Source organism: Micromonospora sp. NPDC053740, assembly GCF_040677775.1.
Classification (GTDB): Bacteria; Actinomycetota; Actinomycetes; order Mycobacteriales; family Micromonosporaceae; genus Micromonospora; species Micromonospora alfalfae.
The window spans coordinates 57484-114109 of sequence record NZ_JBFASO010000016.1 but is presented as its reverse complement, the minus strand read 5'-3'; the positions used below and the strand labels follow the sequence as shown (position 1 = coordinate 114109).

At 70.9% G+C, this 56626-nt stretch carries 56 protein-coding genes (2 of these 56 running past the window's edge); 29 read left to right on the top strand and 27 right to left on the bottom strand.

What is annotated here, in order from left to right; all coding sequences use genetic code 11:
- Positions 1 to 169, top strand: partial view of a GPP34 family phosphoprotein gene (locus AB0K35_RS32615; protein WP_238671125.1) — the final stretch only. Its footprint begins 509 nt before the window's first position; 169 of the gene's 678 nt are visible here — the last part of the coding sequence; the start codon falls outside the window, past its left edge; it ends in the stop codon at positions 167 to 169.
- A 13-nt stretch (positions 170 to 182) separates the two neighbouring features.
- Here the strand turns inward: AB0K35_RS32615 and AB0K35_RS32610 are convergent, their stop codons facing one another.
- Complete coding sequence (locus tag AB0K35_RS32610; RefSeq protein WP_363890338.1) at positions 183 to 1904, bottom strand: phospho-sugar mutase; 1722 nt, start codon at positions 1902 to 1904, stop codon at positions 183 to 185.
- 48 nt (positions 1905 to 1952) lie between these two features.
- A complete protein-coding gene (locus AB0K35_RS32605) occupies positions 1953 to 4019 on the bottom strand; it encodes a protein kinase (RefSeq protein ID WP_363890336.1) in 2067 nt (688 codons plus the stop codon).
- Between the two features lie 206 nt (positions 4020 to 4225).
- Here AB0K35_RS32605 and AB0K35_RS32600 point away from each other — a divergent pair, with 206 nt between their 5' ends.
- Together AB0K35_RS32600 and AB0K35_RS32595 are read left to right on the top strand one after the other, a co-directional pair.
- Positions 4226 to 5809: a methylmalonyl-CoA mutase family protein gene (locus tag AB0K35_RS32600; RefSeq protein WP_238671122.1), complete on the top strand. Its 1584-nt coding sequence runs from the start codon at positions 4226 to 4228 to the stop codon at positions 5807 to 5809.
- Positions 5810 to 6265: 456 nt separating this feature from the next.
- Positions 6266 to 7525 carry an amidohydrolase gene (locus AB0K35_RS32595; RefSeq protein WP_238671121.1) on the top strand — a complete coding sequence of 420 codons (1260 nt, stop codon included), beginning with the start codon at positions 6266 to 6268 and terminating at the stop codon, positions 7523 to 7525.
- Here the strand turns inward: AB0K35_RS32595 and AB0K35_RS32590 are convergent.
- Positions 7482 to 8441 carry a DUF4349 domain-containing protein gene (locus tag AB0K35_RS32590; protein WP_238671120.1) on the bottom strand — a complete coding sequence of 320 codons (960 nt, stop codon included), beginning with the start codon at positions 8439 to 8441 and terminating at the stop codon, positions 7482 to 7484. The two genes, AB0K35_RS32595 and AB0K35_RS32590, sit on opposite strands and share 44 nt — an antisense overlap.
- Before the next feature lie 93 nt (positions 8442 to 8534).
- On the opposite strand from AB0K35_RS32590, the gene AB0K35_RS32585 reads away from it, so the two are divergent.
- The 4 genes from AB0K35_RS32585 to AB0K35_RS32570 all read left to right on the top strand — a co-directional run bounded on the left by AB0K35_RS32585 (position 8535) and on the right by AB0K35_RS32570 (position 12005).
- Positions 8535 to 9167 carry an MBL fold metallo-hydrolase gene (locus tag AB0K35_RS32585; protein WP_238671119.1) on the top strand — a complete coding sequence of 211 codons (633 nt, stop codon included), beginning with the start codon at positions 8535 to 8537 and terminating at the stop codon, positions 9165 to 9167.
- Positions 9168 to 9171: 4 nt separating this feature from the next.
- Entirely contained in the window at positions 9172 to 10146 is a 975-nt protein-coding gene (locus tag AB0K35_RS32580; protein ID WP_363890332.1) for a hypothetical protein, read from the top strand.
- 103 nt (positions 10147 to 10249) lie between these two features.
- Positions 10250 to 10984 (top strand): hypothetical protein, encoded by a 735-nt coding sequence (locus AB0K35_RS32575; RefSeq protein ID WP_238671117.1) that lies wholly within the window; start codon positions 10250 to 10252, stop codon positions 10982 to 10984.
- 61 nt (positions 10985 to 11045) lie between these two features.
- Positions 11046 to 12005 carry a GNAT family N-acetyltransferase gene (locus AB0K35_RS32570; protein WP_363890330.1) on the top strand — a complete coding sequence of 320 codons (960 nt, stop codon included), beginning with the start codon at positions 11046 to 11048 and terminating at the stop codon, positions 12003 to 12005.
- A gap of 75 nt (positions 12006 to 12080) precedes the next feature.
- Here AB0K35_RS32570 and AB0K35_RS32565 read toward each other — a convergent pair whose 3' ends face one another.
- Positions 12081 to 12536, bottom strand: coding sequence for a gamma-glutamylcyclotransferase (locus tag AB0K35_RS32565; protein WP_112588201.1), 456 nt, complete (start codon positions 12534 to 12536; stop codon positions 12081 to 12083).
- A gap of 106 nt (positions 12537 to 12642) precedes the next feature.
- Here AB0K35_RS32565 and AB0K35_RS32560 point away from each other — a divergent pair, with 106 nt between their 5' ends.
- The gene (locus tag AB0K35_RS32560) at positions 12643 to 14046 is read left to right on the top strand and encodes an NAD(P)H-quinone dehydrogenase (protein WP_112588199.1); all 1404 of its coding nucleotides are present in this window, start codon (positions 12643 to 12645) and stop codon (positions 14044 to 14046) included.
- Positions 14047 to 14086: 40 nt separating this feature from the next.
- On the opposite strand, the gene AB0K35_RS32555 is transcribed toward AB0K35_RS32560, so the two are convergent.
- Positions 14087 to 14737 (bottom strand): DUF998 domain-containing protein, encoded by a 651-nt coding sequence (locus AB0K35_RS32555; RefSeq protein WP_357366357.1) that lies wholly within the window; start codon positions 14735 to 14737, stop codon positions 14087 to 14089.
- Between the two features lie 186 nt (positions 14738 to 14923).
- The gene (locus tag AB0K35_RS32550) at positions 14924 to 15553 is read right to left on the bottom strand and encodes a DedA family protein (RefSeq protein ID WP_238671114.1); all 630 of its coding nucleotides are present in this window, start codon (positions 15551 to 15553) and stop codon (positions 14924 to 14926) included.
- A 508-nt stretch (positions 15554 to 16061) separates the two neighbouring features.
- Between AB0K35_RS32550 and thrS the strand changes: the two genes are divergently transcribed.
- Positions 16062 to 17279: a threonine--tRNA ligase gene (thrS, locus tag AB0K35_RS32545; protein ID WP_363890326.1), complete on the top strand. Its 1218-nt coding sequence runs from the start codon at positions 16062 to 16064 to the stop codon at positions 17277 to 17279.
- 33 nt (positions 17280 to 17312) lie between these two features.
- On the opposite strand, the gene AB0K35_RS32540 is transcribed toward thrS, so the two are convergent.
- The 4 genes from AB0K35_RS32540 to AB0K35_RS32525 all read right to left on the bottom strand — a co-directional run bounded on the left by AB0K35_RS32540 (position 17313) and on the right by AB0K35_RS32525 (position 22093).
- Positions 17313 to 19226, bottom strand: a complete 1914-nt coding sequence (locus AB0K35_RS32540; RefSeq protein ID WP_363890419.1) for an ABC transporter ATP-binding protein — start codon at positions 19224 to 19226, stop codon at positions 17313 to 17315.
- A 185-nt stretch (positions 19227 to 19411) separates the two neighbouring features.
- A complete protein-coding gene (locus AB0K35_RS32535; protein ID WP_357366351.1) occupies positions 19412 to 21145 on the bottom strand; it encodes an ABC transporter ATP-binding protein in 1734 nt (577 codons plus the stop codon).
- Positions 21139 to 21621, bottom strand: a complete 483-nt coding sequence (locus AB0K35_RS32530) for a MarR family transcriptional regulator (protein ID WP_124776542.1) — start codon at positions 21619 to 21621, stop codon at positions 21139 to 21141. The genes AB0K35_RS32535 and AB0K35_RS32530 overlap by 7 nt, the downstream gene beginning before the upstream one ends.
- 25 nt (positions 21622 to 21646) lie before the next feature.
- On the bottom strand, positions 21647 to 22093 hold the full coding sequence (locus tag AB0K35_RS32525; RefSeq protein WP_238666742.1) for a DoxX family membrane protein: 447 nt from the start codon (positions 22091 to 22093) through the stop codon (positions 21647 to 21649).
- Between the two features lie 85 nt (positions 22094 to 22178).
- Between AB0K35_RS32525 and AB0K35_RS32520 the strand changes: the two genes are divergently transcribed.
- The gene (locus AB0K35_RS32520; protein WP_238666741.1) at positions 22179 to 22739 is read left to right on the top strand and encodes a TetR/AcrR family transcriptional regulator; all 561 of its coding nucleotides are present in this window, start codon (positions 22179 to 22181) and stop codon (positions 22737 to 22739) included.
- Between the two features lie 118 nt (positions 22740 to 22857).
- Here the strand turns inward: AB0K35_RS32520 and AB0K35_RS32515 are convergent, their stop codons facing one another.
- Both AB0K35_RS32515 and AB0K35_RS32510 read right to left on the bottom strand, forming a co-directional pair.
- Positions 22858 to 24297, bottom strand: a complete 1440-nt coding sequence (locus AB0K35_RS32515; RefSeq protein ID WP_238666740.1) for a GuaB1 family IMP dehydrogenase-related protein — start codon at positions 24295 to 24297, stop codon at positions 22858 to 22860.
- Positions 24298 to 24457: 160 nt separating this feature from the next.
- Positions 24458 to 25054, bottom strand: a complete 597-nt coding sequence (locus tag AB0K35_RS32510) for a LysE/ArgO family amino acid transporter (protein ID WP_363890321.1) — start codon at positions 25052 to 25054, stop codon at positions 24458 to 24460.
- A gap of 70 nt (positions 25055 to 25124) precedes the next feature.
- Between AB0K35_RS32510 and AB0K35_RS32505 the strand changes: the two genes are divergently transcribed.
- Complete coding sequence (locus AB0K35_RS32505) at positions 25125 to 26018, top strand: LysR family transcriptional regulator ArgP (protein ID WP_238666736.1); 894 nt, start codon at positions 25125 to 25127, stop codon at positions 26016 to 26018.
- A 16-nt stretch (positions 26019 to 26034) separates the two neighbouring features.
- On the opposite strand, the gene AB0K35_RS32500 is transcribed toward AB0K35_RS32505, so the two are convergent.
- Positions 26035 to 27786, bottom strand: coding sequence for a biotin carboxylase N-terminal domain-containing protein (locus tag AB0K35_RS32500; RefSeq protein ID WP_363890318.1), 1752 nt, complete (start codon positions 27784 to 27786; stop codon positions 26035 to 26037).
- A gap of 150 nt (positions 27787 to 27936) precedes the next feature.
- Here AB0K35_RS32500 and AB0K35_RS32495 point away from each other — a divergent pair, with 150 nt between their 5' ends.
- From AB0K35_RS32495 to AB0K35_RS32485, 3 genes are all read left to right on the top strand, one after another.
- Complete coding sequence (locus tag AB0K35_RS32495) at positions 27937 to 28548, top strand: PadR family transcriptional regulator (RefSeq protein WP_238666765.1); 612 nt, start codon at positions 27937 to 27939, stop codon at positions 28546 to 28548.
- Between the two features lie 121 nt (positions 28549 to 28669).
- Positions 28670 to 29629, top strand: a complete 960-nt coding sequence (locus tag AB0K35_RS32490; RefSeq protein ID WP_112601935.1) for an ATP-binding cassette domain-containing protein — start codon at positions 28670 to 28672, stop codon at positions 29627 to 29629.
- Positions 29630 to 29647: 18 nt separating this feature from the next.
- Complete coding sequence (locus AB0K35_RS32485) at positions 29648 to 30403, top strand: ABC transporter permease (protein ID WP_124823257.1); 756 nt, start codon at positions 29648 to 29650, stop codon at positions 30401 to 30403.
- A 185-nt stretch (positions 30404 to 30588) separates the two neighbouring features.
- Here AB0K35_RS32485 and AB0K35_RS32480 read toward each other — a convergent pair whose 3' ends face one another.
- From AB0K35_RS32480 to AB0K35_RS32460, 5 genes are all read right to left on the bottom strand, one after another.
- The gene (locus tag AB0K35_RS32480; RefSeq protein ID WP_238666732.1) at positions 30589 to 31242 is read right to left on the bottom strand and encodes an O-methyltransferase; all 654 of its coding nucleotides are present in this window, start codon (positions 31240 to 31242) and stop codon (positions 30589 to 30591) included.
- Entirely contained in the window at positions 31239 to 31907 is a 669-nt protein-coding gene (locus tag AB0K35_RS32475) for a Maf family protein (protein WP_238666731.1), read from the bottom strand. Before AB0K35_RS32475 ends, AB0K35_RS32480 begins: the two co-directional genes overlap by 4 nt.
- Positions 31908 to 32147: 240 nt before the next feature.
- On the bottom strand, positions 32148 to 33281 hold the full coding sequence (locus AB0K35_RS32470) for a S8 family serine peptidase (RefSeq protein ID WP_363890314.1): 1134 nt from the start codon (positions 33279 to 33281) through the stop codon (positions 32148 to 32150).
- A 1414-nt stretch (positions 33282 to 34695) separates the two neighbouring features.
- Positions 34696 to 35154 (bottom strand): hypothetical protein, encoded by a 459-nt coding sequence (locus tag AB0K35_RS32465; RefSeq protein WP_238666729.1) that lies wholly within the window; start codon positions 35152 to 35154, stop codon positions 34696 to 34698.
- A 92-nt stretch (positions 35155 to 35246) separates the two neighbouring features.
- The gene (locus AB0K35_RS32460; protein ID WP_238666728.1) at positions 35247 to 35441 is read right to left on the bottom strand and encodes an acyl-CoA carboxylase subunit epsilon; all 195 of its coding nucleotides are present in this window, start codon (positions 35439 to 35441) and stop codon (positions 35247 to 35249) included.
- 90 nt (positions 35442 to 35531) lie between these two features.
- Between AB0K35_RS32460 and AB0K35_RS32455 the strand changes: the two genes are divergently transcribed.
- Positions 35532 to 37628 (top strand): protein kinase, encoded by a 2097-nt coding sequence (locus AB0K35_RS32455; RefSeq protein ID WP_363890311.1) that lies wholly within the window; start codon positions 35532 to 35534, stop codon positions 37626 to 37628.
- Positions 37629 to 37693: 65 nt separating this feature from the next.
- Positions 37694 to 37921, top strand: coding sequence for a hypothetical protein (locus AB0K35_RS32450; protein WP_238666724.1), 228 nt, complete (start codon positions 37694 to 37696; stop codon positions 37919 to 37921).
- A gap of 82 nt (positions 37922 to 38003) precedes the next feature.
- Here AB0K35_RS32450 and AB0K35_RS32445 read toward each other — a convergent pair whose 3' ends face one another.
- Both AB0K35_RS32445 and AB0K35_RS32440 read right to left on the bottom strand, forming a co-directional pair.
- The gene (locus AB0K35_RS32445; protein ID WP_363890297.1) at positions 38004 to 38756 is read right to left on the bottom strand and encodes a GH25 family lysozyme; all 753 of its coding nucleotides are present in this window, start codon (positions 38754 to 38756) and stop codon (positions 38004 to 38006) included.
- Positions 38757 to 38838: 82 nt separating this feature from the next.
- Positions 38839 to 39057 carry a hypothetical protein gene (locus AB0K35_RS32440; RefSeq protein WP_238666721.1) on the bottom strand — a complete coding sequence of 73 codons (219 nt, stop codon included), beginning with the start codon at positions 39055 to 39057 and terminating at the stop codon, positions 38839 to 38841.
- A 78-nt stretch (positions 39058 to 39135) separates the two neighbouring features.
- Here AB0K35_RS32440 and AB0K35_RS32435 point away from each other — a divergent pair, with 78 nt between their 5' ends.
- The 4 genes from AB0K35_RS32435 (at position 39136) to AB0K35_RS32420 (ending at position 42420) form a co-directional block, all read left to right on the top strand.
- Positions 39136 to 39867, top strand: coding sequence for a M50 family metallopeptidase (locus AB0K35_RS32435; protein ID WP_238666720.1), 732 nt, complete (start codon positions 39136 to 39138; stop codon positions 39865 to 39867).
- Between the two features lie 154 nt (positions 39868 to 40021).
- Entirely contained in the window at positions 40022 to 41005 is a 984-nt protein-coding gene (locus AB0K35_RS32430; RefSeq protein WP_363890291.1) for a 2-dehydropantoate 2-reductase N-terminal domain-containing protein, read from the top strand.
- Positions 41006 to 41066: 61 nt separating this feature from the next.
- Complete coding sequence (locus AB0K35_RS32425) at positions 41067 to 41567, top strand: SigE family RNA polymerase sigma factor (RefSeq protein ID WP_238666717.1); 501 nt, start codon at positions 41067 to 41069, stop codon at positions 41565 to 41567.
- Positions 41560 to 42420: a hypothetical protein gene (locus AB0K35_RS32420; RefSeq protein WP_238666716.1), complete on the top strand. Its 861-nt coding sequence runs from the start codon at positions 41560 to 41562 to the stop codon at positions 42418 to 42420. The genes AB0K35_RS32425 and AB0K35_RS32420 overlap by 8 nt, the downstream gene beginning before the upstream one ends.
- A gap of 82 nt (positions 42421 to 42502) precedes the next feature.
- Here the strand turns inward: AB0K35_RS32420 and AB0K35_RS32415 are convergent, their stop codons facing one another.
- Positions 42503 to 44086, bottom strand: a complete 1584-nt coding sequence (locus AB0K35_RS32415) for an acyl-CoA carboxylase subunit beta (RefSeq protein ID WP_238666715.1) — start codon at positions 44084 to 44086, stop codon at positions 42503 to 42505.
- Positions 44087 to 44170: 84 nt separating this feature from the next.
- Here AB0K35_RS32415 and AB0K35_RS32410 point away from each other — a divergent pair, with 84 nt between their 5' ends.
- The gene (locus AB0K35_RS32410; RefSeq protein WP_363890288.1) at positions 44171 to 45046 is read left to right on the top strand and encodes a biotin--[acetyl-CoA-carboxylase] ligase; all 876 of its coding nucleotides are present in this window, start codon (positions 44171 to 44173) and stop codon (positions 45044 to 45046) included.
- Between the two features lie 185 nt (positions 45047 to 45231).
- Complete coding sequence (locus tag AB0K35_RS32405) at positions 45232 to 45804, top strand: PH domain-containing protein (protein WP_210784420.1); 573 nt, start codon at positions 45232 to 45234, stop codon at positions 45802 to 45804.
- A gap of 43 nt (positions 45805 to 45847) precedes the next feature.
- Here the strand turns inward: AB0K35_RS32405 and AB0K35_RS32400 are convergent, their stop codons facing one another.
- The 3 genes from AB0K35_RS32400 to AB0K35_RS32390 form a co-directional block, all read right to left on the bottom strand.
- Entirely contained in the window at positions 45848 to 46540 is a 693-nt protein-coding gene (locus AB0K35_RS32400) for a MaoC/PaaZ C-terminal domain-containing protein (protein ID WP_308193387.1), read from the bottom strand.
- Complete coding sequence (locus tag AB0K35_RS32395; protein WP_238666762.1) at positions 46537 to 47244, bottom strand: GtrA family protein; 708 nt, start codon at positions 47242 to 47244, stop codon at positions 46537 to 46539. Before AB0K35_RS32395 ends, AB0K35_RS32400 begins: the two co-directional genes overlap by 4 nt.
- 63 nt (positions 47245 to 47307) lie before the next feature.
- Positions 47308 to 47856: a GtrA family protein gene (locus tag AB0K35_RS32390; protein WP_238666713.1), complete on the bottom strand. Its 549-nt coding sequence runs from the start codon at positions 47854 to 47856 to the stop codon at positions 47308 to 47310.
- A 427-nt stretch (positions 47857 to 48283) separates the two neighbouring features.
- On the opposite strand from AB0K35_RS32390, the gene AB0K35_RS32385 reads away from it, so the two are divergent.
- From AB0K35_RS32385 to AB0K35_RS32370, 4 genes are all read left to right on the top strand, one after another.
- Positions 48284 to 50128, top strand: coding sequence for a phosphoenolpyruvate carboxykinase (GTP) (locus AB0K35_RS32385; RefSeq protein ID WP_238666712.1), 1845 nt, complete (start codon positions 48284 to 48286; stop codon positions 50126 to 50128).
- A 37-nt stretch (positions 50129 to 50165) separates the two neighbouring features.
- The gene (locus tag AB0K35_RS32380) at positions 50166 to 51011 is read left to right on the top strand and encodes a hypothetical protein (RefSeq protein WP_363890285.1); all 846 of its coding nucleotides are present in this window, start codon (positions 50166 to 50168) and stop codon (positions 51009 to 51011) included.
- A 292-nt stretch (positions 51012 to 51303) separates the two neighbouring features.
- The gene (locus tag AB0K35_RS32375) at positions 51304 to 52446 is read left to right on the top strand and encodes a geranylgeranyl reductase family protein (protein WP_363890282.1); all 1143 of its coding nucleotides are present in this window, start codon (positions 51304 to 51306) and stop codon (positions 52444 to 52446) included.
- Between the two features lie 31 nt (positions 52447 to 52477).
- Positions 52478 to 53248, top strand: a complete 771-nt coding sequence (locus tag AB0K35_RS32370) for an isoprenyl transferase (protein WP_091394347.1) — start codon at positions 52478 to 52480, stop codon at positions 53246 to 53248.
- Between the two features lie 23 nt (positions 53249 to 53271).
- Here AB0K35_RS32370 and otsB read toward each other — a convergent pair whose 3' ends face one another.
- From otsB to AB0K35_RS32355, 3 genes are all read right to left on the bottom strand, one after another.
- On the bottom strand, positions 53272 to 54096 hold the full coding sequence (otsB, locus tag AB0K35_RS32365; protein WP_238666708.1) for a trehalose-phosphatase: 825 nt from the start codon (positions 54094 to 54096) through the stop codon (positions 53272 to 53274).
- A gap of 67 nt (positions 54097 to 54163) precedes the next feature.
- Positions 54164 to 54517 (bottom strand): hypothetical protein, encoded by a 354-nt coding sequence (locus AB0K35_RS32360; RefSeq protein WP_238666706.1) that lies wholly within the window; start codon positions 54515 to 54517, stop codon positions 54164 to 54166.
- 162 nt (positions 54518 to 54679) lie between these two features.
- Positions 54680 to 55123 (bottom strand): XRE family transcriptional regulator, encoded by a 444-nt coding sequence (locus AB0K35_RS32355; RefSeq protein ID WP_238666704.1) that lies wholly within the window; start codon positions 55121 to 55123, stop codon positions 54680 to 54682.
- Between the two features lie 264 nt (positions 55124 to 55387).
- Between AB0K35_RS32355 and AB0K35_RS32350 the strand changes: the two genes are divergently transcribed.
- From AB0K35_RS32350 to AB0K35_RS32340, 3 genes are all read left to right on the top strand, one after another.
- A complete protein-coding gene (locus AB0K35_RS32350; protein WP_030328857.1) occupies positions 55388 to 55732 on the top strand; it encodes a hypothetical protein in 345 nt (114 codons plus the stop codon).
- A 31-nt stretch (positions 55733 to 55763) separates the two neighbouring features.
- Entirely contained in the window at positions 55764 to 56099 is a 336-nt protein-coding gene (locus tag AB0K35_RS32345; protein ID WP_091394339.1) for a hypothetical protein, read from the top strand.
- Positions 56100 to 56512: 413 nt separating this feature from the next.
- Positions 56513 to 56626, top strand: the beginning of a protein-coding gene (locus AB0K35_RS32340) for a PhoH family protein (protein WP_238666702.1). It continues 1302 nt past the right edge of the window; the window shows 114 of its 1416 coding nt (coding positions 1-114); it begins with the start codon at positions 56513 to 56515; the stop codon falls past the right edge of the window.

Genomic DNA, 56626 nt, shown 5'->3' with positions numbered 1-56626 from the left:
GAGCGGCGAGGCCGCCGCCGACGCCCGCCGCCGGCTGACGGAGATCGCCACCGGCGCCGGGTTCTCCGGCGAGGTGAGCACCGACGACTCGGTGGTCCGTCCGTCGGTCGGCCTGGTCGTCGCCGCCCTGGCCAGGGCCGTCGACCAGGCTCTCGGCCCGCGCCGCTGACCCGGCCCGCCGGTCAGAGCCCCAGAGCTGCGGCGATCTCGCCGCGCAGGGCGGCGACCGCCTGCGCCGCCCGGCTGCGGGCCGTCCGCACGTCGCCGTCCACGACCGGTTCCACCACCTCGAGGTACGCCTTGAGCTTCGGCTCGGTCCCGGACGGGCGGATCACCACCCGGGCCACAGCGGTCCGCAGGATCACCACGTCCGACTCGGGCAGCAGGTCCCGGACGCTGTCCACCGGCTGCCCGAGCAGGGTGGCCGGGGTGGCCGCCCGGATCCGCGTCATCGCGTCGGCGATGACCCGCAGGTCGTCCACCCGGGCGGACAGCTGGTCGGTGTGGTGCACGCCGAACTCGGCGGCCAGCTCGTCCAACCGGTCGGTCAGCGTACGACCCTGCGTCTTCAGGCCGGCGGCCAACTCGGCCACCGTCAGCGCGGCGGTGATCCCGTCCTTGTCCCGGACGTGCTCCGGGGCGACGCAGTAGCCGAGTGCCTCCTCGTAGCCGAAGACCAGCGGCGCGCTTCCGCCGCCGGCCCGCACGATCCACTTGAAGCCGGTCAGCGTCTCGTCGTAGGGCAGGCCCCGGGCCGCGCACATCGCCCGCAGCAGTGACGAAGACACGATCGTGGTGGCGTAGAGCCCGGTCACCCCCCGGCGCATCAGGTGGTCGGCGAGCAGGACGCCTACCTCGTCGCCCCGCAGCATCCGCCAGCCGGGCCGTTCTTCGCTCCCGACTGCGGGGCTCGCAAGCTCACTCCTCGCGCTCGCTGGCGCGCCCTCCCGGACGACCACAGCGCACCGGTCGGCGTCCGGGTCGTTGGCGATGGCGATGTCCGCGCCGGTGGAGTCGGCCAGGGCGATCAGCCGGTCCACGGCACCCGGCTCCTCCGGGTTGGGGAACGACACGGTGGGGAACGCCGGGTCCGGCTCGGCCTGGTCGGGCACCACCCCCGGGGTCGGAAAGCCCGCGCTGGCGAAGGCGGCGGTGAGCACCGCCGCGCCCACCCCGTGCAGCGGGGTGTACGCCACCGTCAGGTCCCGTGGGCCGTCCGGGTCGATCACCGCGGTGGCCCGTTCGACGTACGAGGCGACCAGGTCGTCGCCGAGCACCTGACCGGGCTCGCCCAACGGCACCTGGGCCAGCGGCCCGACCGATCGGATGGCGGCCTCGATACCGGCGTCGGCGGGGGGCACGATCTGCGCGCCGGATCCCAGCTCGCCGCCCAGCTCCGCGCCGAGGTAGACCTTGTAGCCGTTGTCCTGCGGCGGGTTGTGGCTGGCCGTGACCATCACGCCGGCGACACCGCCGAGGTGCCGCACGGCGTACGCCAGCACCGGGGTGGGCAGCGGGCGGGGCAGCAGCAGCGCCGGACGGCCAGCGCCGGTGGCCACCTGGGCGGTGCGCTCGGCGAACTGCCGGGAGCCGTGCCGGGCGTCGTACCCGATCACCAGCGGGCCGGTGCCGCCTTGGGCCGCGAGCCAGGTGACCAGGCCGGCAGCGGCCTGGGTGACCACGGCGAGGTTCATGCCGTTCGGGCCGGCTCGCAGCGGGCCGCGTAGGCCCGCCGTGCCGAAGGTCAACGGGCCGGCGAACCGGTCGGCGAGCTCCGGGGCGCTCGCCGGAAGCCCGTCGAGCACCGCCGCCAGCTCGTCCCGGCTGGCCGGGTCGGGGTCGTCGGCCAGCCAACGCCGGGCTTGCTCACGAATGTCGTCGATGTCAGTGGTGTCCGCCGCCATGCCCCTTGATAGCACGGCGACGGATCACCCCTGTGCGTTCCCTCCGGCTCAGCCGTTCCCGGTGAGCTGGAACGTCCGTGCCATCTCGTCGAAGATCGGCTTGCTCTCCGCGAACTTGGCGTCGGTGGCGGTGAGGTAGAACGAGTACGCCTTGCCGTCCTGGGCGACGCCCCGCCAGACGCCGTGCCGCATCGCGTCACCCTCACCGCAGGTGTACTCGAATTCCGCTGCCGGCTTGCTGGCCAGTTCGGTCTCGGTGGAGGCGATCTGGTTGTACGGCTTGACGCAGGAGGTGCTCCGGGTCTTGAGGCCGTTCTCGGCCGTCTCGGCCCACCGGGTGGAGCTGCTGGTCCACTTCTCGGTGATGATGCGGACCTTGCGGCCGCTGTCCGCCGGGTCGATGTAGTCGGTGTACGAGCCGCCGGTGGCCTTCTTCCAGCCCTTCGGCACCATGACTTGGATCCCGCGGGCCGTGTGCTCCTGCATCTCGACGGTGGGGGCCGCCGGGGCGGACGTGGTGGGTTGCGCTGCCGGGGTGCTCGGCGGGGCGTCGTCGCCGCCGGAGAGCGCCACGGCGGTGACCAGCAGCACGACGACCAACCCGCCGGCCGCGGCGAGCTGCGCCTTGCGCGGCCAGCCCTTGACGGTGGTGACGAGCTGACCACCGGTGGCCCGGACCTTGTCCAGCGCGCTGCCGCCCGAAGCGGCGGGCGTGGTGGCCCAGGGCTGACCGGTGCCCGGCACCGACCACTGGTTGCCGCCGCCGTAGGTGCCGCCGACGCGCTGGGTGGCCTCCGGTGCTGCGCCGCCGTACCCGACCTGCTGGGTGGCATCGGCAGGGCTGCCGTAGCTGACCCGCTGGGTGGCGTCGGGGTGCCCGCCGGCGTCCACCCGCTGGGTGGCGTCCGCGTTGCCACCGTAGGTGCGCCCGGCCGCCGGTCGGCCGGGAGTCGGCATCGCGCCGGTCGGCGTGTGCAGCGGACCGGCCAGGGCGTCGGCGCTGGTCTCGTCGAGCCCACCGGTGGTGCCGGCCGCGCGAGCTGCCTGCGGGCGCTCGCCCCGGCGCAGCGAGGCCAGCCGGTCGGTCAGGGACTCACCCGGGGCCAGCATCGCCGGGCCGCCGATCTGGCTGTCCGGCTTCGGCTCCGGCTGGGCCGGCGGGAGGACGGGGATGGGGCGCTGCTGCACCGGCACCACGGCGTACGGGTCGGTGACCGAGTGCACAGCCGTCGCCGTGCTGCCCAGCGGGCCGGCGAGCAGCTCGCGCAGCATCGCCCGGGAGGTGTGCACGTCGAGGCGGCGCGCCGGGTCCTTCTCGAGCAGACCCATCAGCACCCGGGTCAGCGGGCCGCTGCGCTGCGGTGGGGCGGGCGGGTCCTCCACCACTGCGTGCATGGTCTCGATCGGGTCGCCCTTGTCGAACGGGGGCCGCCCCTCGACGGCGGTGTAGAGCGTCACACCCAGCGAGAAGAGGTCACTGGGCGGGCCGAACTCCTGGCCCATGGCCCGCTCGGGGGAGATGAAGTGCGGCGAGCCGAGCACCATGCCGGGGGTGGTGAGCTGCACGTCGGTGGGCATCCGGGCGACCCCGAAGTCGGTCAGCACGCAGCGCCCGTCGGTGCAGATCAGCACGTTCGCGGGTTTGACGTCGCGGTGCAGCACGCCGATCGCGTGCGCTACCTCCAACGCACCCAGCAGCGCGATGCCGATCTTGGCGACGGCGCGGGGCGCGACCGGCCCGTCCTCGATCACCATGTCGGCGAGGCTGCGGGCGTCCAGCAGCTCCATCACGATCCACGGTCGGCCGGCCTCGGTGACCACGTCGTACACCTGCACCACAGCGGGGTGCTGGATGGCGGCGGCGGCCCGGGCCTCGCGCAGGGTGCGTTCGTACATCGCGTCGCGGTCGCTGGGGGCCAGCCCCGGGGGCAGGACGACCTCCTTCACCGCCACGTCGCGGCGCAGCAGGGTGTCTGTGGCGCGCCACACCGTGCCCATGCCGCCGTTGCCCACCGAGGACCGCAGCGAGTACCGGCCACCGATGGTGGTGCCGGGCGCCGCTCGTCCGTTGGCGGGACTAACTGGTCCGCCGCTCCACGTCGGGATCTGAGTCACAGAAAAGCCACCGGGGGAAATCGAGGGGGGCTGGGACACAACCCCCCTATCTTGCTGGTTCCGACGCCCGATGCGAAAGCCGACGCGGCGGACGTTTATCGAAGTCGACAGAACGTGCCCTGTCGTTCACCTGGTGTCGACAGGTCGGGACGCACTGTGCGGTATCCCTCACCCGACGACGTGGCCAGGCGTCCTACCATCCGGGGATGAACCAACGGCGGTCAAGTGAGTCCGGTTTCCCGATCAACGGCGTCTACACGGAGGCCGACCTTCCGGAGGAACTGGACTCCCGGCTCGGCAGCCCGGGCGAGTTTCCGTACACCCGGGGTGTCTACCCCACCATGTACACCTCCCGCCCGTGGACCATGCGCCAGTACGCCGGCTTCGGCACCGCCACCGAGTCCAACGCGCGGTACCACCAGTTGTTGCGGGCCGGCACGATGGGCCTCTCGGTCGCGTTCGACCTGCCGACCCAGATGGGCTACGACTCCGACGAGCCGATCGCGCACGGCGAGGTCGGCAAGGTCGGTGTCGCGATCGACTCCATCGAGGACATGCGGCTGCTCTTCGCCGACATCCCACTGGACAAGGTGTCCACCTCGATGACCATCAACGCGCCCGGTTCGGTGCTGCTGCTGCTCTACCAACTCGTCGCCGAGGAGAACGGGGTGCCGGGCACGGCGCTCAACGGCACCATCCAGAACGACATCCTCAAGGAGTACATCGCCCGGGGGACGTACATCTTCCCGCCGAAGCCGTCGCTGCGCCTGGTGGCCGACACGTTCGCGTACTGCCGCAGCGAGGTGCCGAAGTGGAACACCATCTCCATCTCCGGCTACCACATGGCGGAGGCCGGCGCGACGCCAGCGCAGGAGATCGCGTTCACGCTGGCCAACGGGGTGGAGTACGTACGGGCGGCGCTGGCCGCCGGGCTCGCCGTCGACGACTTCGCGCCCCGGCTGTCGTTCTTCTTCGTGGCCCGCACCACGCTGCTGGAGGAGGTGGCGAAGTTCCGCGCCGCCCGGCGGATCTGGGCCCGGCTGATGCGGGACGACTTCGGCGCCAAGGATCCGAAGTCGATGATGCTGCGGTTCCACACCCAGACCGCTGGCGTGCAGCTCACCGCCCAGCAGCCGGAGGTGAACCTGGTTCGGGTGGCGGTGCAGGGTCTGGGTGCCGTGCTCGGTGGCACCCAGTCGCTGCACACCAACAGCTTCGACGAGGCGATCGCGCTGCCCACCGAGAAGGCGGCCCGCCTCGCGCTGCGTACGCAGCAGGTGCTGGCCTACGAGACGGACCTGACCGCCACCGTCGACCCGTTCGCCGGGTCGTACGTGGTGGAGGCGATGACCGCCGAGATCGAGGCCGCCGCCGTCGAGTTGATGGAGCGGGTGGCCGACCACGGCTCGGCGGTGGACGCGATCGAGGCCGGGTTCCAGAAGCGGGAGATCGAGCAGTCCGCGTACCGGATCGCCCAGGAGATCGACTCGGGGGAACGGGTGGTGGTCGGGCTCAACCGGTTCACCGTGGACGAGGAGGAGCCGTACGAGCCGCTGCGGGTCGACCCGACGATCGAGGCGGCCCAGGCCGACCGGTTGGCCCGGTTGCGCTCCGAGCGGGACGCCGACGCTGTCACTCGGGCGCTCGCCGATCTTCGAGCCGCCGCCGAGGGCACGGAGAACGTGTTGTACCCGATGAAGGAGGCGCTGCGGGCCCGGGCGACGGTGGGTGAGGTCTGCGGGACGTTGCGTGAGGTGTGGGGGTTGTACCGGCCCACCGACCGATTCTGAGCGTCCGGCCGCCACTGCGGCCTCGGGGCGCGGTGTGTCCGACGCTCTCAGCGGGTATCCGGTCGGTTGAGCCGGGACGCACACAGTGTGCGCCCACGGTGGATGGGTGCGTGTGAGCGTCCTTATCCGGCTCGTTGCGGTGTGTGGTCGGCTAATTGTCGGAGTGTCAGTTCATCACCCCGACTAATGCGACAATTTGGCAACGGGTCTCCGACTGGCGCCGGGATTCGTGACCGCCGCGATCGGTTACGCGTTGTAGGAGGTGAGGGGCTGATGACGGCGTTTGACCGTGATCTACCTGCTGTCCCTCACCTGGACGAGCGCCCCCAGCAGGGCATACGTGACTCTGCGCGGTCCGATCATTACCGTAACGAGGTTGCGCAGCGTCACCGTCGGAGGTCTAGGCTGTCTGCTGTCCCCGATGATCCATCCATTCCTAGTGATCGAGAATTCGACGTGACGAGTGCGTTGACGCTGCCCACAAGCGGCCAGCTGGCGTCGTCCTGGCCGGAGACGGCACCGGGATCCCAGCCCCTGCCCCGCGAGCTGGATCACCTTCTCGCGCTCCGGGTACCGGGGCTGATCGCTACGCGCCGTCACATCCACTCGCACCCGGAGCTTTCCGGCAACGAGTTCGAGACGGCCGCGCTGATCGCCCGGGAGCTGTCGCTGGCCGGGCTGACCCCGCGTCTGCTGCCCAAGGGCAACGGCGTGATCTGCGACGTCAACGGCAGACCGGACGGCCCGGTCGTTGCGCTGCGCGCCGACATCGACGCCCTGCCGTTGGACGATCCCAAGGACGTGCCGTACCGGTCGACGGTGGAGGGCGTCTGCCACGCCTGCGGGCACGACGTGCACACCTCGGTCCTGCTCGGCGTCGGCATGCTGCTGGCCCAGCTCGCCGACCTCGGTGAGCTGGACGGTCGGGTCCGGCTCATCTTCCAGCCGGCCGAGGAGATCCTGCCCTGCGGTTCGCTGGAGGTCATCGAGGCCGGCGGCCTGGACGACGTGGTGCAGATCTTCGCGCTGCACTGCGACCCGAACCTGCCGGTGGGTCAGGTCGGCCTGCGGGTCGGCCCGATCACCGCGGCCGCCGACAACGTGACCGTCCGACTCTCCGGCCCGGGCGGGCACACCGCCCGCCCGCACCTGACCGTCGACATGGTCGACGCCCTCGGTCGGCTGATCACCGAGGTGCCGGCCCTGGTCAGTCGCCGGGTGCCGGCCAACAGCGGCCTGCTGCTGGTCTTCGGCCACGCCTCGGCCGGCACCCGCTACAACGTCATCCCGTCCGAGGCGAGCGCCTCCGGCACCCTCCGGGTGATGGACCGCGACACCTGGGAGCAGGCGCCCAAGATCGTCGCTCAGGTGGTGCGGGACGTGATCGCGCCGACCGGCGCCACCGTCGACCTGGAATACCTGCGCGGCCGGCCGCCGGTGTGCAACGACGCCCACGCCATCCAGGTGCTGACCGCCGCCACCGCCGCAGCCCTCGGCCCGGACGGGATCGCCGAGACACCGCAGAGCATGGGCGGCGAGGACTTCTCCTGGTACCTGGAGTACGTCCCCGGCGCCCTCGCCCGGCTCGGCGTGGGTCGCTCCGGCCCCAACGTCGACCTGCACCGGGCGAGCTTCGACGTGGACGAGCGGTCCATCGCGGTCGGCGTCCGCGTCATGGTGCAGACCGCGTTGCGGGCACTGGCGGCGGCGCGCTGACCGGCGCGACCGGAGCCGGGGACTTGCGCCGTCGGCGCAGCACGACCAGCAGCGCCACCAGCGGTACGCCGATCGCCACCAGCCAGGGCAGCAACGCGCCCAGCACTGTGAGCAGGACGGTCATCGAGACGACGAACGCCTTCCAGCCGCCCCTGAGCCCGACCAGGAAACCGGTCTCGGCCTCTTCCTCGGTGTCCTTCGCCGCCGGCCCCGCCAGCGACACGGTGATCGTGGAGAGGGCGGTCAGGTCGGCCAGGCGTCGCTTCTTGGCCTCCAGCGAGGCCAGGTCGGCCTCCCGGCGACCCAGCTCGTTCTCCAGCGACACCAGGTCGGTGATCGAGGTGGCCCGGGACAGCAACCGGCGGGCGCTCTCCACCCGGGCCCGCTGACTGGTGATCCGGGCCTCCAGGTCGACGCTTTCCTCGGTGACGTCCTGAGTGTCGATCTGCCTGCTCTGCTGCTGACCGAGCTTCGCGATCTCCTCCACCACGCCGGTGAACTTCGCCGCCGGCACCCGCAACTCCAACTCCGCCACCGCGTCGGCGTCGGCACTGCGCCGCTGGTCGCCGCCGACGAAGCCGCCGGCCTGGATGGCTACGGCGGTGGCCTCGCGGGCGGCAGAGTCCACATCGTCCACCTGCACCCGCATCCTTCCGGTGTAGATGATCGCCCGCTGGTCGACCCGTAGGTCCGGTGCGCCGGCGCCGGCCCCCTCCGGCGCGCCAGCTGCGGCGTCCCGGCCCGCCTCGCCGCCGTTGGCCGGCGGCGCCTCGGCCGCCGAGCCGGCGCTGTCCTGCGCCCCGTCACCGGCACCGCACCCTGTCAGCGCCAGGGCCGCCGCCAGTGTCGTAGCCGCCAGCAGCGCACTGCGGCGTCGTCCCACCTGTCCGTCCATCCCCGCTCCCATCGTCGTCAACCGGTGTGGCGATAGCTCGGACGCGACGCGCACACCGGCTGGTTCCGGCAGACTGCGCTGAGGACGTCACGATTCGATAATCGAGGAGTCACGATGCGGCTCACCAAGTACGCCCACTCCTGCCTTCGGGTGGAACACGACGGGGGAGTGCTCGTCGTCGACCCCGGGGTGTTCGGCGACGCCTCGGCGGCGCTGGACGGTGCGGACGCGGTGCTGATCACCCACGAACACCCCGACCACCTCGATCTGGCAGCGGTGCGCCTCCAACTCGACCGACAGCCGTTCCCGATCTACGGCCCCGCCTCACTCGGCGGGACCCTCGGTGACGCGGCCGACGTGCTGCGCCCGGTCAGCGTCGGTGAGTCGTTCACCGCAGCCGGGGTCGCGGTGCGCGCGTACGGGGGGCGGCACGCCGTGATCCACCCCGACATCCCGGTGATCGACAACCTCGGTTACCTGATCAACGACGTGGTCTACCACCCGGGAGACTCGCTCGTGGTGCCCGACGAGACACCGGTCGACACGCTCTTCGCGCCGATCCACGCCCCCTGGTCGAAGTTCTCCGAGGTGGTCGACTTCATCCGCGCGGTAGCACCGCGGCGCGCGTACGCAGTGCACGACGCGTCGCTCAACGACAACGGGCTGGGCGTGCTCGACCGGCAGTACACAGCGCTGTCCGGCACCGAATACCAGCGACTGGAGCCCGGTAGCCGGGTGGACGTCTGACCCGATGCCCGGCCTCTCCGCGGAGCTGGTGCAGCAGCTCTACCGCACCCCACCGGACCGGTTCGTGGCCGCCCGGGACGCCGCCGTGGCCGAGGCCCGCCGGGCCGGCGACCCGACCACCGCAAGGCAACTGGCCCGGCTGCGTCGCCCGACGGTGGCCGCCTGGTTGGTGAACCTCCTCGCCATCCGACGCCCGGAACTGGTAGCCGATCTGGTGCAGCTCGCCGACGCCCTGCGAGTCGCCCAGCGGGAGTTGCGGGGGCCCCGCCTGCGGGAGCTGTCCGCGCAGCGCCGGGCGGCGGTCGGCGCGCTCGTCGCCGAGGTTCGCAAGCTCGCCGCAGCCGAGCCGGACGCGCCACCGGCGAGCCGGCTGCCCCTGGCCGAGGTGGAGGCGACGCTGAACGCGGCGTTCTCCGACGTCGAGGTCGCCGAGCAGGTGCGGGCCGGCCGGCTGCTGCGGGCGGCCAGCTACGCCGGCTTCGGTGAGGTGCCCCGGCCCCAACTGCGGCTGGTCACCGACGATGACGAGGAGCGCGAGGAGGAGCGCCCGGCCCGCCGACCCGGCCCCCAACGGGGCCGTCCCGAGGCGGCACCCCGCACGGACCGGGCTGCCGAGCGTGCCGAGCAGGCAGCACAGCGGGCGGCCCGAGCCGAGCGGGCCCGGCAGCGCCGTGCCCTGGACCGGGAGTTGGCGAAGGCCCAGGCCGAGCAGGAGCGGGCCGAGACCGAGCTGACCGAGGCGACCGGGCAGGAACGCGACGGTGTGGCCGTACTCGATCGTCTTGAGGCCGAGCTGGCCGAGCTGGAACGGCGGCGCGCGGTCGCCGAGCAGGACCTCAGCCGGGCCAAGCTCGCCCGGCGTGCCGCCGAGCGGGCGGTCACTGTGGCCCGGCGACGCGCCGGTGAGGTCGAGGCGGCGGTCGAGGCACTGGCGGCCGAAGAGGGGAATGCGGACGAGGGCGGCGGCGCGGCAGACTGACATCGATGGACGACGACGAGTGTGCGGGCGGTACACGGCGAGTGGCCCCGGGTCGGGGCGTGGTCGTGGTCGCCGGGTCGGGTTGCCCGAGCGGGGCGGCGCGGTGACTCCGGAGCAGGTCGCGGCCGCCAGTAAGCCCGTCGTGCTCGACCTCGGCGACGCCTTCAGTCGGGATCCGACCACGTTGCGCCGGGCCCGACTGCTCGGCATCTCCGGCTGGGCCTTCTACATCAGCGGCCGGGCCGGCGCGCTCGGTGGTGTGCGGGCCGAGACGGCCGCCGCCGCCCTCGGGTTCATCGCCCCGGACGCGGTCGCCGACGGTTGGGACGCCGCCGCCCGGGTCGTCGCGCCGTTCGAGGTGGCCGCCGCGAGCCTCGCCGAGTGCTGCCGGTGGGGGGAGCAGCAGCTCGGCCCCCTGCCCGGCACCGAGCGCCTCTCGGCGCTCGTCGAGCGGGCCGTTGTGGCGGCGGAGGCCAGTGGGATGCCGCTCTTCGCCGCGTGGCGGGCCATGCCGCTCCCGGATCTCTCGCCCGGGGCTCGCAGCGCCGCCGGGCTGCGGCTGCTCCGGGAACACTTCACCGGCGCCTACCTGCTGGCGGTACGCGCCGCCGGGATGACCCCGCTGGAGGCGGTGCTGGCCGGTCCGGAGGGCGAGGCCGGGGCGGTGGCCTGTGGCTGGCCGCCGCCGTACCCGCCGATCGGGCCGTTGGTGCGCCGCCGGCTCTGGGCGGAGGCGGTGACCAACCGGCTGGCCGCGCCGGCGTTCACTGTCCTCGGGCCCGCCGACGGCGCGGAGTTGGTGGAGTTGCTGCACCGCACCCGGGCCGACCTCGGCTGAGCCTGCCGGCGGCCGGAAAATGGGCGGCGTCGGAGCCGAGCGGCTGCCAGGATGTCCTGCCGTGACCCTTCCCGCTGGTTGGACGACGCGCCGACCCACCCTCGACGACGTGCCGGCGATCCTCGCGGTGGTGCACGCCGCCGACACCTTCGCCATCGGCCATCCCGATTTCGACGCCGAGGACGTCGCTGCGTCGCTGACCGGCCCCCACTTCGACCCGACCCGGGACTCCTGGCTGGCCATCGACCCGGACGACACAGTTGTCGGCTGGGCGACGCTGGACAACCCGACCGGGGTGGGCAGGGAGTTCGTGGAGGTCTACGTCGACCCGGTACGGGCCGCCGCCGTCCGCGTGCCGTTGCTGCTCCGCCAACTGGACCGGGTCGCCGAGCGCGCTGCCGAGCGGGGTCTGCCGTCACTCACCGTCCGCTGCGCGGTCTTCGCCCCGGAACGCGACTGGGAACACGCTCTGCGCGGGCTGGGGTTCGCCCTGGTCAAGCGGTACGTCCGGATGAGCCGGCCGTTGATCGACCTGCCCGACGAGCCGGCCGGGCCACCGGCCGTGACGGTGCGACAGGTCCGCCCGGACGACGAGACCGACCTGGTGCAGTTCCACCGGATCTACGAGGCCGCCTTCGGCGACACCCCGGACCACGAGCCGCTGTCGTACGAGCGGTGGCGGGCCCGGATCGGCGACCTGACCGCCTGGGACGAATGGTTCGTCGCCGAGGTGGACGGGGTGCCGGTCGGCGCGTTGCAGTCCTCGGACCAGGCACTCGACCAGCAGTCGGGCTGGGTGAAGAGTCTGTCGGTGCTGTCCGCGTACCGGCGTAGGGGAGTGGGTGCGGCGTTGCTGCGCCGCGCCTTCGCCCGCTACGCCGAGAAGGGGCGGCGGTCGGTCGGCCTGGGTGTCGACCTCACCAACCCGACCGCCCCGCTGTCGCTCTACCGGTCGGTGGGCCTGCGGGAAACCCACTGGACCGACATGTACGAGCTTTCCGTTCCGGCGGCCGGTGTGTGATTGACGACCCCGGTCCGGCCCGGACGGCGCTGCGGTCGACAGCGGGAGCAGACTGGAGGCGTGCGATACGCGCTGCTACGCCGAGGCGGTGCCGGTGGGGCGGGCCCGCAACTCGGTGACGTAGTCGTCCGGGGCGCCCGCCTTCTCGGCGGCGTTCGCGATCTCCGACAGGTACCACGAGGTCGGCAGGCCACCCTCGTACCCGTTGAAGACGTAGATCCACGCGGTCACGTCGCCGTCGAGGGTGGAGACCCGCACGTGCAGCTTGCGGTACGTGCCGGCGGTCACCCCCTCGATCTCGTCGAGTTGGCCCGCGTCGTAGGGGTGGATGTCGTAGAGCGCCACGAAGACCCGGTCACCGGGAGACTCGACGAGGGTGCTCACCGCGCCCTCCCAGCCGATCACGTCGGCCCCGGCGAAGGTCAGCCGCCAGCCCTCCAGCCAGCCGGTGCCCACCATCGGCGAATGCGGACAGTAGGCACGCATCCGGGCAGGGTCGAGATTTGAGCCGTAGGCGGCGTGATGACGCACGGCGATGACGATAGCCCGGCCGACGGGTGGGGGAGAATACGACAGTGCGTGTCGAATGCGCTCGGGAGAAGAAAGTCACTGTGAGCATGGACGAAGGGCTAACGCTGTGAGCCGGATCGTGATCATCGGCGGGGGGCCGGCCGGGTACGAGGCGGCACTGGTCGCCGCCCAGCTGGACGCCGATGTCACAGTGGTGGAGGCCGACGGTGCCGGCGGTGCCTGCGTGCTGTCGGACTGCGTACCGTCGAAGACCTTCATCGCCAGTTCGGGGGTGGTCACCGGCTACCGCGACACCGAGGAGTTCGGGGTGCACTCGGACGGCCTGGAGGCGGTCACCGTCGACGCGCGGGCGGTGCACGGGCGGGTCAAGCGGCTGGCCCTGGCGCAGTCCGCGGACATCCACGCCAAGCTGCTGAAGGCGGGGGTCACCTTCGTGGCCGGCACCGCCCGGCTCGGCGAGGACTCCCTCGGGCACACCCACCGGGTGGTCGTCACCCCCGCCGACGGCGGCGAGGAGTACTCGATCGACGCGTCAACAGTGCTGGTGGCCACCGGCTCGACGCCCCGCCAACTGCCCACCGCCGTACCGGACGGTGAGCGGATCCTGACGTGGCGACAGGTGTACGACCTGCCGGAGCTGCCCGAGCACCTGATCGTGGTCGGGTCCGGCGTGACCGGCGCGGAGTTCGCCAGCGCGTACCTGGCGATGGGGGTCGAGGTGACCCTGGTCTCCAGCCGGGACCGGGTGATGCCGCACGAGGACGCCGACGCCGCCTCCGCCATCGAGCGGGTGTTCCGCAACCGCGGCATGGAGATCCTCAACAACTCCCGGGCCGACGCGGTCCGGCGTACCGCCGACGGTGTAGAGGTCGAGCTGTCCGACGGCCGCAAGGTGACCGGCTCACACGCGCTGATCACCGTCGGGTCGATCCCGAACACCGCGAACCTGGGTCTGACCGAGTACGGGGTGGAGCTGGGCCGGGGCGGTTACCTGACTGTCGACAGGGCTTCCCGGACCAACGTGCCAGGCATCTACGCCGCCGGCGACTGCACGGGAGTGCTGTTGCTGGCCAGCGTCGCCGCGATGCAGGGCCGGATCGCCATGTGGCACGCGCTCGGTGAGGCGGTCCGCCCGCTGCGGCTGCGTACCGTCGCGGCGAACGTCTTCACCGACCCGGAGCTGGCCACTGTGGGTGTCTCGCAGGACGAGGTGGACGCGGGCAAGGTGCCGGCCCGGCAGGTGATGCTGCCGCTGTCCGGCAACGCCCGGGCCAAGATGGATGACCTCTCCGACGGTTTCGTGAAGCTGTTCTGCCGTCCCGCCAGCGGTCAGGTGATCGGCGGTGTGGTTGTCGCTCCGAAGGCCAGTGAGCTGATCCTGCCCATCACCATGGCGGTGGAGAACAACCTCACGGTCAACGAGCTGGCCCAGACCATCACGATCTACCCGAGCCTTTCCGGCTCCATCACCGAGGCGGCCCGCCAGCTCATGCTGCACGAGTTGGAGTGACCCGACCCTCTTCGTCGATCATGGACTTGTGGTGGCCGTTTCACGCAGCCACACCCCTTTTGTGAGGCACCACAACTCCATGATCGACCCGTGCGGGTCGGGTCAGGGTCGTCGCTACAGTGGCCAGGACCGCGACCTCGGTGAGGATCAGCAGGCGCTCGGCCAGGCCGATGAGCATCCGGTCGCCGGGGTAGGCGGACCAGATCATCGCCGCCGCCAGGGCCAGGCTCAGCAGGACCAGGGCGCGTAGCGTCCGGGCGGCGGGCGTCAGGTCGGGTCGGCGGGCGAGCAGCCAACCGGCAGCGGGCAACGCCAGGAAGGCGATCACCGACGCGTACCGGTGCAGGTAGGCGGCGGTGGTCATGGCGGTGCCCGGCTCGTTCGTCGGCACCACGGCGGCCAGCAGCAGCCCACCCACCCACGCGCCGAGCAGCAGTTCGGCAGTTCGCCCGGAGCGGGGTCGGGGTGGGCTGGCGCGGCGCAGTCCGTACAGCAACGCCACTGTGGCGAGCGCGAGCACCACCATGGCGATGTCGATGACGCCGCCGCGGTCGGAGACCGCGAAGTCGCTGATCGTCAACGCCCACGGGTTGAGGTCGTCGTTGACTTCGAGGTGGCCGATCACGGTGAGCAGCGCCGCCAGGGCGATTCCGCCCAGGGCCAGCAGGCCGGTACTCCGGGGAACAGGCATGCCTCAGCCTGTCGCCGCTGACACCCCACCCGAATCCGGGACAGCCACCGAAAAAGTTCCCCGGGACCACCCCTAGAGGACTGCCGCCAACCCGCCGCGATCTTGCACTTTCGGTCGTCCGAATGCGTGGCATGCCCCGATTGTCGGGACAGTAAGTGCAAGATCGCGGAGGCTGGGGCGCGGCACTCAGTCGATGGAGACGTCGACCGCGGCCACCGCAGCGGCGGCGCGGGCGTGGCGGGCGCTGACCACTGTCATCGCCCATCCCGCCGCGGCGAAGCCGGCCGCCGCGGCGGTGGCGATGATGGCCAGCCGCCAGGCCGACTCGGTCAGTGCGGTGCCGCCCAGGTGCCCGACCAGCGCGCCGTAGGTGGCCCAGCCCAGCGCGGCGACGGCCTCGTAGAGCACGAACAGGCGGTACGGGTAGCGGCTGCGCCCGGCCGAGAAACAGGCCGCCATCCGGCCGCCGGGCACGAACCGGCAGAGCAGGATGACCAGCGGCCCGGGTTGTCGCAGACCCTGGGTGACCCGGCTGGCGACCCGGCGGGCGCGGCTCAGCTCGGCGTGCCGGGGCTGCCGCCGATCCGGTGCGCTGCGCCCGAGCAGGTAACAGGCCAGGTCGCCGACGAATACGCCGAGCGCGCCGACGGCGATGGTGACCGGCAGGCTGAGCCCGCCGTAGACGGTGAGCGCACCACTGGTGATCATGACGATCTGGGTGGGGATCACCGGCACGAAGGCGTCCGCCACCAGCAGCGCGAGCAGCACCAGGTACGCCCACGTCGGCGACGCGACGTCAGTCAGAAGTTCGGGCACGCCTGCCACCTCGCCGGATGCGGCCGATTGGGTGTCTTGAGCCTGACGTCGTGTCCGGCGTCACGGTGGACGGCCCCGGCCCGTCGTGACCATCGACACGACTGGGCCACCCAGCTACAACGAGGTCGATCGCTGCCGGGTGACGGGCCCGGAGGCTGTTCCACCCGTTCGGGGCGGGCGGCAGAACGGCGTTCGTCGGCGTACCGTTGTCGGCGCGGCCATGCCCGTCGGGTCCCCCGTTCCTGACGATTCGGCCGCCAGGGCCGCCGGCGGGTCCCGCGCCGGCGGCCCACCCCTCCGCCGCAAATCCGGGTGCATCCCCGAACGTCGCGCGGGTACTGTCGCCATATGCGCAGCGCGGTAGTGATGACCACGACGCCGGGTGTCCCCGGCGCGCCGCTCTGACGTAACCACAGTCGACCAGGCCCCGGGGCGATCCGCCCCCGAGGGCAGCGCGCCGTTCGGAGCTCAGGTCGCCTCCGGGTCGTACCCGATCCAGGAGCCCGACATGATCGACCACCGTAGGCTCGGCCGCGAGCTGGACCTCTTCGTCTCCGACCCGCTGGCCGGTGCCGGCCTGCCGATCTGGCTGCCGGCCGGCGCCGCCGCCCGGCACGCCGTCGAGGAGTACGTCAGGGAGTTGGAGCGCCGCTCCGGCCACCAGCACGTCTACTCGCCGCCACTGGGCAAGCGGGAACTCTTCGAACTCTCCGGCCATCTCGGTTACTTCGCCGACGACATGTTCCCGCCGATGCGGCTGAGCGCCGACGACGAGTTCGTGCTCCGGCCGGCGCTCTGCCCACACCACGCGTTGGTCTTCCGCGCGCGGGGCCGTTCCTACCGGGAGCTGCCGTTGCGGATCGCGGAGCTGGGCGGAATGTACCGCTCGGAGCGCTCCGGTGTGCTCGGCGGGCTGTCCCGGGTCCGGGCCATCTCGCTCAACGACGCGCACACCTTCTGCGCCCCCGAGCAGGTCGGCGCGGAGGTCGTCGAGATCCTCGGGCTGATCCGTGCCGCGCACGCCGCGCTCGGTGTCCGGCCGGCCGGGTTCCGGCTGTCGCTGCGCGGGCCGGGCGAGAAGTACGTCGGCGACGACGCGCAGTGGGCCCGCGCCGAGGAGTTGCTCCGGGAGGCGCTGGCCGGGGTGGAGTACGTCGAGGCGCCGGGGGAGGCCGCCTTCTACGGTCCGAAGATCGACGTTCAGATCGTCGACGCCGCAGGCCGGGAGTCGACCATCTCCACCATCCAGCTGGACTTCGACAAGCCGGAACGGTTCGACCTGTCGTACACCGACTCGGACGGCAGCCGGCGTCGGCCGGTGATGGTGCACCGCAGCCTGGTCGGCAGCATGGAGCGGCTGTTCGCGTACCTCATCGAGGTGCACGAGGGGGCGTTCCCGGCCTGGTACGCGCCCATCCAGTTGGTGTTGCTGCCGGTCGACGACGGTCAGGTCGACGCGGCGGCCGACCTGGCCCGACGGGCGGGCGACGCCGGCCTGCGGGTCGCTGTCGACGCCGCCGGCTCGCTGGGCGCCCGGGTACGGGACGCGGCCAGCCGCCGCGTCCCGTACCTCGGGGTGTTGGGTGCCCGGGAGGTGGCCGACGGGCACCTCGCGCTGCGCCTGCGCGGCGGCCGCGCCCTGGCGCCGATGCCCGCCGACGAGGCTCTCGCCCTGATCGGCGGTCAGGTCGCCGCCCGCGCGACCGACCTGCTGCCGCACTGCTGAGTCGCCGGCCGTCCCGGGGCGCTGCCACATGTTCTAGACCGCCGCCGGTTCGGCGGCCGGCTCGTCGTCGACGACCGCGCCGGTGAACTGCGAGCGGTAGAGCCTGTGGTACGCGCCCTGGGCGGCGAGCAACTGCTCGTGGGTGCCCTGCTCGACGATCCGACCGTCCTCCATCATCAGGATCAGGTCGGCGTCGCGGATGGTGGAGAGCCGGTGCGCGATCACGAAGCTGGTCCGGTCCGAGCGCAGCGCGGCCATCGCCCGTTGCAGCAGCACCTCGGTGCGGGTGTCCACCGAGCTGGTGGCCTCGTCGAGGATCAGCAGTGACGGCTCGGCGAGGAACGCCCGTGCGATGGTGATGAGCTGCTTCTCGCCGGCGCTGACGTTGCTGCCCTCCTCGTCGATGACTGTGTCGTAGCCGTCGGGCAGGCTGCGCACGAACCGGTCCACGAAGGTGGCCCGGGCGGCGGCGAGGATCTCCTCCTCAGTCGCGTCCGGTCGCCCGTAGGCGATGTTGTCGCGGATGGTGCCGCCGAACAGCCAGGTGTCCTGGAGCACCATGCCGATCCGGCCGCGCAGGTCGTCGCGGCGCATCGTGGTGATGTCCACCCCGTCGAGCGTGATCCGGCCCGCGTCCAGCTCGTAGAACCGCATCACCAGGTTGACCAGGGTGGTCTTGCCGGCACCGGTCGGGCCGACGATGGCCACCGTGTGTCCGGGCTCGGCGACCAGCGACAGGTCGTCGATCAGCGGCTTGTCCGGCTCGTAGCGGAACGAGACGTGCTCGAACTCGACCCGACCGTGCGGGTCGGTGACCCGGGCCGGCGCGACCGGGTCGGGGGTCTGCTCGTCCGCGTCGAGCACCGCGAAGACCCGCTCGGCCGACGCCACCCCAGACTGGAGCAGGTTGGCCATCGAGGCGAGTTGGGTGAGCGGCTGGGTGAACTGGCGGGAGTACTGGATGAAGGCCTGCACGTCACCGAGGCTCATCGTGCCGGAGGCGACCCGCAGCCCGCCGACCACGGCGATCGCCACGTAGCTCAGGTTTCCGATGAACATCATCGACGGCATGATGATCCCGGAGATGAACTGCGCTCCGAAGCTGGCCCGGAACAACTCCTCGTTCTTCGCGTGGAACGCGGCCTCGACCTCACGCTGCCGGCCGAAGACCTTCACCAGCTCATGACCGGTGTACGCCTCCTCGATCTGGCCGTTCAACTCGCCGGTGTGCGTCCACTGGGCGATGAACTGCTTCTGCGAGCGCTTGGCGATGCGCTGGGTGACCAGCACAGACAACGGCACCGCGACCAGGGCCACCAGGGCCAGCACCGGCGAGATCCAGAACATCACGGCCAGCACGCCGACGACTGTCAGCAGCGAGGTGAGCAGCTGGCTGAGGGTCTGCTGGAGGCTGGTGGAGATGTTGTCGATGTCGTTGGTGACCCGGCTGAGCAGCTCACCGCGCGGCTGCCTGTCGAAGTAGGGCAGCGGCAGCCGGTTGAGCTTCTCCTCCACCTCGGCGCGCAGCCGCAGCACTGTGCGCTGGACCACCCCGTTGAGCAGCCAACCCTGCCACCAGGACAGCAGGCTCGCCGCCAGGTAGAGCCCGAGCGCCAGCAGCAGCACCCGACTCAGGGCGCTGAAGTCGATGCCCACCCCGGGCACCACGTCCATCCGGGCCAGCATGTCGGCGAAGCTGTTGTTGCCGCTGGCCCGGGCCGCCGCGACGGCCTGCTCGGCGGTGGTGCCTGCCGGCAGTTGCCGACCGATCACCCCAGTGAAGATCAGGTCGGTGGCGTGGCCGAGGATCTTCGGCCCGGCAACGCTGAACCCGACACTCACCAGGGCCAACGTGATGATCGCGGCCAGGTGCAGTCGGTGCGAGCGCAGCCGGCCGAGCAACCGCCGGGCCGACGGCCCGAAGTTCATCGACTTCTCGGCGGGCATTCCGGCGCTCATCCATCCCGGGCCGCCGCGCTGACCGCCGGGCAGCCGCTTCGGCGTCGGCGCGCCAGTGCCGGTCTCCGGCGCGGTTTCCCCGCCTGGTTGCTGCGTGGTCTCGTCCGGCGTCCGTCCGTCGCCGGCCGGCTTCTGACTGGGTACGGCCGCGGTGCGCGGCTCGTCACGCTCGCTCATGCCGCCACCTCCGTGGTCTGCTGCGAGGCCACGATCTCGGCGTACGTCGGGCAGGTGTCCAACAACTCCGCATGTCGTCCCACTCCGACGACCCCTCCGTTTTCCAGGACGATGATCTGATCGGCGTCGATGATCGTGGAGACCCGCTGGGCCACGATGACCACAGCCGCCTGTGCGGTGACCGGCCGCAGGGCCGCTCGCAGCCGCGCGTCGGTGCCCAGGTCGAGCGCGGAGAACGAGTCGTCGAAGAGGTAGATCTCCGGTTGCCGGACCAGGGCCCGGGCGATGGCCAGGCGCTGCCGCTGCCCACCGGAGACCGTGGTGCCGCCCTGCGCGATCGGGGCGTCCAGCCCGCCGGGCATCTGGGCCACGAAGTCCCGGGCCTGGGCGATCTCCAGCGCCGTCCACAGCTCCTCGTCGGTGGCGTCCGGGTTGCCGTAGCGCAGGTTGCTGGCGACCGTTCCGGTGAACAGATACGGCCGCTGCGGCACCAGGCCGATGCGTCGCCACAGCTCGTCCGGCGCCAACTCCCGCACGTCCACCCCGTCGACCAGCACCGCGCCGTCGCTGACGTCGACCAGGCGGGGGATCAGCGACAGCAGCGTCGTCTTGCCCGCGCCGGTGCTGCCGATGATCGCCGTGGTGGTGCCCGGTGTCGCCCGGAAGGAGATGTCGCGCAGCACCGGCTCCACAGCGCCCGGGTACTGGAAGCGCACCCCGCGCAGCTCCAGCTCGGCTCGGGTGGGCAGCTCGGTGACCGGCGCGGCGGCCGGGACCACCGACGAGTCGGTGTCCAGCACCTCGACGATCCGCTCGGCGCAGACCGCCGCCCTCGGCACCATCATCAGCATGAAGGTGGCCATCATGACCGCCATCAGGATCTGCATCAGGTACTGCAGGAACGCGGTGAGCGCGCCGACCTGGATCGCGCCGGCGTCCACCCGCTGCGCGCCGAACCAGAGCACCGCCACGCTGGAGACGTTCAGCACCAGCATGACCACCGGGAAGATCAACGCCAGCAATCGACCGGTACGCAGCGCGGTCGCTGTCAGGTCGGCGTTGGCGACGGCGAAGCGGTCCGTCTCGTACGGCTCCCGGACGAACGCGCGGACCACCCGGATGCCGGTGATCTGCTCCCGTAGCACCCGGTTGACGGTGTCGATGCGGGTCTGCATCAGCCGGAAGCCCGGCACCATCCGACGGATGATCGCGCCGAGGGCGATGGCCAGCACCGGCACGCTGACGAGCATCAGCCAGGAGAGCCCGACGTCCTCACGCAACGCCATGAACACGCCGCCGACGCTCATGATCGGTGCGGCGACGAGCATCGTGCAGCTCATCAGCACGAGCATCTGCACCTGCTGCACGTCGTTGGTGTTGCGGGTGATCAGCGACGGTGCCCCGAACCGGGCCACCTCGCGGGCGGAGAAGCGGTTGACGTGCCCGAACAGTTCGGCGCGTACGTCGCGACCGAAGCCCATCGCGACCCGGGCGCCCAGGTAGACGGCGGCGATCGAGCAGACGATCTGGATCAGGCTGACCAGCAGCATCCAACCGCCGGTACGCACGATGTAGTCGGTGTCGCCGCGGGCCACACCCTGGTCGATGATGTCCGCGTTGAGGCTGGGCAGGTAGAGCGAGGCCATGGTGCCCACGAACTGGAGCAGCACGACAGCCAGCAACGGTCTCTGATAGGTGCGCAGTTGGCCGCGCAGGAGTCGGATCAGCACGCCGGGTCCTTCGTTTCGGTAGGGCGTCCGGTCATCCGCGGGTCGTCTCCGCTGCCGATGACCTCAAGCAGGAACTCCCGGATCACCTGGGCCTTCGCCGGGTCGGCGTCGACCGAGGTGAGGGGCCGTCCGGAGTGCATGAGCGCGCCGAGCGCGGCCACCCGTTCCCGCCCGGCGGGTGTGATGGCGAGTCGGATGCTGCGTCGGTCGCTGTCGTCGCGCTGCCGCTCGACCAGACCGTCGCGTTCGAGCGTGTCGACGATGCCGGTCAGGGTCGCCGGGCGGACGAACCCCTTCTCGGCGACCTTCCGGTGGGGTAGCTCGCCGTGCCGGGCGAGCGTCATCAGGGTGATCATGCCGGCCTGGGTGAGGCCGTGCTCCTCGGCGAGGTAGCGGTTCCACCGCTGCCCGACCAGGTGCCCGGCCACCACCAACAGTCGGCCGAGCGGCACGTCCTGGAGGGTCACGAGTTCCACGAAAAGTAGATTAGCCCCCTGATAGTCAGGCACCAAACGAAATTGCCGTGGCGGCGGCCACGAACACGACCTGCATTGCGGTGCGCTGCCCGAGCGGGGTGACCGGTCGGCCGGCGAGGGTCAGCTGCCGACGGGCGGCCGAGACGTTGGCCGGAAACATGGCGAGCATGAGCAGGCCGAGTCCGGCCGCCGCCACCCTGGCGGTCGCCGGGAGCAGCAGGCCGACCGCGCCGATCAGCTCCAGCACGCCGGTGACGGTGACCAGCAGATCCGGCCGGGGCAGTCGGGGCGGGACCATCGCGATCAATCCGGCGCGGCGCCGTCCTGCGAAGTGCGCGACGGCGGTCAGCGCGAACATCACGGCCAGCCCGACGCGCAGCGCGGCGATCCAGCCGTCGAGTGCGGTGATGCCGGCCAGGCCGGCGAGTCGGGCCAGTGCGGTGCCGGCGATCAGGGCGATCAGGGGTGCCATCGGAATCCTCCTCCTGGTGAACTTGTCAGTGGCAAGATTGCACGATGGAGTGACATCTTGTCAATGGCAAGATTAGGATCGGGGGGTGACCGACTCGCGCACCTACCACCACGGCGACCTGCGCCGCGCCCTGCTCGCCGCAGCGTTGGAGGCCATCGATGAGGTGGGGCCCGCCGCGTTGAGCCTGCGCGATCTGGCCCGTCGGGCCGGTGTCTCGCACGCCGCGCCCGCACACCATTTCGGCGACAAGGCGGGCCTGCTCACCGCGCTCGCCGCGCAGGGCTTCGATCTGCTGGCCCAGGCGTTGACCGCGGCGGATGGCGATCCGCTGGAGGCTGGCGTCGCCTACGTCGACTTCGCCGTCACGCGCCGCGCGTACTTCGAGGTGATGTTCCGGCCGGAGTTCTACCGGGCCGACGACGCCGAGCTGATCGCCGCCCGGGGCCGGGCCGGTGCCGTACTTCGCGCCGGGGTGGCGGCGCTACCCACCGGCAGTGCGCCCGTCGATCCCGGCCGGGACGCGCTCGCGGCCTGGTCGATCGCGCACGGCTTCGCCACCCTCTGGCTGGCCGGCGTACTACCCGACCGGGTGGGCGACAACCCTCGCGACGCAGCCCGCACAGTCCTACGCCGACTGGCGCCCTAACCCCCCACTCCCACCCCACCCCCTCACCGGTTGATCATGAAGTTATTGCCACGACACGCCGCTGCGGGAGGCAATAACTTCATGATCAACATGGGTGGGCGGGGTGGGGGGTGGGGGGTTACCAGCTGGTGGGGAGGGGCATTCCTTCGGTGAAGCCGGCGGCGCTCTGCACGCCGACGATGGCCCGCTCGTGGAACTGGGTCAGGTCCCGTGCGCCGGCGTAGGTGAAGGCGCTGCGTACCCCCGCGATGATCTCGTCGATCAGGTCCTCGACACCGGGGCGGGCCGGGTCCAGGTGCATCCGGGCCGAGGAGATGCCCTCCTCGAACACCGCCTTGCGGGCCCTGTCGTACGGGCTGTCGTCGGCGGTTCGGGCGCTGACCGCCCGAGCCGAGGCCATTCCGAAGCTCTCCTTGTACCGCCGGCCGTCCGCGTCGGTGTACAGGTCACCGGGGGACTCGTAGGTGCCGGCGAACCAGGAGCCGATCATCACGTTCGACGCGCCGGCGGCGAGCGCGAGCGCCACGTCCCGGGGGTGTCGCACCCCGCCGTCGGCCCACACGTGCCGGCCCAGTTGGCGGGCGGCGGCCGCGCAGTCGAGCACCGCGGAGAACTGCGGTCGACCCACGCCGGTCATCATCCGGGTGGTGCACATCGCCCCCGGGCCGACGCCGACCTTGATGATGTCCGCCCCCGCCTCCACCAGGTCGCGTACGCCCTCGGCGGTGACCACGTTGCCGGCCGCCACCGGCACCCCCGGGTCCAGCTTCCGGACCGCCTGAAGTGCGGAGATCATCCGTGCCTGGTGGCCGTGCGCGGTGTCCACCACCAACGTGTCCACCCCCGCCTCCAGCAGCGCCGAGGCCTTGCCGGTCACGTCCCCGTTGATCCCGACGGCGGCCGCGATCCGAAGCCGACCCCGGTCGTCCACGGCCGGCGTGTAGAGGGTGGCGCGCAACGCGCCCTGTCGGGTCAGCACCCCGACCAGCCGACCCTCGGCGTCCACCACCGGGGCGAGTCGGCGACGGCCGGCCGAGAGCAGATCGAAACCGGTACGAGGATCCGCGTCCGCCGGGACGGTGTGCAGCTCGGTGGACATCACGTGGCGCAACTGCGCGAAGCGGTCCACGCCGGTGGTGTCCGCCTCGGTGACCACACCCATCGGCCGGCCGGCGTCGTCGACCACTATCACCGCACCGTGCGAGCGCTTGGGCAGCAGGTGGATGGCATCGCCCACGGTCTCGGTCGGGCCCAGCGTGATGGGCGTGTCGTAGACCAGGTGGCGCTGCTTGACCCAGGCGACGACATTCGCCACCACCTCGATCGGAATGTCCTGCGGAATCACCGTGATGGCACCTCGGCGGGCGACCGTTTCCGCCATCCGCCGTCCGGCGACCGCTGTCATGTTCGACACCACCAGCGGAATGGTGGTGCCGGTGCCGTCGCCGGTGGAGAGGTCGACGTCGAGTCGGGAGCCAAGGTCGGAGCGGGCCGGCGCCATGAAGACGTCGGTATAGGTCAGGTCGTGCGCGGGAGCCGCGCCGTGAAGGAACCGCACCGGGCAATCATTCCCGCTCATGGCGAGTTCCACCGCCGGTGGTAGTGGAAAACACTCGCATCGTCGTTGGTCCTGGTCCGGTGGCGTCGTCGGTGCTCGCCGCAGGAGCCGGGCAGCAGCGCGGAAGATGCCACGGCGAGGCCGGCCGGGTACGAACCGGTCAGCCCAGCAGGAGCGCCACGGCGAGCCCGGCCATGACGACCGCGATGACCGCGTCCAGCACCCGCCAGGCGACGGCGCGGGCGAGCAGCGGTGCGAGGCGCTGCGCGCCGACGCCGAGCGCGGTGAACCAGACCACACTGGCCAGGGTGGCGCCGGCACCGAAGACCCACCGGTGCGGGTGTTGTTGGGCCACGCTGCCCAGGAGCAGCACGGTGTCCAGGTAGACGTGCGGGTTCAGGTAGGTGAAGGCGGCGCAGGCGAGCAGCGTCGCTGCCAACGTGGCCGGCGGCCGTTCGGTGGGCAGCAGGGTGCCGGGACGCAGGGCGCGGCGGGCGGCGAGCCCCGCGTAGCAGAGCAGGAAGGCCGCGCCGCCCCAGCGGATCGCCGTCAGCAGGCCCGGTCGGCCGGTCACCAGCGAACCGACCCCGGCCACTCCCGCCATGATCAGCAGCGCGTCCGAAGCGGCGCAGGTCAGCACCACGGGTACGACGTGCTCGCGGCGCAGGCCCTGTCTCAGCACGAAGGCGTTCTGGGCGCCGATGGCGACGATGAGCGCGATGGAGATCGAGAAGCCGGCGACGGCGGAGGTGAGCACGGAGTCGACGCTAGGACCGTCGACGGCCACCAGTCCAACTAAAGATTCTGACGCAACTTAAGCTCAGCTAATGGATGGTCTCGACTCGGCGCAGCTACGGACGCTCGCGGCGGTGGTGGCGGAGGGCAGCTTCGACGCGGCGGCCCGGCTGCTGCACGTCACGCCGTCAGCGGTGAGCCAACGGATCAAGGCGCTGGAGGAGACAGTCGGCCAGGTGCTGGTCCGCCGCGCCCGTCCGTGCGTGGCAACCGACGCCGGCCGTCCGCTGCTGCGCCTGGCCGGCCAGCTCGCGCTGCTCGAACGGGAGGCGCTGGCCGATGCCCGCGGCCCGCTGGCCGGCGGTGGTCGGATCCGCGTCGCCGTGGTGGTCAACGCGGACTCGCTGGCCACCTGGTTTCCCGCCGCGCTGGCCCGGTTGCCGCAGCGGGCCGGGCTCTCGTTCGACCTGCGGCAGGACGATCAGGACCACACCGCCGAGCTGCTCCGCGACGGTTCGGTGACGGCGGCGGTCACCGCCCAGCGGGACGCCGTGCAGGGCTGCCGGGTGCTGCGGCTCGGGGCCATGCGCTACCGCGCGGTGGCCAACCCGGAATTCGCGGCGTCCCACTTCGCCGGAGGATTCACCGCAGCCGCGCTGGCGAGCACCCCGCTGTTGGTCTTCGACCGGAAGGACCGGGTGCAGCACCGGTTCATCCGAGCGGTGGTCGGTCGGCCGCTCGACCCGCCGGTGCACTACGTACCGTCGGTGCCGGCGTTCAGCGAGGCGACCCGGCTCGGGTTGGGCTGGAGTCTGGTGCCGGAACAGCTCGCCGAGGCCGACCTGACCGCCGGTCGTTGCGTCGACCTCGTGCCGGGCCGACACCTCGACGTCCCGCTGTACTGGCAGCACTGGCGGCTGGAGTCGGACGTGCTGAACGCCCTGACCGCCGCCGTCCGCACGGTCGCCGCCGAAGCCCTGCGCTGAGCGCCAGCCGGATGGCTCAGGCGATGGTGCAGATGGGGGCACCGGCAGTGATCACGGCGCCGACCTCGGCGCTGAGACCGCTGACCGTACCCGCCTTGTGCGCGTGCAGCGGCTGCTCCATCTTCATCGCCTCCAGCACCACTACCAGGTCGCCCTCGGCCACTGTGTCGCCGTCCGCCACCGCGATCTTGACGATGGTGCCCTGCATCGGCGAGGTGAGCGCGTCGCCGCCGACCGGAGCACCGGCCTTGGCGCCGCCGCCGCGCCGGGTCGGCTTACGGGCGGCGGGTGCCGCTGTGGTCGTACTCCCGCCGAAGCCGGCGGGGAGGCTGACCTCGATGCGCTTGCCGCCCACCTCGACCACGACGGTGTCGCGTTCGGCCGGCGCCTCGGCGGCGCCGGCGGCGGCGGTGAACGGCGGCACCGTGTTGTGGAACTCGGTCTCGATCCACCGGGTGTGCACTGTGAACGGCTCGGCGGTGAACGCCTCGTCCCGCACCACGAGCCGGTGGAACGGCAGCGCGGTGGCCATCCCGTCGAGGACCATCTCGTCCAACGCGCGGCGGGCGCGCTCCAGCGCCTCGGTCCGCGTCTCACCCGTGATGATCACCTTGGCGAGCAGTGAGTCGAAGTTGCCGCCGATCACGTCGCCGGCCGAGATGCCGGTGTCGACCCGCACACCCGGCCCGCTGGGCAGGCGAAGCGCGGTGACAGTGCCGGGGGCGGGCAGGAAGTTGCGGCCCGGGTCCTCGCCGTTGATCCGGAACTCGATCGCGTGCCCGCGCGGCGTCGGATCCTCGGTGATCCGCAGCTTCTCGCCGTCGGCGATCCGGAACTGCTCGCGGACCAGGTCGATGCCGGCGGTCTCCTCGGTGACCGGGTGCTCGACCTGGAGTCGGGTGTTGACCTCCAGAAAGGAGATGGTGCCGTCGACGCCGACCAGGTATTCCACAGTGCCGGCGCCGTGGTAGCCGGCTTCGCGGCAGATCGCCTTGGCGCTCTCGTGGATCTGCGCGCGCTGGGCGTCGCTGAGGAACGGCGCGGGCGCCTCCTCGACGAGCTTCTGGTGACGTCGCTGCAACGAGCAGTCCCGGGTGCCCACCACGATCACGTTGCCGTGCTGGTCGGCGAGGACCTGCGCCTCGACGTGCCTGGGCTGGTCGAGGTACCGCTCGACGAAGCACTCGCCCCGACCGAACGCCGCGACCGCCTCGCGGGTGGCCGACTCGAAAAGCTGGGGGATCTCCTCCATCGTGCGGGCGACCTTGAGGCCGCGCCCACCGCCACCGAAGGCGGCCTTGATGGCGACCGGCAGGCCGTGGTCGACGGCGAAGGCCATCACCTCGTCCGGGCTGGCCACCGGGTCCGGGGTGCCGGGGACCAACGGTGCGCCGGCCCGCTGGGCGATGTGCCGGGCGGTGACCTTGTCGCCCAGGTCGCGGATGGCCTGGGGGGTGGGGCCGATCCAGGTCAGCCCGGCGTCGATGACGGCCTGGGCGAAGTCGGCGTTCTCACTGAGGAAGCCATAACCCGGGTGTACGGCGTCGGCGCCGGCCCGAGCGGCGACGTCGAGCAGCTTGTCGATGCGCAGGTAGGTCTCGGTGGCGCTGTCCCCGTCGAGCGCGTACGCCTCGTCCGCGAGGGTGGCGTGCAGGGCGTCGCGGTCGGAGTCCGCGTACACGGCGACGCTGCCCAGGTCGGCGTCGCGGCACGCGCGGATCACCCGGACGGCGATCTCGCCGCGGTTGGCGATGAGTACCTTGCGCACCTTCGTGGCTCCTCCCGGGCAGGTTACTGACGGGGAGTGTATCGGCCGCCCACGGCGGCCCTAACGATCGCTCAGTGTGGGATGCCGCACTGCGCCCGCCACGGTTTAGTCAAACTTGGCTATTACGCTTATCGGGTGTCTTCGACTCGGATGATGATTCTCGGTCTGGTGCGGTGGATGCAGCCCGTGCACGGCTACGACGTGCGCCGTGAGCTGCTGAGCTGGAGCGCCGACAAGTGGGCGAACATACAGCCCGGATCGATCTATCACGCCCTGCGCAAGCTCACCGAGGAAGGGCTGCTCCGCGCCGTCGCGACCGAGCAGGTGGGCGCCCGTCCGGCGCGGACCACCTACGAGGTGACGGTCAAGGGGGAGGACGAGTTCGAGACGCTGCTGCGTAACTCCTGGTGGACCATCAGCGAGCCCGCCGACCCGTTCGTGGCGGCCTTCTCCTTCCTGCCGGCCATGCCGCGCGCCGAGGCGGCCGCCGCCCTGCGTAACCGTGCCAACCTGCTGCGCGCCGGCGTCGAATCCATGCGCGCCTCGCTGGAGTCGGACTGGGTGCGCAACCGCAAGCCTGCGCACGTGGGCTGGATGTTCGAGCTGTGGTCGGCGCGAGCGGAGGCGGAGATGAGCTGGTGCGAGCGGATCGCCGAGCGGATCGATTCCGGAGTGTCGTACCTGCCTGCTGAGCTGGATGAAGCGCAGGGTTGGTCGGGGTGGCGGGACGGCGTGGAGCCGTCCGACACCGACGCGGAATAATCAACGTTGACTAAAAAAGCTATATCGCGTTAGCCTGCTGGCGGCACAGCGGGGGAGTGCGCCGTCCGGCGTCGTCCCACTCGACGGCCGGCCCGACCGGCCCGAACGACCAGGAGCAGAAATGATCGAGACCAGGGGGCTGCGGAAGTCGTTCCGCTCCCGCGCGGGTCGAGAGACGAAGACGGTGGACGCCGTGCGGGGCGTCGACCTTGACGTTGCCAAGGGCGAGATCTTCGGCTTCCTCGGCCCGAACGGCGCCGGCAAGACCACCACGCTGCGGATGCTCGCCACACTGATCGAGCCGGACGGCGGCGAGGCCACCATCGCGGGCGCGGACCTGCGCAAGGACCCGGCCGAGGTGCGCCGCCGCATCGGGTACGTCCCGCAGGGCGGCAGCACCTGGGACGAGTCCACCGCCCGCGAGGAACTGGTGCTGCACGCCCGGATGTACGGCATCAGCAAGGCCGACGCGCAGCGGCGCGCCGCCCGCGCGCTGGACGCCTTCCAGCTCACCGAGTACGCCGACCGCAAGTGCAAGACCTACTCCGGCGGCCAGCGGCGCCGGGTGGAGATCGCCCTCGGCATCATCCACGAGCCGAAGATCGTCTTCCTGGACGAGCCGACCACCGGCCTCGACCCGCAGAGCCGCGCCCACATGTGGGACGAGATCCGCCGGCTCCGCGCCGACGGGATGACCGTCTTCATCACCACGCACTACCTGGACGAGGCCGACGCCCTCTGCGACCGGATCGCGATCATGGACAACGGCGAGGTCGTGGCCGAGGGCACGCCGACCGAGCTCAAGCGGGAGATCTCCGGCGACGTGGTGCTGGTCGGTCTCGACCTGGCCGCCACCCCGCAGGCCGCCCAGACGCTCGACGGCGAGCCGTACGTCAACAAGCTGGAGACTGTCGACGAGGGCGGCCTGCGCCTCTACGTCGACGAGGGCGCCACAGCCATTCCGCAGGTGCTGCGCCGACTCGACCACGCCGGGCTGGAGCTGCGCTCGATCGAGCTGCACCGACCCAGCCTGGACGACGTCTTCCTCACCAAGACCGGCCGCTCGCTGCGCGAGTCCTGACCACCGGAGACGACTCTCATGAAATTCGCCCGTGACACGTGGCTGATCTTCCAGCGCCAGATCCAACTCCTGCTACGCAACCCGGTCTGGGTCTTCGTCGGCGTGTTCCAGCCGGTCATGTACCTGCTGCTCTTCGCCCCGCTGCTCAAGCCCGCACTGAACGCACCCACCCAGGCGGCCGCCTACAAGATCTTCGTACCGGGTCTGCTGGTGCTGCTGGCCATCTTCGGTGGCCTTTTCCAGGGCTTCGGCCTGATCGCCGAGCTGCGGGCCGGCGTCATCGAACGCTCCCGGGTCACCCCGATCAGCCGGCTCGCCCTGCTGCTCGGCCGCTCGCTGCGCGACGTGGTCTCGCTCCTGGTGCAGGCGGTCATCATCACGCTCCTGGCGCTCATCTTCGACCTGCGGGTGTTCATCGGGGACCTGCTGCTGGCGTACCTGATGCTCGCCCTGATCGCCCTCATGACCTCGGCCGTCTCCTACGGCGTCGCCCTCAAGGTCAAGAGCGAGGATGCGCTGGCCCCGCTGATGAACACAGTGGCTCAGCCGGTGCTGCTGCTCTCCGGCATCCTGCTGCCGCTGACCTTCGCACCCGGCTGGTTGCAGGGCATCGCCAACTGGAACCCGTTCTCCTGGGCGGTCGACGGCACCCGGGCGCTGTTCGCCGGTGACCTGGGCAGCGACAAGGTCTGGCAGGGCCTCAGCATCACCGCGGTCCTCGCCGCGCTGGGTGTCTACTGGGCCGCCCGCCAGTTCGCCCGCAGCGTCCGCTGACGCCGACTTTCGCTGTTCCTTGATATTGGGGTGTCCCCTGGTGGGGACACCCCAATACCGTGTTCAGCGGTTGCCGGCGGTTGCCGGCGGTCGGCGGCGGTCGGCGGTTGTCGGCGGTCGGCGGTTGTCGGCGGTCGGCGGCGGTCGGCGGTTGTCGGCGGTCGGCGGTTGTCGGCGGTCGGCGGTCAGCGGACCCGGGCGAGGGTGAGGCCGTCCGCGATCGGCAGCATCACCGGGTCCACCCGCACGTCCGCGAGAACCTCGTCGTTGAACGCGGCGATGGCCCGATCGCCAGCGTCCTGCGGGGCGATCACCCGCCCTCCCCGCAACACGTTGTCGACGGCGATCACCCCACCCGGACGCATCCGGGGCACCAACTCCGCCCAGTAGATCGGGTAGCCGGTCTTGTCGGCGTCGATGAACGCGAAGTCCAGGTGCCGCTCGTGCGGCAGCTCCCGCAGCCCGTCCGCTGCCGGGCCGATGCGCAGGTCGATCAGATCCTGCACGCCGGCCCGCGCCCAGTAGCGCCGGGCGATGCCGGTGAACTCCTCGGAGATGTCGAAACAGGTCAGTCGCCCGCCCTCGGGCAACCCGCGGGCGATCGCCAGTGACGAAAGCCCGGTGAACGTGCCGACCTCGACGGCCTGCCGCACGTCGAGCAGCCGGGTGAGGAACGTCAGGAACGCGGCCTGCTCCGGAGCCACCTGCATGGCGGCGTGCTCCGGCAACACCGACCGGGTCTCCTCGGCCAGGTCACTGATGATCTCGTCCGGCGGGGAGCCGTGTGCGACCAGATAGGCGTGCAACTCGTCGGTGAGCGGGATCGACTTGGTGGTCATGACCGGACGTTACCGAGCGGCTCGACCATCTGGCCGCCCGGCGCGACAGTCGTCCACAGGTCGGTGATCCGCAGATCCAACTCGGCGAGGAGCCGGCGCAACAGCGGCATCGACAACCCGACCACCGTCCCCGGGTCACCCTCGATCCGTTCCACGAACGGCCCACCCAGCCCGTCGATCGTGAACGCGCCGGCCACCGCCAGCGGCTCACCAGTGGCCACGTACGCGGCGATCTCGTCGTCACTGACGTCAGCGAAGTGGACAGTGGTCGACGCGACAGCCTCCGCCCGCCGACCCGCAGTAGCGTCGACCAGGCAGTGCCCGCTGTGCAGCACGCCGCTGCGTCCCCGCATCCGCAGCCACCGCCGGGTCGCGTCCGCCGCATCCGCCGGCTTGCCGAGGATCTCCCCGTCGAAGGCGAGCACCGAGTCGCAGCCGATCACCAACGTCCGCTGATCGGCGGTCGCGTTCAGCCGGGTCAACACCGCCTGTGCCTTCAGGCGAGCCAACTCCAGGCACAACTCCTCGGCCTGCTCGGTCACCACCAGGGACTCGTCCACCCCACTGACCAGCACCTCGGGCTCGACGCCGGCAGCCTGGAGCAACTTACGACGGGCAGGGCTCGCCGATGCGAGCACGAGGCGAAGCGGCAAAGTCTCAGACACCAGCCCGACGTTACCGCCCAGCCCCCCACCAAGACCGACACCCCGCCCGTACCCGTACTCCCCAGCCGCCGGGCGGGCGGCCCGGCGTCGTGCGGCTCGGTGGTCGTTCGGCCCCGGTGGTCGTGCGGCTCGGTGGCCGGGCGTCCTTGATCCACTCGACTTTCAGAAAGACGCGGTATCCCCTCTCCCCGGACACCGCGGTTTCCTGAAAGTCGAGTGGATCACCGCTTCGTTGATAGATCAGCGACTGATTCTGGGCGGCGGATCATCACTACGCCGCCGTCGCCGCGCTATCACGGCCCACCCGACCCCGGCAGCCACGAGCACCCCGAGCGTGGCCAGGCCGCGCGCGGTTGCGCCATCGCTCCCATCCCCCGGCTGAGCGGCAGCCGTCGTGGTCGGGCCAGCACCGGCCGGAGCGCTCACCGATTCAAACCCGAGCGGCGGTACGTCTGCCGTCAGCGCCGCCACAAGATCGATCACTCCATAGCCGTACTCGTCGTCACGCCCAGGAGGGCCCTTGTCGATGGCGGTAGCCGTGAGTCGGTGCGCCACCTCCCGGGCGGGCAGATACGGGTACTTGGACCTGATCAACGCAGCCGCACCCGCCACGATCGCCGTCGCGCTCGAGGTGCCAGTCCCCTTCGAGTATTTCCCGTCGTAGCTGGTGCTATAGATGTCGACCGCAGGAGCGACCACATCGATATTCGGTCCAGTGACCGAGATGGCGGCATGTTGTCCGGCGCGATCGACACCCCCAACCGCGATAACACCCTCTTCGCTGGCCGGATACGCAGTTGGGCTGTGGGGTGAGTTACCCACTGATGCCACAACTATGATGTTCGCTGCAAGGGCGGATTTGATTGCCCGGACGAGGCGCGGTGTCGATGCGCCTCCGCTTGAGATGCTAATTACTTGAGCACTGTTGGCGATCGCATATTCTACGGCCGCAGCGAGATCATCGGCTTCGCCGAAATTATCCGCGCTAGCGGCCTTTATCGGGAGAATTTTGGACTTAGGTGCGATGCCGAGTGCGCCTGAACTTTTGCCCCTGCCGTGCGCCGCAATTAGCCCTGCCATGCTCGTGCCGTGACTGTTCGGATCCTGCCGGCCATCTCCCGAGCCACCCGCCACGGTGTCTGTGCCCTTGAGTAGATTCCTAGCGAGGTCGGGGTGAGGATCGACGCCAGTGTCCGGAACCGCGACGATAACTCCCTCGCCTTGGCTGACCGCCTGTGCTCGGGAGACATTCAGAAAGCGAAGGTGCCACTGGTTGTCTCGAATGCGCTCGGCTTGGTCGGGCCCTACCGTGCCGGGTACCGAATACGGCCGATCCTCCGCAATCGTCCCGTGGCTTGCGATCGGCAGGGCCATTGCGACCAGAATGGCTCGGGTAATGAGTAGCATTACCGCGAGAAGCCGATAGCCGGGCCTGGATCAATGGGTCCTTCGTCGTCGGGTGGCCGGACTATTGGGGTCACCCCCTTTTCAACCTCCCACGGGTTATCCGGATCCCAGTGGCGTGAGCTGTTATCAGTCTGTCTGCGGGCGCTCGGCCGCGCAGGGTTTGACTGCATATACCCGGGACTCGTCAGGCCGGGGCCACCGCCGATTGGGGGGACGCTCTGTGCCGCTGAAAAGCTGCGACCCGCGCCAGGTCGAGAACCAGCTCCTCCGCTGGGTGCAGTGCCCGCACCTCCACCCCCAATCACGCCGCCAATCGGGTTGACGCGGCGGGCTGAGTTCGGCCCTGACCCGGGCTGGCCCAAACCGATTGATGGTGGACCTCCGATGATGCCTCCCGGCGGCATCGCTTTGTTGGAAACCGGGGGCGTCGATCGAGGGGCAGGGCTTGCGGCCCCAGCCTGCGGCCTGCCGATTGACCCTGGCGGCGAGTGCGGGGCCAACTCGCCAACGGGTCGCATTGAGATGCCGGGCGGCGGGGCTATAGGGGCACCGGGGGACGCTGGCGGAGGGCTTGCCAACCCAGCTGGACTTGGGTTCGGCATGCTTGGCGTTAAAGCCGTGCCCACCCCACCCAGTATGGGCCCGACGCTCGGGGGAGTCAGGGCAGGCGTAGGTCCCGCAGGAGTTGTTGCTGGAGTTAGCGATGGCGGGGCCGCTGGCGCTATTGGCACTGGGAAGACTGGGGGAATGACCGGGCTCTGCGCGCTCGTGTCATAAACGTCGGGATCGTTTGGCTGATGGCCGGGTCGACGTGGCGGCGGGGGTGGTTTTTGGAGGGTGGCTTGGGCTTGCTGGAGCTCGCCGCTCAGGCTGAACATCATGGATCGGGCCTGCACGTTGAGCCGTTCCAGTTCCCCGTCAGCAACAGGCGGCGTGGTAGTCCGGTTGCCCATTACCGCTTTCGGGTCGGCGACCATCGACTCGTACGCCTGCTTCTGCTGGAATTTGGTCGCGTACTCCTCGTGGATCTTGCGGAGTGCGGCGCGGGTGGTGCCGATGGCCTGGGTTGCGGCGGAGAGTGCGGTGTAGTTCGCGGCGGCGGCGTCGTGGGTGCGCTGCACCTTGTCGATGAGTGCGTCGAGTTCGGCGAGGTACGTGCGGGAGGCGGCGCTGGTCTCGGGGGGCCATGCCTCGGCGAGTCCGCGTCGGTACTGCTGGAGGCGGCCGAGGTGGGTTTGTGCCAGGTCGCAGACCTTGCGCCAGCCGGCGACCTGTTTCCAGTGGTTGGTGGTGTCGTGGTCCTGGAGGCAGGCCCACATGCTGTTGACGTCCATGAGGTGCCAGTCGGTGAGGCCGGAGGTGCGGCCGGTGCCCCGTTCGATCACGGCAACACCACCGGTCCTTCGGTGTCGGGACCGGTCGGGTCGGTCAGCATCGACGTGGGGCCGCCGGGCAGCATGTTCAAAGGGTTGGCGAGGGCTCGTTGCACGTCCACCACTCGGGCGGCGGTGAAGGCGTCGCTGTCGGCGTAGTGGGTGGCGACCTGGTCGGCGGCGGCGGCCAGGTGGCCGGTGGCGCCTCGGACGGCGTACACCATGTCGGCGGTGGCCTGCTGCGTCTCGTGGTGCGCGTGCAGGAAGGTGACCAGCTCGATGAAGGCGTCGCAGGGGTTGGGCACCTTCGCTGACATGTCTTCGGCGATGTACGACAGGTGCGGCGCGTAGTTGCTCTCAACCTCGGCGGCGAGCCGGTCGGCGAACTCTCTGAGCTGGCTGATGTCGGCTTCGATGCCGCCGTAACCGCGTAGCCAGGGTGCTGGCCGGTCCTCTTCGGGGATCATGGATCCTCCCTACCCGTAGCGGCACCGTTTCCCTGAGTGAGGTTAACGGCTCAACGCCACCCTGACAGCCCCCGTACGTGGTGGGTGTCGGGTCAGCGGGGCAGGCCGGCGGCGCGCCAGCCGCGGGAGTTGCCCGGTCGACTGCTGCGCGCCCATGCGGACGCGGTCACCGGCGCGGGGGTGGCGGCCGGTCGGGTTCGGACGATGATCGCCCCCACCAGAGCGGCCAACTCCTCGGCGGTGGGCACGCCGCGGACGACCCGGAACAGCGGCTCTTCGGCAGACATGCCGCCAGGGTACGCGGCCGAAAGTTACGGGGACCGCACAGTGGCGTGCCGGCGGTGTGAGCGTCAGCGGGTCCGGGTACCGTCTCACCGATGTCGAACGCGCTTCCCCAACTCGTCGCTGACCGATACCGGCTCCTGTCGCCGCTCGGCCAGGGCGGCATGGGCCGGGTGTGGAAGGCGCGCGACGAGGTGCTGCACCGGGACGTCGCCATCAAGGAGTTGGTGCCGCCGCCCGGTCTCACCGACGAGGAGCGCCGCGAGATGCGCGAGCGTTCGTTGCGGGAGGCGCGGGCCATCGCCCGGCTCAACCACGCCAACGTCGTCCGCATCTTCGACGTGCTGCGCACCGACGGCGATCCGTGGATCGTCATGGAGTACGTGGCGTCGAGGTCGTTGCAGGACACTCTCGCCGAGGACGGCCCGGTGTCGGTGGCCCGCACTGTGGAGATCGGCCTGGGCGTGCTGGGTGCGCTCAGCGCCGCGCACAAGGCGGGTGTCATGCACCGCGACGTGAAGCCCGGCAACGTGCTGCTCGGCGACGACGGTCGGGTGGTGCTGACCGATTTCGGTCTCGCCACGATCCCCGGCGACCCCAACGTGACCCGCACCGGCATGGTGCTCGGCTCGCCGGCGTACATCTCGCCGGAGCGGGCCCGGGACGGCACCGCCGGTCCGGAGGCCGACCTGTGGTCGCTGGGCGCGACGCTCTACGCGGCTGTCGAGGGCAAGTCGCCGTACGCCCGACCGTCGGCGATCGGCACCCTGGCCGCGTTGGCCACCGAGCCGATTCCGCCACCGAAGAACGCCGGTCCGCTGAAGGCCGTCCTCAACGGGCTGCTGCGCAAGGACCCGAACGAGCGGATCACCGCCGAGGTGGCGGAGCGCTTGCTGCGTCGCGCCGGGGGCAAGCGGTCGCGCGGGATCTCACTGCTCGATGGCGTACGCCGGCCCGGGCCGAACGGTCCGCGCGAGCCGCGCCTGCCGGTGGTGCCGGCCCCGCGACCGGCCGAGAGTGTCGACCGGCCGGTGTCGCCGCCACCGGCCGCCGCCGCGACCACCTCAGCTGCCACCTCTGCTGCCGCCGCGACCCCAGCCGCCGATGCCACGCCGACGGCCGTCGTTTCCTCCGGTGCGGCCGCCGACCCGACCGCCCTGGTGTCGGGCGAGTCGACCGCGGCGGCGCCGGCCGAGCCGACCGCCACGATCGACCGTCCGTCCGCTGCCGAGCCGACCGCGAAGGTCACGGCAGCGCCCGACACGAGCGGCGCGCCCGACACGAGCGGCGCGCCCGACACGAGCGGCGCGCCCGACACGAGCGGCGCGCCCGACACGAGCGGCGCGCCCGACACGAGCGGCGACGGTACGACGAACGTCGACGACGAGCCGACTGTTGTCGACGGCCCGCCAGTGGCTCCGGAGCAGCGCAAGCCGACCACGCCGACGTCGCTGATGCCGCCGCTGAGCCCGGCCGGCCGAGCGCCGGTGCCGCCCTCGGACGGCACGAAGCCGAACAACCCCAGACGCAACCTGCTGATCGGTGCCGTGGTCGCCCTGCTGCTGATCGGCCTCGTGGTGGTCGTGCCGATGCTCACCAAGGACGACCCCAAGACCCCGCAGGCCAACCCGACCGGTGCTGCCGCGACCTCGGGGGCCGCGCCGACCTCCGCTTCCGCGCCAGCGTCGCCCACTACCGGTGCCCCCAGCCCGTCGACCTCGGCCACCCCCTCGGCCGACCCGAACGCGCTGCCGGCGGGCTGGAAGCTGCACAAGGACCCCGAAGGCTTCTCCCTGCCGATTCCCGATGGTTGGGTGCGCCGCGACGCTGGTCGGAACACTGTCGTCTTCGACGAGTCCAACGGGCCGGGGGAGCTGCTCGTCCAGTGGACCCCCACGCCGAAGAAGGACGCATACGCCGACTGGAAGAGCATCGAGGGCGGCCGCAAGAACGAAGTCACCAACTATCAGTACCTAGACATCGTGCGCTGCAACTTCTGGAAGACCTGTGCGGACTGGGAGTGGCTGGAGACCCGGGACGGGCAGCGGATCCACGTCCGCAACCGGGGGTTCGTGACGGCCAGCAACCGGGGCTACGCGCTGCGGTGGGAGATCGCGGAGAAGGACTGGCAGGCCAACCTGCCGAACTTCGACCGGATCGCCAAGGGTTTCGTGCCCGACCGCCAGGACTGAAACTGATTCGCATGACCTTGCGTCGTCGTGGGTAATTGACCTTCGACGACGGAAGGAGGCACGACATGGGTTACCGACGGAGGGACGCTCGGCCCCGGCTGGCACTGTGGATGCTCGTGGCGCTCGGCGACGCGATCCTGCTGCTGGTCAGCGCGGGGGTTTCGGTGCTCGTCGCACTGCTCGGCGTCGTGATCGTTGCCGGTTTCGGCGTTGCCGCCTGGCGGATGCCCCGCCGGGGTGCCCTGGCTCGTGAGGACGCTGTGGTGCCGGCCCTGAGCCGGCGGCGGGCCTGACCCGTGACCGGTGGTGTGGCGGCAGCCGGACCGATTGTCGACCGTGTGGTGACAGTCGATCCCGCTGCCGCCAACGGCCCGGTCAGGTGTTGTTGGCCAACGCGATCAGGCGGCTCCGGTCACCGTTCCAGTAGTTCCGGTCCACGTTGCCGCTGATCCCGGAGACCGCGCCGGTGCTCGTGTACTGCCAGAAGCTCCACACCGGCGCGCCGGCCGGCAGGGCGCCGGGGGTGCTCGACCAGCGGGCCAGCCAGAGCGGGTGGTTCGCCCACGGGCCGGTCCAGCTGCCGGTGCACTGGTTCCACCAGCTCGTGGTGGTGTAGATGACCGCGTACCGGCCGGTGCGGGAGCGGTAGGTGTTCAGGAAGTCCTGCACCCAGTTGCGCATTCCGGTCGTGCTGAGCCCGTAGCAGTAGCCGCCGGCGTACGGGTTGCCCTCGATGTCCAGCGCGGCCGGCAGGGTGCGGCTGTCGGCGGACCAGGCCCCGCCGTTGGAGGCCAGGTAGTTGGCCTGGGTGGAGCCGGCGGAGATGTTCGGGCGGGCGAAGTGGTACGCCCCGCGGATCACCCCGGCGTTGTACGCGTTGACGTAGTTGGCGTTGAAGTTCGGGTCCTTGTAGCTGGTGCCCTCGGTCGCCTTGATGAAGGCGAACTGGATGCCCGCGTTGCGGACACTGGTCCAGTTGATGCTGCCCTGGTAGCGGGACACGTCGACACCGGGTGTGGTGGCTGCGGCCGCCGGTCCGGCGGTCGCTACCAGGGCCGCCGCCGCGGTGGCGAGGACGGTGAGGCCGGCCGCGAGCGCGCGGCGCAGCGTTGATGAGGTACGGGCCATGAGTTCCTCCAAGGACGTCGCTCTATCGACACCCATCTTTGGAGATAAGTGCCCTAGATCACAAGTGCGACTGAAGAAAGCTTCATCGACGGCCGTTGGTCGTCCCGGCCTCGATGCTGTTTGCCAGCTGGCGCGACACCCGCTGGTGCCGTCGGCTCGGTGCAGGGCTCACCAGCAGGCTGCCGACGAGCAGTTCGATCCGGTCGGACGTCTCGCCCAGGGCGAAGTAGTCGGCCTCGGTCCACAGGCCGACGTGCGACTCCAGGGGGCTGCGCTCACCTGCGTCCGCCTCCCGCTTCACTCGCCACCCGATACTTTCACCGGATACGAGCCGGTGCCTCGGGAGCGACACGGAACGCCGCCGGTAGGCTCGCGCCCCATGATGTCGATCGACGGTCTGGGCGACCTGTGGGACACGCTGTTCGGCGCGCAGCCGGACCCGCCAGCGCTACTGGTGCTGATCACCGGGGCCGTAGCACTGGTGGTGGTCTCCACTCGGCTGCCGTGGCGGATCGCCCGTAACGCCATCACCATCGCGCACGAGGGCGGGCACGCCCTGGTCGCCCTGCTCACCGGCCGCAAGTTGCGCGGCATCCGGTTGCATTCGGACACGTCCGGGCTGACGCTCTCCGCCGGCCGTCCCACCGGACCGGGCATGATCCTCACCCTGCTCGCCGGATACGTCGCGCCGCCGCTGGTCGGGCTGGCCGGCGCCTGGCTTCTCGGCGGTAACCGGATCACCCTGCTGCTCTGGGTGGCCGTGGCGCTGCTGTTGGCCATGCTCGTCATGATCCGCAACGTCTTCGGCGTGGTGTCGCTGCTGGTCACCGGCGCGCTGGTGTTCGCCGTCTCGTGGTACGCGACGCCGCAGGTCCAGGCCGCTTTCGCGTACACCGGGGTGTGGTTTCTGCTGCTCGGTGGGGTGCGGCCGGTGGTCGAGCTGCAACGGCTGCGTTCGCGGGGCCGGATGCCCGCCTCGGACGCCGACCAACTCGCCGGCCTCACCCCGTTCCCGGCGTTCTTCTGGGTGAGTGTCTTCGCCCTGGTCAACCTGGCGGCCCTGATCGCCGGCGCGCTCCTGCTCGCTGGCCCGTTCCTCCCCAACCCCTGACAGTCCCGCCCGCCGCCCGGGTCGATCATGGAGTTGCGGTGGGCCACAAAAACCGCGATCAGTCCTCATTCGGGCACCACAACTCCATGATCGACGGCGGGGGGCGTGGGCGTGGGGCGTGGGCGGGGCAGGGTGGGGAGGGGAGGATTTGGGCATGCGATACGTGATTATCGGGGCGGGTGCGGTCGGCGGGACCATCGGCGTACGGCTGGCCCAGGCCGACCGGGACGTGACAGTGGTGGCCCGGGGCGCCCACCTGGACGCGATCCGCGCGCGGGGTCTGAGATTGCGGCAGCCCGACGGTGAGGTCACCGCCCGGCTCGCCGCGGTGGACCGGCCCAGTGACCAGCCGCTGCCGGCGGACACAGTGCTGATCCTCACCGTGAAGTCGCAGGACACTGCCGGCGCGTTGGCTGCCTGGGTGGACGCGCCGGTGGTCGGCGGCGGCACGGCGGGCGAACGTCTGCCGCTGGTGACCGCACAGAACGGGGTGGCCAACGAGCGGGCCGCGCTGCGCCTCTTCGCCGACGTGCACCCGGTCTGCGTCTGGCTGCCGGCCACCCACCTGGACCCGGGCGTGGTGGTCGCCAACGGGTACCCGCATCCCGGGATGCTCCACATCGGGCGGTACCCGGGGGGCGTCGACGACACCGACCGGGGGATCGCCACGGACCTGACCGCCGCCGGGTTCGTCGCCCCGGTCCGCGCCGACGTGCTGCGCTGGAAGTACGGCAAGCTGCTCAGCAACCTGGGCAACGGCCTACAGGCGTTGCTCGGCCGGGACATCCCGGACGCGCTGGTCGAGCGGGTACGCGCCGAGGGTGTCGCCGCGCTCGCCGCTGCCGGCATCTCGCACACCTCACCGGACGAGGAGAAGGCCGAACGCGGCGACCTGGTCGGGCAGCGCCCTGTCGACGGCGAAGCCCGCTCCGGCGGCTCCACCTGGCAGAGCCTGGCCCGGGGCACCGGCTCGACAGAGGTCGACCACCTCAACGGTGAGATCGCGCTGCTCGGCCGGTTGCACGGCGTACCGACACCGGTCAACGTCGCCGTGCAGCGGGCCGTACGCCGGGCGGTCCGGGAGCGGATCGGGGCCGGCGCGTTCCCACTCAGCGAGCTGGAAAAGTCGATCGCCTGACCGGGCAACCAACGGCCCTTGCCGGTGCGTGTTCCCAGCGACCGACACGGGGAGGTAGCGGGTGCCGGACGTCGACGGGTTCGACGAGTTCTACCGGGGGAGTCGGCAACGACTCCTCGGGTTCGTCTACGCCCTAACCGGCGATCGGGGTGAGGCGCAGGACGCCGTGCAGGAGGCGTACGTCCGGGCGTGGCAGCGCTGGTCGACAATCAGCGCGTACGACGACCCGGAGGCGTGGGTGCGGGTGGTGGCCAGCCGGATCGCCGTGAGCCGGTGGCGCAGCCTGCGTAGCCGCGCCCGCGCCTACCTGCGACACGGGGCCACCGAGACCGTTCCCGGGCCGGGCACCGACACGGTCGCCGTGGTCGCCGCCCTGCGTCGACTGCCTGAGGAGCAACGCGTCGCCATCGCCCTGTACTACCTGGTTGGCATGCCGGTCGCCGAGGTCGCGCGGGAGACCGCGGCCCCGGTGGGCACCGTCAAGGCCCGTCTCTCCCGGGGGCGTACCGCGCTCGCCGGCCTGCTCGCCGTCTCTGATCTGGAGGAGGCTACCGATGCGTGACGACCCGACGTTCGTCGAACAGATCCAGCGGGACCTGCAGGACGTGCGGTGGCTCGGCCCGGAGGAGATCCGCTCCCGGGCCCGCCGCCGCGGCCAGCGCAAGATCGTGGTGGCCACCGTCGTGCTGGCCCTCGCCGGGGTTTCCGCGGTGGCGGTCGCCGCCCCGAGGAAGTCTGCGCCGCCGGTTCATCCGGCCGCCGCGCCCTCCGCCGCGCCGACCCGGCACGAGATCGCCACCGAGGCCCTGTTGCAACCGGCTGACCTGCCGCAGCAGGTCGACGTGCAGCTCAGCCAGTCGGGCCTGGGCGAGCCGGTCCTGCTGGACCGCATGCTCGGTGCCTGCCGGACCAGTCAGGGGCGATCGGACGGCTTGCAGTATTCGATCCTGTCCCGCTCGCAGACCCTGGTGCCGAAGCGCGCCGCGGCAGTCCTCACCCAGTCCGATGGTCTGGTCACGCAGGATCTCTACCGGCTGACTCCGGACGCCTCCATTCAGCTTCTCGCCACCATGGACGACCTGGTCGCACCGTGTGCCGAATGGACCAGCGTCGGCGAATACAAGGCGCAGGGCGCAACAGGCACCGCGTCGGCGACGCACCGCTGGGCGGTGACCCAGCGGGACTTCGCCGGTGACGGGGCTGCGCTGCTGCGGCACACCGGTTCGCAGCCCGTCGACCGGAAGACGGGCAAGCCCATCGCCGCGCCACCTCGGCCGACCATTACCGCGGTGGTCCGGGTGGGCGACCTGATCACCGTGCTCAGCCTCCGACAGACGGGCACCGAGCTGGACCTGCGCCGATTGGCGGAGGTCGCCGCCCGCCGGATGTGCGTCGCCGCCAACCCAGCCTGCTGACCACTGTCGATCCGCGCAACCTCGGAGTTGTTGCCCGCCGCCCGGAGGCAGCTTCTCGTGAAGTTGCGCGGATCGACCAGCCTCAGAGCGGGATGTTGCCGTGCTTCTTGGGCGGCAGGGTTTCCCGCTTGGTCCGCAGGACGCGCAGCGCCCGGACGATCTGGGTGCGCGTCTCGTGCGGAGCGATCACCGAATCGATGTACCCGCGCTCGGCGGCCACGTACGGGTTGGCAAGGGTGTCCTCGTACTCGGCGATCTTCTCGGCCCGGACCGCCGCCGGGTCCTCGGCCCCGGCCAGCTCGGAGCGGTAGAGGATGTTCACAGCGCCCTGCGCGCCCATCACGGCGATCTGCGCTGTCGGCCAGGCGAAGTTCAGGTCCGCGCCGAGGTGCTTGGAGCCCATCACGTCGTACGCCCCGCCGTACGCCTTGCGGGTGATCACGGTGACCTTGGGGACGGTCGCCTCGGCGTACGCGTAGATGAGCTTCGCGCCCCGGCGGATGATGCCGTCCCACTCCTGACCCGTGCCGGGCAGGAAGCCGGGCACGTCCACGAAGGTCAGCACCGGGATGTTGAACGCGTCGCAGGTGCGGACGAACCGGGCGGCCTTCTCCGAGGCGGCGATGTCCAGGGTGCCGGCGAAGTGCATCGGCTGGTTGGCCACCACACCGACAGGTCGCCCCTCGACCCGGCCGTAGCCGACCACGATGTTCTGCGCGTAGAGCGGCTGGACCTCCAGGAACTCCCCGTCGTCGACGACGTGCTCGATGACGGTGTGGATGTCGTACGGCTGGTTGGCCGAGTCCGGGATCAGGGTGTCCAGCTCCCGGTCCTCGTCGGTGACCTCAAGCGAAGCGGGGGCCTCGACGACGACCGGCTCGTCGAGGTTGTTCGACGGCAGGTACGACAGCAGTGCCTTGACGTAGTCGACAGCGTCCTCCTCGTCACTGGCGAGGTAGTGCGCGTTGCCGCTGCGGGAGTTGTGCGTACGGGCGCCGCCCAGCTCCTCCATGCCGACGTCCTCGCCCGTCACCGTCTTGATCACGTCGGGGCCGGTGATGAACATGTGCGAGGTCTGGTCGACCATCACTGTGAAGTCGGTGACCGCCGGGGAGTAGACGGCGCCGCCGGCACAGGGCCCCATCACCAGCGAGATCTGCGGGATGACGCCGGACGCCCGTACGTTGCGGAAGAAGATCTCGCCGTAGAGGCCGAGCGAGACGACACCCTCCTGGATGCGCGCGCCGCCGGAGTCGTTGATGCCGACCACCGGGCAGCCGATCTTCATGGCCAGGTCCATCACCTTGACGATCTTCTCGCCGAAGACCTCGCCGAGCGAGCCACCGAAGACCGTGAAGTCCTGCGCGAAGACGCACACCTGCCGGCCGTCCACCGTGCCGTAGCCGGTGACCACACCGTCGCCGTACGGGCGGTTCCGCTCCAGCCCGAAGGCAGTGGACCGGTGCCGGGCCAGCTCGTCGAGTTCGACGAAGGAGCCCTCGTCGAGCAGCATCTCGATCCGCTCCCGGGCGGTCTTCTTGCCGCGCGCGTGCTGCTTCTCCACGGCGCGGGCCGACCCGGCGTGCACCGCCTCGTCGACCCGGCGCTCCAGGTCCGCCAGCTTGCCCGCGGTGCTGTGCATGTTGGTCCCGGTCTCGGTAGTCACCCAGGGAATATAACGATGGTTCAGGTGGGTGCCGCTGTGCAGTACGCCTCAGTGTCGACCGGAGCACCGCCGTAGGCTGGCGGAATGTCGGGCTCCCCGTACACGAATCTGGACCGTCCGCCGCTGTCGGCGGTCCGGCTGCGCCGCGCGTTGACCGCACCGAACGGGCCGTGGGCCCGGCTGGAGCTGCGTGCCGAGACCGGCTCCACGAACGCCGACGTGGCCGAGGCCGCCCGGGCCGACGAGCCCGAGGGCCTGGTCGTGGTCGCCGAGCGGCAGACCGAGGGGCGCGGCCGGCGCGGTCGGGTCTGGCAGTCGCCGGCGCGGGCCGGCATCGCGACGAGCGTCCTGCTGCGGCCCGGCGAGGCAGTGCCGGATCGCGGCTGGCTGCCGGCGGCACCCACCGGGTACGGGTGGCTGCCGTTGCTGGCCGGCGTCGCGCTGGTCGAGGCGGTGGCCCGGCTGGCCGAGCTGGAAGCCACCCTCAAGTGGCCGAACGACCTGCTGATCGACGACGCGAAGTGCGCGGGCGTGCTGGCCGAGGCGGTGCCCGGACGGGCGCCGGACCAACCGCCGGCGATCGTGCTGGGCATCGGGCTCAACGTGACGTTGCGCGCCGACGAGCTGCCGGTGAATCCGACCGGGCTGCCGGCCACCTCGCTCCAGCTGGCCGGCGCGGTGGCCACCGATCGGGATCCGCTGCTGCGGGCGCTGCTGCGGGCGGTCGCCGACTGGTACGACCGTTGGCGTTCGGCGGGCGGCGACGCGGTGGCCAGCGGCCTGCGCGACGCCTACCTGGCGGCCTGCGCGACGATCGGCCGCGAGGTACGCGTTCTGCTCCCCGACGGCGATTCCCTGACCGGCACCGCCACCGGAGTGGACCCGGACGGCCAACTGATGGTCACCACGTCAACCGGCGCCCGAACCCTGGCCGCCGGCGACGTCCTCCACCTCCGCTAACCCGCCCCACCCCGCCCCCGGCGATCTTGCGGTTTCTGTCGAGGTGGATCGGGGTGAAAGCCGCGTAACGGCGACCGAAAGTGCAAGATCGCGGGCAGGTGGGGACGGGCCCGCGCGGCGGATGTTGTGGTGGGGCCTGGGGGGTTTACCGTCTGCGCGTCTAGAAAATCGCGTTGGAGGTTCCCGTGGCGTTTCCTGAAGACGTGCTCACCGAGGACGAGCATGTCGTGCTGCACCTGCATCCGCACTGGAAGGCGTTGATCCGGCCGATCGCGGTGCTGGTGCTGGCCATCGCCGCGGTGGTGGTCGGCGTGCTCCTGTTGCCCGAGAGTGGCGGCGGTTCGATAGCGCTGGCCGTGATCGGGGCGATCGCCCTGGTCGCGGTGCTCTGGCTCGGCCTGTGGCCGTTCCTGGTCTGGCGCACCACCCACTACCTGTTCACGAACGAACGAGTCCTGCTTCAGCAGGGTGTGTTCTCCCGGGACCGGCGGGACCTCCCGCTCGCCCGGGTCAACGACCACTCGATGAACCAGCGTTTCGTCGAGCGCCTGCTCGGCTGCGGGACGCTCACCATCGAGTCGGCAGGTGAGCGCGGCCAGTCGGTGCTCGCCGACGTGCCGGACGTCGGAAAGGTGCAGACCACCCTGTACGAGCTGGTGGAGGCACAGCACGACAAGCACTCGCTCGGCGATGGCGAGATGCGCGACATGCTCGCCGACATGCAGGACGGCAAGCCGCTGCGCGACACCACTACCTGAACCGGACGGTTGTGACCCGCCCCTGCCGTACGGTCGGGGCGGGTCAGTCGGGTCGTTGGGCCTGGGGTGAGCCGCCGCTCTCCGTCGGGTCGCCGTCGGAGGTCCCGACGGTGGACGGATCCGCTGCGGGAGGGCCGCTGTCGGGCTGGTCAACCCCGCGCTGGTCAATCCCGGGCCGGTCCGCATCTGGCTGGTCAGGGGCGGCTTCGGCGGCTTCGGTTTCGGCGGGGTCGGCCTCGACCGGTCGCACGGCGAACCAGCCGCGGAAGCGGGTCCGCAGCACCTCCTGCTCGGGCCGGTCGTCCGGGCCGAGGCGCAGCATGGTGCCGGTGAGGCTGACGGTGCCGAGCCCGGGCCGGGCGGTCGACGGTCGGGCGCCCATCACGTCGACCCGGACCGCGAGCCGGTCGCCGGCCCGCACCGGGGCGAGCCAACGCAGCTCCTCCAGGCCGGGGGACGCGTCCGCGGCGGCCCGGGACAGCAGGTGGTCGACGTACGCGCGCATGAACAGGCTGACGGTGTAGAAGCCGCTGGCGATCAGACCACCGTGCCGGCTCGCGGCGGCCAGGTCCGGGTCGACGTGGTACCACTGCGGGTCGAAACGGCGGGCGAAGGCGACCATCTCGTCGGCGTCCACGGTGACCACGCCGAGGTCGACGGTGAGCCCCGGGACGAGATCCTCGAAGAACAGCTCGGCCGGCCGCCCCGTGCCGGAGCGGGCGTCGGGGGTCGTCACCGGCGGGGCGCGCGGCGGGTGCTGACGTGCAGCTCCGCGGCGAGTTCCGCGTCCAGGTCGACGGCGGGGCTGACGCTCAGCCGCGGGGGCCGGCCCTGAGCCGGTGCGCCGGCCGGGGGGTCGAGGCGTTGCGCGGACTCCGCCTCCTCCAGCTCGGACACCGATTCCGCCAACTCGGCGACCGGGTCCATCTCCGCCATGGTGTCCCACTCGTCGCGCGGAATGTCGTGCCAGGTGGAGTCGGGCTTCGCTGCCTCGTCCTCGGCCGGTGCGACGGGTTGGAAGACGAAGGTGCGGTAGGACCAGAACCGGAACAACGTGGCCAGCAAGACGCCGACGGTCTTGGCCAGATTCAGCGCCAGCAGACCGTGTACGCCGAGTCCGTACTTGGCCGCCGCCACGGCCCCCAGTTCAATGAGCAGGCCAGCGCCGTTGAACAGGAAGAAAAGGAGATATTCCCTGCGAAGCGCCGATTTCGGGCGATCGCGGTACGTCCAGTGCCGATTCATGAGGTACGACGTGATGGTGGCGACGATCGTCGCGATCACTGTCGCCTTCAACTGACCATTGACGAAAACGGTCAGTGCAAGGGCATTGAACACCGCGTAATTGATGACGGTGTTGATGCCGCCGACGATGCCGAACTTGAGCGCCTCGTGGATGAACTTCTGCCAGCGCTCAGGCAGCAGGCGGACAAGACGCATGCGAAACACCTTAGGGCAGTCGGTGCGGCCGGCGATCACCGGCCGAACGAGGTGGGCGGCAGGTCACGCCCCGTGGTCTCGATCGGGATTCACCTGCGGAAGGGTCGGGGTTCCCGCTTCGACGAAGACGAACCGCCGGTACGACCAGAATCGAAACAGCGTGGCGAACCCCGTGCCGACGATGTAGCTGGCGAGATTGTCCGCCAGGCGCGTCTGGAACACCGCCGGCCAGATGGCTCCGAGCCCGTAGCGGCTGAGCGCGAGGCAGGCCACCGTGATGCCGAGACCGACAGCGTTGAAGAAGAAGAAGAGCGCGTACTCGCGAGCCGCGTTGTTGCGCTGGCGGTGCCGCCAGGTCCAGAACCGGTTGCCAACGAAGGCGACGGAGGCCGCGATCACTGTGGAGATCGTCTTCGCCGTCAGCTCTTCGACGCCGTGCTTGCTCGTCAGGTAGTTGAAGAGCGCGAAGTCGACGAGGAAGGCGAAACCACCAACAGTGGCGAACTTGCCCATCTCGCGGATGAGGTGACCGAAGCGGTCGAGGAGTAAGCCGACGAGACCCCGTCGGGTCTGCCGGGGACCCGGTTGTTCCCCGGTCATCGTGGCGGCCACGGAGGGAGCCTACCGGCTGCCGGCCAGTCAGAGGGGCAGCAACGGCAAGCGGGCGTGGCCTCCCGGAGGGGCCCAGCGCCGCGTACGTGACCACTGCACAGAGCGTAGCCAATTGGGAGGACTGAGCCGCCGCGGAACGGGAATCACCGCATCGGTCGGCGGGGCAGGTCCACGGCCCGACCGCAACAAGCGTCCGCCGGGGTGCACAACAAGATTTGCGTGAAACTGCGCGGGAAAGCGGGTATCAGCTCGTGATGCCGCAGCGGGGCCGTAGCTTGTGCAGTTCTTCACAACCTGTCCCACTGACTCGGAAGGCTGCCCGGTTTACGCTGAGGCCAATCCCAGGTTTCCACGAAGGCGACGCATCGCGCCGCTGAGTCTCGTGCATCCCATAGATCGGTCAGCGTCGACCACAAGGAGATGTGTCATGGTTGCTCCGGCTGTTGTGCGGGGTATCGATCAGGCCCCGACGTCCCATCCGAAACTGCTCGCCTGGGTCCGTGAGGTCGCGGAACTGACCACCCCCGACCGTGTCGTCTGGGTGGACGGGTCCGACGAGGAGTGGCGCCGCCTCACCGATGAGCTGGTCGAGGCCGGCACCCTGATCCGGCTCAACCCGGAGAAGAAGCCCAACTCGTTCTACGCGCGCACCGACCCGACGGACGTCGCCCGGGTCGAGGAGCGCACCTACATCTGTTCCGTCGACGAGGCGGACGCCGGCCCCACCAACAACTGGATGGCGCCGGCCGAGATGAAGCGGACGATGACGGACCTGTACCGGGGTTCCATGCGCGGTCGCACCATGTACGTCATCCCGTTCGTCATGGGGCCGGTCGAGGCCGAGTCCCCGATGTTCGGTGTCGAGATCACCGACAGCCCGTACGTGGTCGCCTCGATGCGCATCATGACGCGGATGGGCACCCGGGTCCTCGAGGCCATGGGCGACGACGCGGACTTCGTGCACGCGCTGCACTCGATCGGCGCCCCGCTCGCCCCCGGTCAGCAGGATGTCGCCTGGCCGTGCAACGACACCAAGTACATCTCGCACTTCCCGGAGAGCCGGGAGATCTGGTCGTACGGCTCGGGTTACGGCGGCAACTCGCTGCTCGGCAAGAAGTGCTACTCGCTGCGGATCGCCAGCGTGATGGGCCGGGACGAGGGCTGGCTCGCCGAGCACATGCTGATCCTCAAGATCACTTCGCCGGAGGGCAAGACCTACCACATCGCCGGCGCGTTCCCGTCTGCCTGCGGCAAGACCAACCTGGCAATGGTCGAGCCGACCATCCCGGGTTGGAAGGTCGAGACCATCGGCGACGACATCGCCTGGATGCGGTTCGGCCCGGACGGCCGCCTCTACGCGGTCAACCCCGAGTACGGCCTGTTCGGCGTCGCGCCCGGCACCGACTGGAAGACCAACGCCAACGCCATGCGCACCCTGGACCGGGGCAACTCCGTCTTCACCAACGTCGGCCTGACCGACGACGGCGACGTCTGGTGGGAGGGCATGGGCGAGCCGCCGGCACACCTGATCGACTGGAAGGGCAACGACTGGACGCCGGAGAGCGACAGCCTGTCCTCCCACGCGAACAGCCGGTTTTGCACCCCGATCACCCAGTGTCCGATCCTCGCCGACGAGTACTTCGACCCGAACGGCGTGCCGATCGACGCGATCCTCTTCGGCGGACGCCGCAAGGACACCGTCCCGCTGGTGACCGAGGCCCGCGACTGGGTGCACGGCGTCTACATGGGCGCGACGCTCTCCTCGGAGACCACCGCCGCCGCGTCCGGCGCCGTCGGCGTGGTCCGGCGGGACCCGATGGCGATGCTGCCGTTCATCGGCTACCACGCCGGGGACTACTTCCGGCACTGGATCGAGATGGGCAAGGGCGCCGACGGCGACGAGGCGAAGCTGCCGAAGATCTACTACGTCAACTGGTTCCGCAAGGACCCGGACGGCTCGTTCCTCTGGCCGGGCTTCGGGGAGAACTCCCGGGTGCTCAAGTGGGTCGTCGAGCGGATCGAGGGCACTGCCGCCGCTGTCGAGACGCCGGTCGGCATGGTCCCCGCGCCGGACGCCCTGGACGTCGAGGGCCTGGACATGACCCCTGAGGATGTTCGGATCGCGTTGAAGGTCGACCCGGACGAGTGGCGTAACGAGCTGCCGATGATCACCGAGTGGTTCGAGAAGTTCGGTGACAAGCTGCCCGGCGTGCTCTGGGCCGAGTTGGACGCGCTGCGCGCCCGCCTGGACGCCACACAGCCACAGCGGTAGGTGTGAACGAGACAGTTCGCGGGCACCATCGGATTTCATGAGGACGGCCGCCGAGACCCAGGTCCGGCGGCCGTCCGCCGTCCGGGTGCTCACCACCCTGCTGGCGACGACTGCGGCGGCCACCGTCGTGGTCGAGCTGCTCAACTGGTGGTACGCCCCGGAGCAGGGATTCGGGCTGGCCATACGGACCGGCTGGGCCATGCTGCGCTCGTTCGGCTTCCTGCTGCTGATCGGGCACGTGCGACGGGGTCGTACGGTGGCCCGCCCGTTCGGGCTGATCCTCGCGGTCACCACGATCTTCGCGGTCGGCCGGCTCATCGTGCCCCGGCAGGGGGTGCCGCCGCTGCCCGGCCTGCTCGGCTTCGCCATTCTCGCGGCGCTCTGTGTCGCGGTGGTCTGGTTGCTCTACCGCTCGTCGGCGTTGGCCGGGCACCTGGTCCGGCACCGTCCACGCCTCGTCATCGATCGGGACGGCATCTCCTGGCGGGAGACCCCTCCCCGCCGACCACAGGCCAGTGCCTGGTTGTTGACCAGCAGGGTGGCGGCCTTCACCTACAGCCCGCTGATGCTGGTGCCGGCACTGGTGGCCGGGGGCTCCATCCTGGATGGTCGAGTGACCGCGGTGCCGGCCGTGCTGTTCTGGTTCGGCGCGGGCATCACGGCCAGCTACGCGGTGCTGTTCTGCACCGCGTTCCTGATGCGGGGCAAGGACTGGGCACGGGGCCTGCTGGTCGTCGTCACGGTGGCCGTACTCGCGGTGGATCTGCCGTTGTGCTGGTGGCTGCTGGGCGTGGACGGCCTGATCCGCGACGGCGCCCCCCTGCTGGCCGCCGCCGCCCTGACCCTCTACGGCCTATACCGAGCCACCCGCACCCCAGCCTGACCCCCAACCCCACCCCACCCCACCCCCGCAGCCCCGCGCCCCGCCCCCCGCGCCGTCGATCTTGCACTTTGTGTGGCGACAAAAGGTGCATTCCTCGCAGAACGTCGACACAAACTGCAAGATCGCGTGGCGGTGGGCGGCGGCAACGCCGGGCACGGCGAGCGGTACCCGAGGGGTGGGTGGGGGAGGATGGGGATGGCGGCGGTCACCACGGTCGGCGCCGGTGCGGCGTGGGTGGTTGTCGTCGGCGCGGGACCATGTCGCGCCACGTCGGGCTGACGGGAGGCGCGCGGTGGGCGACGAGTTCGACGTGGTGGTGGTGGGGGCGGGGCCGGCCGGGGCGGCAGCCGCGCTGACGGCGCGCCGGGCCGGTGCCAGCGTGCTGCTGCTGGACCGGGCCGATTTTCCCCGGGACAAGGCGTGTGGAGACGGGATCGCCGCGCACTCGGTGGACGTGCTCGCCGAGCTGGGGGTGACCGAGGCGGTGGCGGGTTACGCGCCGCTGCCGGCGTTACGCATGATCTCGCCCGGTGGGAGTGCGGTGGCTCGGGCGTTGCCCCGACCCGCGTACACGGTGCCCCGGGAGGTTTTCGACGCGCGGCTGGTGGCGGCCGCGGTGGCCGCCGGCGCGCAGCTTCGCCGGCACACGGTGCGCCGGGTCGAGCCGCGCGCGGACCGGGTGGTGCTCGACGGGCAGGTGTCCGGCCGGGTGGTGATCGGCGCGGACGGCGCCGGCTCGGTGGTACGTCGGGCGCTCGGCCATCAGCAGAACCCCGACCGGCACCTCGCGCTGGCCATCCGGGGGTACGCCCCGGCTCTGCCCGGCCCGTCCGAGCAGCTCATCGTCACGTCGAAGGCGCGTTGGCCGGCGTACGCCTGGTCGTTTCCGATCGGTGACGGACGGGCGAACGTCGGGTACGGGGAGGTCCTGCGCGGTGAGCCGCTGAGCCGCGGGTACCTGCTGGACCGGCTTGCCGCGCTGCTGCCCGGCACCGATCTGGCGACAGTGACCGCGTTGCGCGCGCATCACCTGCCGCTCTCCACTCACCGGCCGTCGCCGGGGCGTGGGCGCACCCTGCTGGCCGGGGACGCCCTGTCACTGATCAATCCGTTCACCGGGGAGGGGATCTTCTACGCGTTGCTCTCCGGCGCGCTCGCCGGGTCGGCGGCGGCCCGGTCGCCCGAGGGCGCTGCTGGCCGCTACGCCGACGGGTTGCGCCGCCGCCTCGGCACCCACCTGCGGCACAGTTCGGTGGCGGCCTGGTTGGCCCGGCGACGCCGGGTGGTGGACGCGGCGGTCCGGGCCGCCCGTCGGGACGACAGGGTGTTCTACGACGTGGTCGAGTTGGGACTGGGTGACGGACGCCTCACCGCTCGTACGCTCGCACTGATCGGCGCCGGTCTGGGCGGCGGGGATGGGGCTCCGAGGCAGTGAACTGGCCGAAGGGTCGCTACGCTGCTAGGTGATGACGCTGCGGAACCTTATCTACTCCGTGTACGAGCGCCGGCTCACGGCGAAGCTCGCGGGTAAGCCGGTGCCCCGGCACGTCGGGGTGATGTGCGACGGCAACCGCCGATGGGCCAGGGAGATGGGCTTCGTCGACCCGAACGACGGGCACCGGGTCGGCGCGGCGAAGATCAAGCATGTCCTCGGCTGGTGTGACCAGGCCGGCGTCGGGCACGTGACCCTCTACCTGCTGGCCACTGACAACCTGCGCCGTCCGGCCGCCGAGCTGGACCCGCTCCTCAAGATCATTGAGGACCTGGTGGTGGAGCTCTCCGAGGAGGGCAACCCCTGGCGACTGCGCATCGTCGGAGCGCTCGACCTGCTGCCGGCGCAGACCGCTGCGGCACTCAAGGGCGCCGAGGAACGCACCCGCGAGCGCACCGGCGGCGCGGAGGTCAACATCGCGGTGGGCTACGGCGGCCGCCGGGAGATCACCGACGCGGTCCGTTCGCTGCTGCTGGAGCACGCCGCCACCGGGGGCACGATCGAGGAGTTGGCCGAGGTGCTGGACGTCGAGCACATCGCGGAGCACCTCTACACGCGGGGCCAGCCCGACCCGGACCTGGTCATCCGCACCAGCGGCGAGCAGCGGTTGTCCGGTTTCATGCTGTGGCAGTCCGCGCACTCGGAGTTCTACTTCTGCGAGCTCAACTGGCCGGATTTCCGGCACATCGACTTCCTGCGAGCGCTGCGCTCGTACGCCACCAGACAACGCCGCTACGGCGCCTGACCCGGGCGGCGACGCCGTCGGAGTCAGGTCAGGTGGGTCAGCGCCTGGGTGAGGAAGTCACCCAGGGCGGCTGGCGACTCGATGGTCAGGTCGGCGGCGTTTGCCACCTCGTGGCCGGTCTCCGGGTTGGCCACCGCCACGCAGACACCGAGGAAGTCCGGGTCGGCGGCGGCGCGAGCGCGCAGCGCCGCGAAGGCCTTGATGTCGGAGACATCGTCGCCGAAGTACCACGCGCCGGTGGCACCCTTGATCGCCTCGCCGATCACCATGCCCTTGTCCCGGTCGACAGGTGGCTTGAGCTCCAGCACCATCCGCCCGGCCTGCGAGCGCAACCCCAGACGGTCGGCCTGCGCCTGCCCCCACTGCTGCACCGTCGCGCCGAGTTGCGGGGCGGTACGCCAGTGCAGCGCTACCGAGAGCCGCTTGTACTCCACGAGCGTGCCGGGCGGCAGTTCCGCCCGAGCCAGGTCGGCCAGCTCCGCCATCGTCGGCACCCAGGGCAGCGCGGCCGGCTCGGTGACTGTCTCGCCGCCGGAGTGGCTGTGCTCCAGCCCGTAGAGGCCGTAGAGGTCCACGCCGGCGAGCCCGCCGAGCTGATCCCGAAGGAACTCGACGGGTCGGGCGGAGACGATCGCGACCCGCTGCACGACCGGGGCGAGCGCCTCGATCGCTGCCAACGCCTTGGGCGCCGGGCGTACCGCTGTCGGATCGTCGTCGACGGGCGCGAGCGTGCCGTCGAAGTCGAAGAAGAGCACGGTCCCGGCCGCCCGGCTGGCGGTTGTCTGCCAGGCCTGGTCGGCGTTCAACGGGGTCCTCGGCTGCTGATTGCCCAGATTCAACGGCGGCACGCGCGTCAGCGTACCCCGGCGATCCAGGCTCATTCCTGGCCGAGCGAACCCATTGAGCGGTACGCGATCAGCGTTCGGCGGCTCCTCGTCCGCGCCGGCCGAACGGCACCACCGCCGCCTCCTGACCGTGGCTCAACAGGTAGCCCTCCACGAACCCGGTGTTGCGATCGCCGGTGTGGTTGTCGATCTCGTTGAGCCGTGCCACCAGGAACTCGGTGAGCGCGGTGATTCGGTTGTTCAGACGCTCGTGCAGCTCGGCGACGACGGCCAGGACGACCGCGGTGCCGGCGGTGATGAGCGCAAAGAGGTTGACGAGCAGCGGCAGCTGCCCGCCGTCGACCGCGAGGGTCACCGTGTTGCCGGTCGCCCACAGTGTCACCGACACCGTTGCGACCACGACTGCCAACCACTTCAGGGTCATGGACAGACCCCTCCTTCTGTCCCGCAGGGCTGGGTTCGGCCTTGTCCCGTCCCCCCGCCGATGACGAGCCCAAGCAGTACGAATAGGGACGCTAGCGTGCCCGTTCCAACCCCGGAGGTAAACGAATGAACCTGACCAGGCGTTCTTTCGCTATCTGAGGAACTAGCCTGCCTGATTGCCCCTTTTTCGGACATCGACCGGCAACGTTGGGCGGTATGCGAGGTATCTGATGGTTTCCCGGATGTGGAACTTCTCCGCGTCCGACACCTGCGGATCGACCAGACGGCGCAGCAGGGCCTCCACGTCGGGGTCCATCGGAGGGGCGGCCTGGCCGGGGCGGGGGCCGGAGGCGGCGCGGTCCCAGCCGAGTGCGGCGAAGGCCGCGGCCGGGTTCAACCCCAGGCCCTCGCAGAAGGCGACCACCCGCTCGGCCTCCGGGTCGCTGGCCCAGTCGCCCCGGACCCAGCGGTTGATGGTCTGCCGGGAGACGCCGGTGCGTCGGGACACCTCGGTGCCGCTCCAGGCTCGGGTCGCCCGTGCCTCGTCCAGGGCCCGCCGGACGAAGGTGGCGAAGGCGATCTTCCGCGCATTGGCCGTCTCGGTCACTCCGTGACGGTACGGCCAGCCAGCTGCGGGTGCGCGCCCCGGCTCGCCACTGTCACGCAGACGTGACGAAGGGTTCGGATTTCCGGTAAACGAGTCAGTGCCACTGTTGAGGGGTGTCACGCGGGCAGAATAGATGAACGTAGTGGCAAACGTAAGCGGACGAAAAGCTGATACTGTCACGCCCATGGGACAATCTACGGTGTGTCACGTGCATGAGACGATTGGTGCTCACATGCGTCACGCCCCCGGTGCCAGGGGGTCGTGGTGACCGAGCTCGCCACCCGCGCCCAGGCCTTCGGGCTGATCGCCGAGGGGGTCGCCGCAGGGCTGACCGCCCCCTGGCGCCTCTACCTGGCCCGAGGCTGCCGCTACCTGTCGCTGAGCGTCGGTGATCGTGCCGAGTGGAACGCCTGGCGTACCCATCTCGGCTGCCCGGAGCTGAGCGTCCGGGTCTACGACGCCGGGGGCGAGATCCGCCGGTCCTCGGTGGCCGAAGTCGTGCTGGACGGCTGCCGGATCAGCGTCGAGCTGGTCGAGGAGGTCAGCACCGACGACCTGGACCGGCTGCTCGTCGCCGACCCCACCACGATCGAGCCGGAGGAGCGATGACCTGGCGTCCCGGCTGGGCCGGAGCTGCCCGATGAGCCCGTTCCTCGCGGTGTTCCTCGTCCTGGTGCTCGGTGCCACCAGTTACGCGGCCGGCCGGCTGCACGGGCAGCTCAGCTACCGCATCGGCTACCGCTTCGGGTACCGGCAGGGCTACTTCGACGGTGACCGGGGCGCCTGGAACCGGCGTCGTCGGGACGCCCAGGCGGCGATCGCCTCGGCCCTGTCGGTGTCGCCAGCGGGCGTGGTCCGGTCCGCCGGCGCTGTCGAACGCCCCGGCACCACGTACACCGGCTCGTCGTTCAGCGCGCCGGCCGCCCCGATCACCGGGCGGCACCCGACCGGCACGCTCGTTCGACGTACCGGGTGAGGTCGGCCGGCGGGGCTGCCCCGCCGACCGACGCCACGAGCGCGGTGCGTCGTCCGCGGCGGACACGCACCGTCGGGGTCACGTCAGACCGGTGACGGTGGCCCCACCGGCCGGGGTGCGCGCAGGGGGCATGCATCCCGGCCGGTTCCGCCGCGTTCACGACAGCGCGTTTCGGCTGGTGCGGGCGTCGACGGAGCGCTGTTCACGAGCGCGTCTTGGGAGATCCACGTTCGGCCCCTAGCCGGGAAGGTCCGGCGGGGCTAGCGTCTAGGCATGGCACGGGGTTCTCCCGAGCCAGCCGGTCCGCCCGGATCTGCGACCTCGCGCATGGGGTTCCGCATCCGACCCCGTGTCCCCGGGCACCGGAGGAGGCGGAACACGGGTGGCGGGTGCCCATCCGTCGGAGCAGGCCTGTGACGACTCGCCGTACCATCGCCGGTGCCGACCAGACCCCGGCCGCGACTGCCACGCCCCGCCGAGCCACCAGGAGCCGCCGTTCGGCGGCCGCCGCGCCGGCCGACCCCAAG

Coding starts and splice junctions, on each gene's coding strand:
- AB0K35_RS32480 (WP_238666732.1), bottom strand. CDS start 31,242: ATGACCACCAAGTCGATCCCGCTCACCGACGAGTTGCACGCCTATCTG.
- AB0K35_RS32360 (WP_238666706.1), bottom strand. CDS start 54,517: ATGACCCTGAAGTGGTTGGCAGTCGTGGTCGCAACGGTGTCGGTGACA.
- AB0K35_RS32370 (WP_091394347.1), top strand. CDS start 52,478: ATGACGCTGCGGAACCTTATCTACTCCGTGTACGAGCGCCGGCTCACG.
- AB0K35_RS32435 (WP_238666720.1), top strand. CDS start 39,136: ATGATGTCGATCGACGGTCTGGGCGACCTGTGGGACACGCTGTTCGGC.
- AB0K35_RS32585 (WP_238671119.1), top strand. CDS start 8,535: ATGCGGCTCACCAAGTACGCCCACTCCTGCCTTCGGGTGGAACACGAC.
- AB0K35_RS32525 (WP_238666742.1), bottom strand. CDS start 22,093: ATGGCACCCCTGATCGCCCTGATCGCCGGCACCGCACTGGCCCGACTC.
- AB0K35_RS32505 (WP_238666736.1), top strand. CDS start 25,125: ATGGATGGTCTCGACTCGGCGCAGCTACGGACGCTCGCGGCGGTGGTG.
- AB0K35_RS32600 (WP_238671122.1), top strand. CDS start 4,226: ATGAACCAACGGCGGTCAAGTGAGTCCGGTTTCCCGATCAACGGCGTC.
- AB0K35_RS32445 (WP_363890297.1), bottom strand. CDS start 38,756: ATGGCCCGTACCTCATCAACGCTGCGCCGCGCGCTCGCGGCCGGCCTC.
- AB0K35_RS32430 (WP_363890291.1), top strand. CDS start 40,022: ATGCGATACGTGATTATCGGGGCGGGTGCGGTCGGCGGGACCATCGGC.
- AB0K35_RS32495 (WP_238666765.1), top strand. CDS start 27,937: ATGATGATTCTCGGTCTGGTGCGGTGGATGCAGCCCGTGCACGGCTAC.
- AB0K35_RS32610 (WP_363890338.1), bottom strand. CDS start 1,904: ATGGCGGCGGACACCACTGACATCGACGACATTCGTGAGCAAGCCCGG.
- AB0K35_RS32450 (WP_238666724.1), top strand. CDS start 37,694: ATGGGTTACCGACGGAGGGACGCTCGGCCCCGGCTGGCACTGTGGATG.
- AB0K35_RS32410 (WP_363890288.1), top strand. CDS start 44,171: ATGTCGGGCTCCCCGTACACGAATCTGGACCGTCCGCCGCTGTCGGCG.
- AB0K35_RS32490 (WP_112601935.1), top strand. CDS start 28,670: ATGATCGAGACCAGGGGGCTGCGGAAGTCGTTCCGCTCCCGCGCGGGT.
- AB0K35_RS32540 (WP_363890419.1), bottom strand. CDS start 19,226: ATGCCCGCCGAGAAGTCGATGAACTTCGGGCCGTCGGCCCGGCGGTTG.
- AB0K35_RS32470 (WP_363890314.1), bottom strand. CDS start 33,281: ATGGCCCTGCCGATCGCAAGCCACGGGACGATTGCGGAGGATCGGCCG.
- AB0K35_RS32420 (WP_238666716.1), top strand. CDS start 41,560: ATGCGTGACGACCCGACGTTCGTCGAACAGATCCAGCGGGACCTGCAG.
- AB0K35_RS32460 (WP_238666728.1), bottom strand. CDS start 35,441: ATGTCTGCCGAAGAGCCGCTGTTCCGGGTCGTCCGCGGCGTGCCCACC.
- AB0K35_RS32455 (WP_363890311.1), top strand. CDS start 35,532: ATGTCGAACGCGCTTCCCCAACTCGTCGCTGACCGATACCGGCTCCTG.
- AB0K35_RS32395 (WP_238666762.1), bottom strand. CDS start 47,244: ATGCGTCTTGTCCGCCTGCTGCCTGAGCGCTGGCAGAAGTTCATCCAC.
- AB0K35_RS32345 (WP_091394339.1), top strand. CDS start 55,764: ATGAGCCCGTTCCTCGCGGTGTTCCTCGTCCTGGTGCTCGGTGCCACC.
- AB0K35_RS32555 (WP_357366357.1), bottom strand. CDS start 14,737: ATGCCTGTTCCCCGGAGTACCGGCCTGCTGGCCCTGGGCGGAATCGCC.
- AB0K35_RS32380 (WP_363890285.1), top strand. CDS start 50,166: ATGAGGACGGCCGCCGAGACCCAGGTCCGGCGGCCGTCCGCCGTCCGG.
- AB0K35_RS32465 (WP_238666729.1), bottom strand. CDS start 35,154: ATGATCCCCGAAGAGGACCGGCCAGCACCCTGGCTACGCGGTTACGGC.
- AB0K35_RS32485 (WP_124823257.1), top strand. CDS start 29,648: ATGAAATTCGCCCGTGACACGTGGCTGATCTTCCAGCGCCAGATCCAA.
- AB0K35_RS32580 (WP_363890332.1), top strand. CDS start 9,172: ATGCCCGGCCTCTCCGCGGAGCTGGTGCAGCAGCTCTACCGCACCCCA.
- thrS (WP_363890326.1), top strand. CDS start 16,062: ATGATCGACCACCGTAGGCTCGGCCGCGAGCTGGACCTCTTCGTCTCC.
- AB0K35_RS32385 (WP_238666712.1), top strand. CDS start 48,284: ATGGTTGCTCCGGCTGTTGTGCGGGGTATCGATCAGGCCCCGACGTCC.